The following is a 57,671-nucleotide window of genomic DNA, read 5'->3' on the forward strand; positions in this document are numbered from 1 at the left end:
AAGGGGAAGATATTGAAAACCCATCAGGAAGAGCATCCATTCTCTTATAAGAGTTTTTTTTCATCCCCTTGCAGATATTTCTTCATCTTTTCCATCATTTCGCGATCAAGGAGCCCGACTTCTCCCCTCTGATCCATATATTCTTTAATCTCTCCCAGCCGGGTTGCGGCTTCAGGATTGCCTTGCAATCTCCTCGTTTTGGCCAGAGCATCTTCAAACGCATCAAACGTAAGGGTTTGGTATCCAAATTGACGGATCCGTATGACGGCTTTCATCATGGCTTCATTTCGAAATCGGGTCAACATTTCAGAAGTAATTTCATCGGCTTTTGCTCTCCGGGCGCGCCTTTCCGCTGCCTTTTTAATCCCGGAGCGGACAAAATCGGGAGAGGTCTGAAGGCGCTTCCAGGCCTCAGGCGACCATTTCATCTCTTTTTCCGTTTCGCTCCAGATCAGATGAAGCGATTCCTCGGTAATCTCTTTGAATCCTTTGGATAGCGCAATCTCTTCCGCGTCCTCTTTCAGCATCTGGGTGACAAAATCCATCGCCATGGGAGGCGTTTCCTGCAATTTCTTTCGAAGAAGTTGCGTGGCCCCCACTGTCCAGTTCAGCTTTGAAGGAGCAGCGTCATTTTTTAACCCAAGACCTTCTATCTTTGAAAAGAGTTCGGAGTTGACTTCGAGATGTCCCCCTTCTCTTGCGATCTCTTCAGCGATTCGCTGGGTCATCGGACGCATAAATTCGGGGACAGTATCGAGCATTTCTTTTGCCTTCTTGGTCCAGAATATTCCACCGGGCTGGGCCGGAATTTCGACGCCCGCCATCCCTTCATTCTTCCAACGGGATAGGTGCTCCGGCGTAATCTCGGCTATACCCTCCGTTTCCGCTTTCTTTTCGGCCAGCTTCTTCACCATCCCTCTCAGAAAGAATGGCGCCTGCTCGATTTTTTTTAGTGCGTCCGGTGTCCAGTTCATTTTTTCTCTAAATCAATACGGGCGAAAAGATTGCTTTTTCCAGACCATCCCAGAAAAGCTTGCGGGCTTCAAGCGATTTCATCGCGCCGGAACGGATCAACTGCTGGTCTTCCGCGGTATCAAAATGCGAGATCAGCTCATTGAATATTTCGGCATGATGGACATCCTGAACCATATGACAGGTAAAATATTCATAATCTTCTGCCTTGAGGCTGGTGTTCTTTTCTATCCCTTTCACCAGATAGGAAAACATGGTCGGGATGGAAAATTCATGTCCAGGACCAATCGCTCCGAGGGCAATTCGAAAATCATCGTCCCGCGTCAATTCCATATGCGTTTCCACAAAGCTTTCCACCTCCGAAAGTCGGATCACCCTTCCCCAGGCGTTATCCTCAAGCCCAAGAGATTTGAGAAAATTCCGATAGAGAGCCGGGTGACTCCTGAAAATGGTGTGTTGCCCAAATTCATCGTCGTATACATGTCGAAAAAGGGCCGCCGCTGAAGAATCGGGAATTCTCGGCTGAAGATTCGTCATATAATTGACAAAGATTTTAACAAGCTGATAATGCTGAAGACCAAATATTCTGATCTGATCAAGCGTGAGGGGGAGAGTCGAAAATTTCTTGAGAAACGGATGATGCACCGCATCGTGTTCTTCAATTTCCCTCTGCAGATGCTGAATAAACGGAATCATCTTATTCGTATTCCCCAATGTCCGATTACATCGACATGAATTGACCAAACTTACTTTTGACTTCGTCAATCAATTCTTCCGATATTTGAACAACTCCTTTTTCCATCGCCATACGCTCGATCTCTTTTTTCGCCAACGGTCTGATAAATCCGGGAATATTTTCAAGTTTCTGACTCGCTCCGGCCGTCCATTCAAAACCGGCCTGGTCATTCTTGGATTCATCAATGACTTTGGGCGTAACCACCTGGTAACCCTGCTTTTGCGCAAAGGCCTCGATTCCACTCTTGACCATCGGTCTGACAAAATCCGGGATCTTTTCCATTCTTTCCAATGCTTCCGGAGACCAGGTGACTTTGGGGACTTCCCCCTCTTTCATTCCAGCGAGCATCGAGGAGAAGGGACATTTTCCCGCTTCCGCGGCAACCTGTTCCTGCACGGGAGACTTCGCCACCGCAGGTGGCGATGACGCGATGGGTGTCTGCGAAGATTCTTTTAATGTACCCCGCGTCAATTCGAATGGTTCCGGCTCAGTTGTCCTTCCGCCCAATTTGACACCGAGGGCACTGACCATCTGCGTTTCTCCCGGATTGGTGACCATGGCTACCCGGCTCCCACAGGTCGGGCATTCAAACATCACCCCGAGTGAGTCTTCTCCCGGTTTTTCCACTTTTTGAAATAACATAAAGGCTTCGCACTTCATACAAACAAACTTCATAGTTCCCTTTCTGGCTGCCGATAAGCGCTCATCTGTTTTATTCTCGAATTTTCAGTCTTGCGACTCTCCCATAAATATCCGATCAGGGAAGTCCGAAGAGGGAGCACGTGGGCTCTTCCCAGCACCCTGTATTAAATCTATTTATTACCCCTAAGTTATTGAACTGCCATCTTAAATTTTAGCTGAGCGGCAAGTTTCAGAGCAATTTCATTAAACTTTTGCACTGTCGGTTCAGATTCGTCATTCAAAGGTTTGCCCTGATCGCAAGCACGACTCATTTTACGACTAAAAGGTATCTTCCCCAGAAGCTGAACCTTCAAGTCCTGACAGAGCTGATCGGAATTCCCTTCGAATAGTTCGCTTTCGGTATGGCAATCCGGACACAAAAAGCCGCTCATGTTTTCGATGATACCGAGCACTTTGATTCCGACGTCCCTGGAATAAATAATGGACCTCTTCACCACATCCCCGGTGACCTCTGAGGGAGTGGTTACGACAATCGCACCGTCAAGTTCCGGAATATACCCGACAATTGCCGGCGGCTTGTCCGCCGCTGCGCCGGGAGGAAGATCGACCAGTAGAATATCGAGATCTCCCCAGATAATATCACCTAAAAATTCCCGGATGACATTCATTTCAACCATTCCGAGCCAGATCGGAGAAAGATCCATCGCGCCCTTCCACTGCAAAGGAGTATCCTTTTTCAAAAAAAACTCCATCGAAGCCACTTTCATCCCATAGGGTCCAATCGGAGGTAGCGCTCCTTCCGGTGTCAATGTAAATTTTTCATCGCTCATTCCGAGCATTTTCGGAACACAGGGACCATTTAAATCGACGTCAAGTATTCCAACCTTCAATCCAATCCGGGCAAATGCCAGGGCCATATTCACGGTGGTCATGCTCTTGCCGACGCCCCCTTTTCCGCTGAGGACAAGGATTTTCCTCCGGATTCTTCCCATCCGGGTTTTAACAGTCAGGGATTGGTCTATCAACTGTTTCATCACCTGAGCATCATCAGGATATTGGAGCTTATTGAGGATGCTTTTCAGGCTTTTCGTCTCTTCCATGTCTCTATCTCTACTCGTTTTATTAAAATCGGATTCGTCCAGAACTCCAAAGCTCGCCTATTTTAATGGTTAAATATGCATGAATTGCCACGCAATTTCAAGGTCTAATTTGGAATGACAGCCTATCCGGATAGAGGGTGCTCCGTTTCAGAAACTTGAATTGGACCGTCAGATGATATTATGATCTAAATGATTTACTTTCTCCCGTTTTTTTTATATTCTCTTAAAAATTAAAAATTTGAGATCTTTATGCCGAATCCAGAAGAGCTCGATAAGAAATTTCGTGAAAGTGAAACCCGCTTTCTTGCCATTACCTCCCTGATTCCCGACGCCATTATAACCATCAATTCGCAGCATCAAATTACGTTTTTCAGTCCTGGCGCAGAAATAATCTTTGGATATAAAGAGCGTGAGGCCGTTGGTCAACCACTCGACATTCTTCTCCCTGCCCGATTTATCGAATCCCACGCAAATCACATTCAAGATTTTGAAAATCAACATCACAATTCTCTCACAATGGATTCACGCAAATTAACCCTCATCGGACGCCATAAGAATGGCCGCGAGTTTCCGGCCGAAATTTCTATTGTCAAATGGAAGCGTCAGGGTGAAATTTTTTTTGCAGCGCTTGTAAGAAATATTACCGATCGGATCCGGAACGAAGAAACCATCCATCGCCTGGCATACTATGACACCCTTTCCGGTCTCCCAAGCCGTATTCAATTTATGGAAAGACTTCAGGAGATAATCAGAAATGTCGCAGGGGACAAGCAGCAATCGCTTGCCATACTTCTCCTCGACCTTTCAAGATTTCAAGAAATCAATCAGTCTCTCGGTTCAGGTTACGGAGATTCTTTAATAAAAAGCGTTGCGCAACGGATCAGAGAGAATATTCATGAAAATGATTTCCCAGCAAGGCTGGGGGGGGATGAATTCGGAATTATTCTGAAATCGGATGCCGAGCATGCTTTTTCAGTTGCGACAACACTTTGCGAAGCCATGAGAAAACCATTTAAAATCGAAAACTTTCCGCTGGTTGCGGAAGCTTCCATTGGCATTTCTCTTTTTCCTGAGCACGCCATGACCCCGGAAGGACTTATTCAAAAGGGAGAAATTGCACTCTCCGAATCAAGGCGAAGCGGAACCGATTTCTCGATCTATGAATCGAAAAAAGATCCTTTCATCAATTCCAATCGCCTGGGTCTCCTGGGTGAACTCTCGCACGCGATTGACTCGGGTCAGCTCTTCCTCCTCTATCAACCCAAGATCGATCTGCGTTCCGGGAAGATTATCGGAGTGGAATCCCTGATCCGATGGAAGCACCCGAAGCGCGGGGTCATCCTTCCGTCGGAATTTATCTCTCCCGCTGAAAATACTGATTTAATCAAGAGTCTCACCCTCTTCGTCATCAAGGAAGCACTAAACCAGTTTCAGACCCTTTTCAATCTCGGAAAGAACCTCAATATCGGGGTCAATATTTCCACACGAAATCTTCACGATCCGGTCCTGCCAGGCCAAATTGTAAAAATGCTCATTGCGAACAAGATCACTCCCGAATCACTTGAACTTGAGATTACCGAAAATGCGATCATGGAATATTCGGAAAGTGCCCAAAATGTCGTCCAGCTTCTGCAACGAGCGGGTATCCACTTAACGATTGACGAGTTTGGAATCGGATATTCTTCACTCAACATCCTTAAGAAACTCCCTATTCGGTCGCTGAAAATCCCGCGCTCGTTTATCAAAGAGATCTCAACCGGAAAAGAAGACCTAAAAATCGTTCGATCGATTATCGACCTGGCCCATTCTCTTGAACTCAAAGTCACCGCAGTGGGCGTGGAGGACAAAGTAACACTCTTGAAACTGATTGAATTGGGGTGTGATTCGGCCCAGGGACATTATATGAGCCCTCCGATCCCGATTAAGGAGGTTTTTGGCATGATATTTAAACCTCTGGAACATTGGATCTAGTGAATGGGAGGCCAAAATACGTAAAGCATAAAATAAGTGGCACTGCTCGTAAATAGAGCGGTCAGGTAAAGGATCATGGTAAATGTTCCCAACGCCCGATGCCTTTTGGCTCCATCGGGGAAAAGATAGCTGATGCCCCCCTCCAATGCGATCAGCAACAATCCACCTCCGACGCAAAGCGAGAACCAGGCAATAAATAACCCGAGACTCGGGGGCCTGAATAGGATCCGAAGCGAAAACAGGATCAGCGCCAGCAGAATCGAGACTCCAAACGTCAGGAACGAAAATCTTTTGAAAGTTAGCGAAGGCACTCCTTCCCGAAGCACTCTTTTCCCCTCCTTCATGCCGGATGACCTGAATCCTAAAAGGATCATATAGACTGCCAGGATGATTCCGATCGTCACCACCCAAATGTGGATCGTCAGGATGGGTGAAAATAGCCATGAATAAAGGAAATCTCCGCCTCCGAATCCTTCCTTATTTTCGAACGCAACAGCTCCCAACTCCCGGGCGAGATAATAAATCACGAAATAACCGAGCATGGCAACCATTCCGACGAGCGTCAGGGTATGGTGGGACTGTCCCAGGCCCTTCTTGGCTTTAACCCATCCCAGCATGAACAAGAAGGTGAAGGCTATTGCCAGGAGATAACTGAGATCTGCTCCGAAAGTGCCGTAGGGTGAGATGAACCCGCTCTTTTCAAATAAACTTTTCATTTGATCGTCCTTTCATGGCGACATTTATCCAAATGTAAAAGAATAACTTTCTACTCCTGGTTCAAAAAGGATTAACGATAGAAGATGCTTGCCATACCCGCCCTGGTGGCGAATAATCCGATAGAGTTTTTTTTGCGAAACAAAGACTTTGCTCCTCCCCTCCGAGTCGATCACGATATCCTCCCCGGCCTCTTCAGAATTTAAGTAGTGGCGGTCTAGCATGACTTCCACCCAGATCCCGTTTTGATTTGTCCCTGCTACCCAATTGACGCTCTTGGCATCATAAATTAGGCGGACTTCCCCTCGCTCTCGCCCTGTGTAAAGCGCAAATTGGTCCTGGATATTCCAGGAGCCGGACAAATAGAACGCATTTTCTTCAAATTGCGGGGGAAATTGATAGGGTCGTCCCGAACCTGAAAGAATCCCGAGCGGATTTCCAATGAAACCGCCATGAAATGTGCCAAAAAAGATTTCGGGGGTTTTGATTTTCTGAAACTGGACCTCTTCTCCGGCCATCCGGTTTAAGTGATCTTTTTTGAATTCGACCCCGGTTTCAGTAAGAAGCTCCTGTATCTTATCCTCCGATTCGTCATACCGTCCTTCGCCGACCACTTCATATCGAAGCGTGCCATCCGGGCCAAAAAAATATTTGTGCGGCCAATAATGATTTCCAAAAGCATCCCAGGTCTTTTTCTGGTTGTCGAGACCCACCGCATATTTTATTTTGAGGAAAGAGACCGCTTCTTTCACTCTTTCAACCTCTTTTTCAAATGTAAATTCGGGAGTATGAATGCCGATAATGACAAGACCCCGATCATGATATTTGTCATACCAGTCATTCAGATATGGAATGGTCCGGATACAATTAATGCAACTGTAGGTCCAAAAATCAACAATAACGACTTTTCCTTTTTCCCGGGAGACGGCCATCGGAGAGGAGGTGTTCAACCACTCGTCAATGCCCTGAACTTCCGGCCCGATCTTCTGTTTTACCGATTCCCCACCTATTTGAACCAGGAGGAGAGGTGCAAGTCCCACGACAATCATGACAATCAGAAGATAAAAGAGGGCTCTGGCATTTGGGATTCTTTCAAACACATCCCTATTTTACTTCAGTTGATTTCAGGAATCTGCAAAAAAAAAGGGAGGGTATATCAATACCCTCCCGATCAACTCATGATGATTAACAGTTAAACTATTTTTTACCGAATTTTCGTCTCAACCAGAATTCAATTCCAATGACGACGATGACAACCACCACGGGAACCGAATAGACTTTTGAAGGTACCGGTGGTTTCAGAATCGTATAATACCAGGTGGAAATGGCTGTTTTGGCTCCTTTATCGCCATTGTTGCCATCCCAGGCATAAAACGAAGTCGGGATAAACTTGCCCGTGCTAAATTGAACGTCATTGTCTTTGTCCCCGGTTTCGCGGCTTCTTTTCAAAATAACGCGCCATCGTCCATTTGAGTAGTCCGAGGCGATCGCTTTGACATCCTGGGCCTCTCGACGGGTTAATGGACTCGCTATCCCTTTTCCTGTATACTCGGCGACACCGCCACTGGCATCCCATTTCCAGATATCCGCTGGATTTTTTTCATCTCCAAAAATGAACCTCGGTTTTTCCGGACTATTTAACGCTTCCCATTTTTGAGGAAACTGTATACCGACAGAATCATTAAATACCGTCCAGCCGTCGCCACCCTTAACGGCAACAGGTTCTCCCGCAGGTGGCACTTCCTTGACATCTGCCGGTTGCAACTCATAATTCCCGGCTTCCGCAGGTCCGACACTCTTGTTTCGATCATCCCATTCCAGAAGATAAGCGACTTCTTTATCGTTATAAAGAGATCTGACCCAGACTTCGTCCACTAACCGGACAAAATTCCTCGGCTTCTCGGTAATCTGACCTGCAAGTCCCACCCAGGTGGCTTCTGTATCAGCCCACGCGTTGCTGTTCAAATCACCCGAAATTTCCCCTTGCGTAAAGCTGGATTTCACGACAAAGTCAATGGCCGGTTTATTGGTATTCCTGTCAATATTTTTCTTCGGACAGAGCGAGATCACAAAATTGGCGACATTCCACCGCTCCTCAATACTCAAGGCGTCAGCGAAACTCGGCATCGGTGTCCCGTTCAAACCGGTTGAAACTTCTCTGAAAATATTCTTGGGATTATAAGGGTCTTCACGATTACCTCTGAAATTCCAGCATTTGTGGAGATCAGCGGGGAAGATCGGAAATCCCCATTCATCTTTCTGGGTTTTATTGCCATCTCCGCGCCCTTCGTTACCATGGCACTCGACGCATTTCCCCTTGGTCATGAAAACTTCTTTTCCTTTTGCGAGACTATCCGCAGAAGTCGAGATCTGCTTTCCAAAATCAATCACATGGAACTCTTCGGTATCTTTATCGAGAAAATTCCGATCTTTCACCAATTCCGTTCTGACAAACCGGACCACCTGCAATCTCTGGGTATCAGACAGAATACCTCCCCAGGGTGGCATCGCTGATCCGGGAAGACCGTGGGTTACCGTTAGAAAAAGATCCTGTTCGGTGGGTAACTCCCCTGACCCCGTATGTCGAATTTTGAAGGTTCCAGCGTTGAAATTTCTCGGACGAGGCCAAAGCCGATCCGCAGCCGGACCGTCGCCAGCGCCCTGGGGACCGTGACACCAGACACATTTCTTGAAATAGATCGCTTTTCCGGCTTCCAAATCTTCGGGACTGGCCTTATCAGGACGTCCGGATTGGGCAGCGGCAGCAGTCGGTTTACCGGCATCCTTCCCTTTGTCATCGGCTGAACTGACCGCGATCAGCAAAAAAGACGCTGCAAAGAAGACCCCTGCAAGGATCAAAAAGAAGAACTTGTTTTTATTTCGAGAGCCATTCACTTTATTCATTGAAAGTATTCTCCTTAAAATACTACTAAATTACTTCAAATCATTAATGGATTAATCCCAGGTTCTTGGATAATAACCGGTATGCCAATATTCAAATTCAATCACTTTCCAGATTTCATCGGTGGTCAAATGTTTTTCCCAGGGCGGCATGGCAGATGCCCAGGGGAATCCCTCTCGGGGAAGGCCAATTCCTCCTTTTGCAACACGCCAGAAAACGAAAGTCTGCTGGAGCTGGGCAAGCGTCCCCGGATCCGTAAAGTTTGCCGGAATGGGATTAAAGGCGAATGCGAACATCCCCGCGCCATTTAAATTGTCCCCATGACAAAAGTGGCAATTTTGAAAAAAGATCTCGCCCCCTTCGCGCACATATTTCAGATAGGCGACCCCTTTATCATCGAAAGGATTTGCCTTCAGATAGCGATCTTCGACTTTTTCATCATAATCCCCTTTTTCATTGACCCGGAAAGGACTCCTTGCCTTTTGCAAAATCAGCTCAGAACCATGTACCTGAATCGAAGCGGGTGGCGCCGGATGAACCGTTCTCAATTCAATCGGTTCCTGATATTTTGGATACATATAATTGTAAGAGCCATAACCTGCCAGAACCGGAACCAAGACAAAGGTGACCATCCGAATGGTCTTAAATCTGGGAGAGCCCCCTTCAAGAGTCTTTACAATGGGATCTTTAAATTCATTCCATGACTGATCGGTCGTCGATAGCAGCAGGAAAACCACCAGCGTAATCAATCCCATGTAGGTATAAAGAAGGGCCGCCGGGATCGGGGGGAAAATAATATACTTGAAAATAATATAGGCGGCGATAAGAAGTAAAACACCCTGGAAGAATTTGGAAACCCCTCTTCCATATACTTTTTTCAGAAAATAATTACCTGCCAAAAACAAAAATAACGCGAAAACTTCGACCAAGATCAGTTCTATGGGCATTGCGCCGGGTATCCACAATCCTTTCACCGCATTTCCCCCTCTTTAATTAATCCTATATTAATTTGTCTATTTGAAAATCACGACCTCTCACATTTAAGGAAAGATCGTGCGATTTATGTCCAGCCCGATTACGGGAGCAACCCATCTTTTTTAGCGACCGATTCGTCAATAGATAACAGGAAATCAGCCAGGTTTGAAATTGCCTCATAGGTCATTTTTTTTGAAAATTCTTTTGGCATCGGGGATTCATCCTTTTTAGGTCCCTGTCCAAACGTGGGAACAATGAAAGCGTTCGGATTAACGATCGACTCCATGACATATTCCTTGGGGCTCATAGCATGCGCTTGTCCTGCCGCAACTCTTGCCTTATATTCCGGCGAAGCAATTCGTTTCTTTGCATTGGTTCCCTCCATCAGGAGAGGGCCAACCGTACCAAAACGGGCTGCGGTGGTTGGAATCTTGTGGCACGCAATACAGCCCATCTTCATAATAATATCTTGCGGTTTATCAGCGCCGGTCAAAATAACAGGGCCAGACGGTTTAGGAGCTCCACCCGCTGTATCTGTACCGGGTTTAGGTCTTTCCGCTTCCGGAATAAACTTTTCATAGGCGGATCTTATCTCTTTCGCTGTGGGGGGTGTGGCGCCTTCCCGGACAAATAACCAGGTATCGACGGCGATCTGCTCCTCAATAGAAAGCTCAATCGGGGCCTTATGGATTGTCGGCATCGGACTTTCTTTATCATTCGATCCTTTTACGCCATAGCCTGGAACCACAAAACAGGAGGGACAGGAGTGGGATTCGGCAATATACTCCTCCGCGGTTGTAGCTCTTCCGCAGCCCGAACAAGACTCTTTGACGCTAGTGACTTGAGTCTTATAGATTGGATCTTTAATTCTTTCAGCGGCTCGGGCCGGAATTCCCGCCAGATTAGGCGCTCTTTCACTCACTACGCCGGCAAAGAATCCATGACAGAGGGGACATTGCCCCTTACCCGCTCCTTTTAAGGCTTTGGCGTCATCAAAAATGATTGACGCCCCCATTTCCGCAAGTTTATCGGAAGGCATCGCGTCGACATCCAGTTTTGATGTATCAACCGGGGCTGGTACTTCTCCTCTGGTTTGGGGCAACCAATTGGCATAGCTCGCAAAGGCTCCCGTGACCAGCATATAGAATCCGATTGTAAAAACCAAGGATCTGCCGGACTTTAACTTGGATGCAATGGCCAGAACGGTAAACGCGATTGCAAGAAGTAACAACGCAAAAGTCATCTTATCCACTGAATATCTCTCCTTATGACGGGTTTACTGATGATTGCTTATATGAGTTCAATTAATATCTATTATCAAGCCGATTTTTAAAAAGAAAGGCCTTTTATTTTTCAAATAAAAGGCCTTGACATCCCCTACTCAGACGCTCCCGCAATGGCATGCCCGTGTCGACCCGCTGTTTTCGCGACAGGACTGTCTTCCATTGAAGGAACTTCACGGTGACCGGACGAGAGTTCTGCCAGAGAGAAAACGAAAAGCGTGAAAATCCAGAATATAATCACATTGACGGACATCATATTCGACGCGAAACCGATCGGATGCGTAAACGCCCAGGGAGAATTATCTCTCATGATTTCCATGACATGCCAAAAAAGGCGGACGGAAGAGCGCACATAACCCATCAGAGCCATCAGCCAGGTAAATGAAACCGCCAAAGCAAAAATCGCAAACTGAGAGCGATTCGATATGGTTCCCCAAAGAACAGGACCGGTTGATTTAGCCCCCTTCATCATCGCCACATTAATAGCCGTACCCACAAAAAGGCAGGTTAAAGTGCCGGCGACCTGAGGAACCGATAGGCCAACCCTGACGTTTGCTGGAATATAGTACCCATAAATCGCTAACCACCAGTTATTTGCCAAAGCAACCCCAAACATCGTAAAGAGCATCGCGTTTCCAAAGTTTTTCCATTTTACGGTAATCTCTTTATTGGCACGCTGATAGATAACAAATGTCAAAACCGTCAGGATAAGCATGGTATTTACAGCTCCGTTTTTGGCGGACATCACGCCAAAATTACCCACAACAGGATGCTGCTGACCGCCAATCGCTTTAAGTTCCGAACCGGTCATCACGAGCGTGTGAGGGGTTAGCCAGACCAGGAAAGCCGCCGTCACGCCAAAAAAGATATATTTGGTTATTTTTTCATACCGCTCGGCCCCTTTCATTCTCTGCATGCCATTAAACAGGTAATAAATTACCGAAAAGAAGAGGGACCCGATCAACACCGCCTGAAGAATGAAGAGCCAGGCTAACAGCCCTCCCATTAATGTAATTCCCATCTGTTGACGGTAAGCGTAAACTTCTCTCATCAGCCAGTATCCGGCAAAGGGAAGGGGAATCAGCGAACCGACTGCAAAGAACATCGAAATGTAACCCATCCAGTCGTAATAAGCTTTCTCTTCTTTCGTCTTGGATGAAAGAAATTTATAAGCCGAGTAAGCCGCCACGATACCACCGCCAAACACCATATTTCCAATAATCCGGTGGACGTTAATCGGATTCCACAACGCACTGTGGAGAAGATGGGCATAATTACCTAAAAACTGTCCTTTTTCATCCACCCCCGCGGGAGACATCATATAAGAGAGCCATGAATTAGCCAACATCATGAGAATCGTTCCGAAAACATTCAAAAGAATACCGAGGGTGGCGTGAACCCATTTCAGGAATCCTTCTTCCATACGATGCCATCCATAATAGTAGAGGTAAAGCGTGCCACTTTCGGCGAGGAAGAGTAATGCGTAGATATGCATAAAGGGTCTAAAGAGCGAAGCAAGGTAGGCAAAAAATCCCGGGTACATGGTAATAAACGTAAAGATCAGAAGCCCCCCTAAAATCGCAGTAACCGAATATGCCGTCAAACTGATCTTGATAAAATCATAGGCGAGCTGGTCATATCTTTTCGAAGCAACCGGATCTTTGGTCAATAGGCCAATCAGCTCGATGACCATGCAAAAGATTGGAACAGCGAGGACAAAGCTCCCGAAATAGAGATGTTGCTGTCCGATAACCCATACAATCAGGCGGCTCTCTTTTGCAACCCCCGGAAGATTCGGCATTGGATAATCGCCTACTTTCAATTTTGGTGCCGGAGGGCCGGACACCGGACCTTCGTTCTTGTAATAAACATCCTTTCCCATGACTGGCGCCGCCGGAGCAGCCGCTTCATCGGCATACGCTTTGGACTGGAAGAAAAGAGGAATCGCAAAGGAAAAGAGTGAAAGAAACAAGATTCCCAGAAGAGCAAGGGAGAGAAAATTTTTTGATTTTTTAAGGGCCTTCATATTGGACTCCGTTTAATGATTAAAGTTCTTAATCGTGTTTTGGTCCTCTTCTTATAAGCTTAAACCGCGATCTTACGATCGCTTTGGGTCATCGTTAAAAAACTGATCGGATAAATTCAAAATATTTCAAACCCTGAACACCCATGAGAAGCCAGTCGACAACTTGAAAATAAACAAACCATACCGCGACAGCTACGACGACTCCTGCGATCATGTTATTCATAAAAAACCCCCGTTTTTAATAAAACCAAAATAAGGAAATCGCCTTGAAAGATCATGAAGCTTTATAAGGTTCCAAACCAGAAAATAAATAAAACTGAGATGACAAAAGTGACGATATAAAGAATGGGTCCGGCGTTTTTTGGCATTTTTTCCTCGTCTTGAATTGACTTATTTTTAATCTACTTCTATTCGATTTGCCCGCCCTCTTTGTCGTGCAAAAAGTGTCTCCGGCTCCAGTGTAAAAGCGGATGAAATAGACTTTATGCGAGGGGAATGTACTACACTGTTTTTTTTTTGTCAAGCACTTTTCGCACATCGAAAACCAATGGTCACGTCCCGATATTCCGGCGTCATTTTGAACCTGTTAACAACCTCTCCGAGCCGGATTGTATCATTCCAGGATCCGCCCCGGATGACCTTGAGTTGGCCCCTGTCGGGACCTTTTGGATCGATGGTTTCGATATTTTGGTATCCGTTTTCCTGATACCAATCGTTGACCCATTCCATCGCGTTACCCGCCATGTCATATACGCCAAGCGGACTCTTATCCAGTTTGAAACTGCCGACAGGCGCCGTATAGAAATACCCGTCCCGTTCCCCGGAAAAATTTGCATTTTGCGGGAGCTCCTCATCGCCCCATGGCCATTTTCGTTGCACCTCCCCTTTCGCGGCTTTTTCCCACTCCGCTTCGGTTGGAAGACGTTTCTTTTTCCAGTGACAATAATCCTTTGCATCCTCCCACGAAACCCCGACGACCGGATTAAAAGGATTCATGAGAAGCGGAAGGCCTTCAGAACCCACAGCGAGATACCCGGCCAGACGGGGCTTCCGATGCCCGGTCAGGTCCACAAACTGATAAAATTGTGCAAAGGTGACTTCATATTTATCGATGGTGTAAGCACTTAGGAAAATTTTACGAGCGGGATGGACCGAAAAATCAAGCGAAGCGTCGTCTCCGAGCGTAAAATAACCCAATGGTATGTGAACCATCGTTTCAAGCTCGGGATTCGGTTTCACCCGACGGATATTCTCTTCCGATTTGGCAAAATTCTCTTTCGTTTTCTTAATTTTTTCCGAAAGCGGGGTGAATCCTTTTTCCGGCTGGAGTGAGCTAACCGAGGGGTGATTGCCTTTATAAATTGAATATTGGATAATTCCGACAAATACGAACATCAATCCGATATAGATCATGACGAGGTATTTGCTCAACTCAGGTCATACCTCCGTCAGCGCCCGGTCGATTGATCTTTGTCGAATTCTTTCTGGGTGTTCTTTCTCTCGAGCCATTGCCCTGCAAAAAGACCTGCCAGGAATACCGCCGCGGCGTAAAGACTCACATACAGAACATATAGAAGATGTTTCATCGGAAAACGTTTCCTAAGATAGGGGTTTCTGATTCCTGTTTCGATGTTCTTTCATTTGGCTTAACCAACGTTTCTCGGACCTTTGACCATACTGCATTCCAAGCAGGAAGAAGGTGGAGGTAAAGAGGATCATATATCGTATATAAAGTTTGCCGAAGATCTGGTCAATCACAATCACCGCAAGGGTCATGACTAAAAAGAAGTGAAGGTAGAATTTACCTTTAAAGCTCATCCGAACGCTCAGGCTTCCCGATTATTAAAACGCTCTATCTTGTTCCGTTCCCATTTTTTGCCAACCTGAAAACCCAGATAGAAAAAAAAGGAGGTCATCGCAATAACAGCCAGGGGATAAAGGAGGTAATGACCGATTTTTGAATAATAATCCATGCCGTGTTAGACCTGTAATTTTGAAAAGAGGTATTATATTGAAATTGTGCGATGAACGTCAAGAAATGAAATTTGAACTTGACTCGATTTCAAAAGAATGTCATTTTATAAAAATTCTTCGACGTTGAGACAGGGCGCTTCTTTGTAACTGGGTGAGGAATGAGGAATCATGGAAACTGAAATTAAAGACAAAAAATCAAGGAATAAGATTATATTTGATTATATCGTTTTGCTAGGCATGGTCGTCAATATTGTCATTGCCGTTTTTATGGTCCTCTATTATTTTAATTTGTTATAACAAATATTCCATGAGCGTCCCGGATCGACGCGAGCCCCTATTTATGATCCTGCCACATCTTTCGCACAACGGAATCCAATGACCGCGCTAGTCTGGTGCGGTGCCGCCTGAAATCTCTTGGCGGTTCTGACATTGGTCAGGACATCCTCCCAACTCCCGCCGCGATACACTCTGAATTTTCCGCTTTCAGGCCCTTTTGGATTTTTGAACGGACCGGACAAATAATAAGAACCGTCGTACCAGTCTGCCACCCATTCTCCAACATTTCCGGCCATATCATACAATCCGTAGGGGCTTCTTCCCGCTTCGAACTTTCCCGGGGGAGCCGTATATTTGAAATGGTCCTCTTCACCCTGAAGATTGGCTCTACCCTCCAAACCCTCGTTTCCCCAGGGCCACTTTAGACCCCGTTCACCTCTTGCCGCTTTTTCCCATTCTGCTTCGGTTGGAAGTCTTTTCCCCGCCCACTTGCAGTAGTCATTGGCTCCGTCCCAGGAAACGCCATTTGCCGGAAGCTCTTTTGAAGTCAATAATGCAGGGTTATCCATAAATACGGGAATGACCAACTTGGATTTCGATCCAATTCCTTTTAAATAATTCTGAAACTGCCCATGAGTCACTTCTTTAAGATCGATATAATACCCCGATAAATAAATTGTCCTCTGCGGAGATTCATCCGGATCACCTTCTACGGGAGGAGATCCCATTGCGAAAGTCCCCTCCGGAATCCACACCATCAGGGCATCGTCTACCCCTTTGATGGTTTTGAATTCCTTAAATCGGTCGGGATTCAACGCCTCGGCCTGCATCTCCTTGACGGCAGACTGACGCTTCCCTCTCCCGACGAAATCTGAAACTGCAAAATAAATAAAGGTGCCGATCATCAGAACAAAAGCCGCACCGGCAGAGATAATTCCGTAATAGAGGGCATCTTTTTTCATAAATTATTCGACTTAAAAAAAACAGGCTGAGACAAGAAGACCTTGTCCCAGCCTGAAGAATCCCATGACTGATCTTTTATTTCGTTGACGCAAAAGCAAAGTTTTGGGTGAGTTTTCCACCCGCTGCCACCGTGACCTTCGCTTCCTGCAGGCCTAAAATCGGATGCCACGCGTGCACTTCATATTCACCCGGAGGAATCCCGTCAATGCTGAACGTTCCGTCCGCACCCACGATTGCATAATAGGGATTTTCTACCGGATAATAGTAGGTGTTCATATAATTGTGCTGATCGCACTGCATATGAAGGATGCTGTCTTTCTTCCGGATAATCGTCGGTTTGTTTATGACCTGGTCCTTGTTCGGAAGAGGAAGATTAAAGATCGTCGAGCTCGAAGAACCGACTTCCTCATAAAGGTGAGGATTATGCAACACGCCCGTTGCCGCCTTGGGATCAGTCGGATCGGCATCAAGGTTCTTGACCCGGAATTCCGCTTTCTTCATTGCTACGCCGACGAATTTCGAGGGTCCGCCCTGAACCAGGAACCGGCAAATATCGGCATTCGTATCCGTACCGGCGAATTTAAACGGCTTTCCTTTTTCTACATGTTCGATCGCAACCACCACATCCTCTAGCGAGCCATCTTTACCGACATTCACATCATGTAAAAGGCGATGTCCCTTTCCATCGTTATCTTCTTTTCCGCAATATTTGGGCTGGGGGAATTTCTCAAGTTCAAACGATTTCGGTGCAGGCGCTGCTCCCTTGAAGGTGACCTTTCCGCTCAGTGTTCCTCCGTTCGCGACGGGCGCTTCGTCATAAGCCCATGCCGGCATTCCAACCATCGCCGACAACAATGTGGCCAAAGCCACTTTTTTACCAAAACCTTGCATACCTGCTCCTTTCAAAAATAGGGAGAGAAAAATCTCTTTTCTTCTCCCGGTTATATTATTTTTTATTCAGCACTCCGAAGTCCCAAAAAGAAAAACAGCGTCGCAATATAGCGGAAAAATATTCGGAAGTCAAGAATAATTTACCCCTCTTTTAATTGGCGCGAAATCATTTTACCCATTTCCAGTCCTTGCGAAAGACAGTCCCAAACTGAAACTCCTTTGGAATAATTTCCGGCCAGATAGAGACCCGGAATTCGTTTGAGTTCCCGGTTAATCGTCTCAATTTTTCCGGAATGATTCAAATCATATTGAGGAATGGCTTTGGGATGAATGGTCGTATGAAAAAATTCCGGTTTTCCCTTCAGTCCCAGAAGGGACGTCAACTCGTCAAGTGCAGTCTGGATCAGTTCTTCCCTGGATTCACGGATAATGTCCTGATTTCGGACACCGCCCGCAAAGGAGGTCACCACCATCATACCTGAAGGAGCTCTCCCTTGATAAAGATTCGAATTGATCCTAAAACCCAGAAGCGACCGATTCTCTTTCTTGGGAATAAGACAGCCTGAACCGGCAAAGGGTCTGGAAAGCGCGGAAAGGGGAAACCCAAGGTTCACGATAACCACAGGCGCGTAATGGATTGAATTTAGCTGATCAGAAATTGCCTCGGAAATCGGTTCGATAAGACTGGAACTGACATAGGCCGGAGTCGCCAGAACGACTCGATCAAACAAAAAGCGACGCTTTTCTCCTTTTTGAATTGCAGTCAGCGTAAATCCCGGGGTCGAAGAACTCCCTCGGGAAATTCCGCAGATCACTGCCCCATTTTCGAAGTTTTTTTCCAGTTTCTCGGAAAGCTTCACCGGAAGGGCTCCCATTCCGTTTTTAAAGGAAAAGAGATCGATCCGTTTCTCCCGTTTCTCTTCCCTCTTCTTCACCATAAATCCTTTAAGAAGACTTCCATATTTTTCCTCCAGGAGCGTGAGTCGGGGGAAGGTCGCCGACATTGAAAGAATTTCCGGATCCCCTGCGTAGATTCCTTCAATCAAAGGATCTACGACATAACTCAAGATTTCCGGTCCGAAACGACGACTGACGAACTGGGCAACGGATTCGGGTCTCTTCTCTCCCAAGGGAGCCACGAATGGTTCCAATCCGGCTCTAATTTTACCTCTGATACTTAAGAGGGGGGTGAAAAGAAATTCTTTCGGGGTACGTGGTATCGGAATCAGTTTTCCGTTTTTCAATATGAAACGGGATTTGGAGTCGGGATTCTGAAAAATCTTCTCCGAATCAAGTTGAATCTTGTGGCAGAACTCATCAAGCTCGGCATTGATATTTAAGAGCGAGTTCGGTCCCGTTTCCAGGAGGTAACCTTCTTTCAACTCGCTTTTTATCAGGCCTCCGGCCGTTTCTTCCTTTTCAAAGAGGGTGACCTGAACCCCCTCTTTCTGGAGGGAATAGGCAACCGAAAGACCGGAAATGCCTCCTCCAATGACCGCAACGCTCCCCTTCATAGATCGCTCTTGGGGGATACGGCCTGATCGACGAGTTCCATTCCTGATAATTTCATGGTGTAAAGTCGATAATAAAGTCCTTCCCTCTTCAGGAGTTCAAGATGAGTGCCAGACTCCATGATTCGCCCCTTATCGATCACCAGAATAAGATGTGCCGACTGAATCGTTGAAAGACGGTGGGCGATCACAAAAGTCGTCCGATTCGCCATGAAGTGGTCCAAAGCATCCTGGATCAACATTTCCGATTCCGTATCCAGTGCCGAAGTCGCTTCATCCAAAATAAGAATTCTCGGATTCTTCAGAATGGCCCTTGCGATCGCTATTCTCTGCCGTTGTCCTCCGGACAGGTTGACTCCCCTTTCTCCGACCACGGTTTCATACTTCATCGGAAGCGTCTGGACAAACTCGTCGACATGGGCTCCCCTGGAAGCAGAGAGAAACTCCTCGTCGGTCGCCTGAAGCTTGCCATAAAGAATATTCTCCCGGATCGTTCCACCGAACAGGAGAGTCTCCTGCGGAACAAGTCCGATCTGCGAATAAAGTTCTTTTAAATTGACCTTACTGATTTCTCTCCCGTCGATTTCTATCCTCCCCGAACGAGGATCATAAAATCGATGAAGGAGATTAACCAAAGTGGTTTTACCACCTCCGCTCGGTCCGACCAGCGCGACAATCTGACCGCATTCCACCTCAAAAGAGATTTCTTTGAGAACTTCATGTCCGGAATCATAGGAGAAATTAACATTTTTAAACGAGACCCTTCCCGCAATCGTCCCCAGAGGTTGAGCCTCCCTGTTTTCAGTCACCTGTGGCTTTAAGTCGAGAAGTTCAAACACACGCGACGTTGCACCCTGTATCTCCTTCAACTGAGAGAATATTCTCGCGAACGCGGAAAATGGAAGCATTAAGATCCCCCCATATAGAACAAAAGCAATCAGGTCTCCCGGAGTCATCTTTCCATCCAGAATCTGTAAACTTCCGTACCAAAGAACCATGGCCGCGGCTGAAAGGGTCAGAAAGGTAATCACGGGAACAAAAAGGGCCAGGACTCTTGACTTTTGCATGGAGAGATTGAAGATCGAATTCACCTGGCCGGTAAATCGCCTGAGTTCGTCTTCCTCCCGGACAAATGATTTAACGATTCGAATTCCGGAGAAGACCTCTTCGAGGAGCGTGCTGTTCTCCGCGTAGCGATCCTGCAGCTGGCTAGAAAAGTTTTTCAGTTTCTTTCCAAAAAAACGCGCGACAAGTATAAGAAAAGGAATCATTCCGAGCGTGACCATGCAAAGGCGCCAGTTCATATAGAATAAAACAGCCAATCCGCCCACCAGCGTGACCAGGTGTTTGGCCAGATCGGTCGGTATTGAAGTGGAAATTTTCTGGATCACTCCAACATCATTCGTTAATCTCGAGATAATTTCTCCGGTTCTTGTTTTGGAAAAAAAGCCGAGTGAGAGATTTTCAAGAGCCGAAAACAAGCTAATTTTGAAATCGGTTACGAGTTTCTGTCCGACCCAGGAAATCGTATAACTTTGAACCATGCTCAGCAGGGTTTGCACAAAAAAGAGGGATAAGAGAATCCAGATAATCGAAGAGATGGCAGAAAGATCCCGATGAACCATGACTTTATCAACTAATATACGAACGTTCCAGAGAATCGCGAGATTAATTGCCGCGACACCGGCAAATAAAAGGGCTGAAAAGCCAATCATTCGGGAATAAGGAGAGAGGTGTTTGAGGAGGCGATTAAACTCTCCCCGGTTTCGAAGGGGGCTTGTTTTCATTTAAAAAGTCTTGTTTTTCATCCGGTTGAACCGTTAATTATTACTCAAAGTGAGCATTCAATGTCAATAAAATAACCTGCTGGACTCCCGGATTGACTCCCTTTCCCCGATTTTTTATGATAGAGTTTTGGCTCACATGTCATGAACAGGAGTTTCAGAATGATCCCCACACTTGAATGGAAAAAAGGGGTGGTACGTATGCTCGACCAATCTCTTCTTCCGAACCAGATTAAATATATTGAATGTGAAAAATACCAGTCGATCGCGGAAGGAATAAGATCGCTTAAAGTCAGAGGAGCTCCTGCAATTGGCATCGCCGCGGCGATGGGCATCGCACTGGCTGCTCAGTCGATTCGAGCGGCAAATTTTTTCTCATTCAAAAAAAAGATGGAACCCATTTATGAAACATTCCGCAAGACCAGGCCGACCGCCGTCAATCTGTTCTGGTCAATCGAGCGAATGAAAACATTTGTGGAAGAGAGTGAAGACCTTCCCGTATCCAAGATCCAGAGTCTTTTAATCCGTGCTTCTCAGAAAATTCTGGAAGAAGATATTGAAATCAATCGATCTATCGGACGATACGGCAATAAAGTCATTCGACAACAGGATACCATCTTGACCCATTGCAACGCAGGATCCCTCGCAACGGGCGGCTATGGAACCGCGCTTGGAGTCATTCGCGCAGCGCATGAATCCAACAAGAAGGTGCGCGTCCTGGCTGACGAAACGCGTCCGGTCCTGCAGGGGGGGAGATTGACTGCCTGGGAATTGATGCAGGACAATATTGACGTTGTTTTAATTACCGATAACATGGCCGGATCATTCATGCAAAAAGGAGAAGTCAACGTCTGTATTGTGGGAGCCGACCGAATCGCCCGTAACGGGGACACCGCCAACAAAATTGGCACCTATTCCGTCGCTGTACTCGCCAAGTATCATGGCATTCCATTTTACGTCGCCGCCCCGCTTTCAACGATCGATTTTTCGATTCAAACCGGAAAGGAAATTCCGATCGAACAGAGAGATCCGTCTGAGGTGACTTCGATCTTGGGAAAAATTCAAATCGCGCCGCACCGGGTAAAGGTCTTGAACCCGGCGTTTGATGTGACTCCGGCGGAATTAATTACCGGAATTATCACTGAAAAAGGGATTTACAAACCGAAAGATTTGAAACAGCTGATGCGGTAAAAAGAGTCACAAAATTATTTTAGCCGGTTTGCTGTTTTTTTCTGTTCTTTCGCCGATCGAAGAGCCGCAATGGACACAGCGATATTCAAATAGCTGTCCGTCGGGAAGAACCAGCAAAAGTCGTTCTCTGACCTGCACCGCCCTTTTGCATTTTGGACAATGAAGAAGTGAAGCCTGAAGCTGATCAAAATTCCGGTTCTGTTTCGGCTGAGAAGGGGGCATTCGATTCAATCCGGACGGTATCGCATTCGGATTGATCTTTTTATCACGCATTCTTGATTCCTTTATCCATGTCTCTATTTTCCTTTCTCAATTAATTCAATTTCATATCGATCCGGAGCATCGATAAATGCGAACATGCCCCCGCCGCCCGAGTTTGTCGGACCATCCGTCAAGGGAATTCCTTTTGACATCAGGTATCCGGTGAACGACTTTAAGTCGTCCACTTCAAATGCGAGATGGACGAGATCCTCCTGAACTTCAACCTTTCCGCTCGCCGGAAAATGGCAAAGCTCGATCTCCTCCTCGCTTCCAGGCACCTGCAGAAAAACGAGTTCCGAGCCTCTCGGAGACTTTCGCCGGCTTAAAAGTTTGAGACCAAGGATTTCGCAAAAGAATCGGACATGCTGGTTCATATCGTTGACTCTAAGACGCGTATGAAGGAATTTCTTAATCATTCTGTGCACCTATTCTAGTAAGACCTGCATGTGGGTTGCAACTGATTCTCCCAAAGCGGTCAGATGGTAACCCCCTTCCAAAACCGAAACAAGCTTTCCGTCGCAATAAGCTCCGGCCATCTGTTTGACAATGCGGGTCAACTTTCCAAATCCCTCTGTCGAAATTTCCATTTGGGCCAGCGGATCCATTTGGTGGGCGTCGAAGCCGGCCGAAAGGATGATCAAATCTGGTTTAAATAGAGCCATTTTATGAACCAGGATATTTTCAAAAACATTGAGGTATTCCCGGTCTCCCGAGCCCCGCGAAAGCGGAACGTTTAAAGTCGCTCCCTCCCCTTCTCCCTCGCCGATATCTTCGGAAGCGCCTGTTCCGGGATAAAAGGGATATTGATGTACAGAAAAATAAAAAACCGAAGGATCTTCGTAAAAAATCTCCTGTGTTCCATTACCATGATGGACATCCCAATCGAGAATAGCAATCCTTTTTAAACGAAATTTTTCCTGCGCATACCGGGCGGCAACGGCCACATGATTAATCAGGCAGAAACCGGTCGCGGAGGAAATTCCGGCATGATGACCGGGAGGACGAATCGCACAAAAAGCATTTTGAATGGCGCCAGAAAAAATGTCGTCGACCGCCTGGCAGATTCCTCCTGCCGCCCAACGGGCGGTGGCCAGAGATTCGGATGAAATCGGGGTGTCAGGATCCAGATAGATGAAATCCGAGGAGGGTCTTAGCGATATGAGATCGTTAAGAAATCGTAGGTCGTGAACTTTGGAAAGGACATCCAAATCAATTAATCTGGGAGACACAGGAGTGACCCGTTCGATCAGTCCATTTTTCAACATCATCCGGTCGATCGCATCGAGCCGGTCAGGTCTTTCAGGATGCCCATATCCGGTCAAATGATCCCGATAACGGGGACTCGAGAGGTAGCCGCTCTTCATCTTGCACGGAATGGCCTCACACAGTGAAACCGAGGCGGATGGAAATTACAACTTCGCAATAAGTTCATAAAATTCTTTGTGAGGCGAACTGTTCAGCTTTTCTGCCAGTCTTCGCGCTTCTTCAAAGAGTCCCCCTTTTTCGTAACAAATCATCGCGTCACGAAATTTTTCAAGGAGTTCAAAAAGTCGTCCGGCTTGTCCGAACTGTCCCCCGTTTTGATAGATCTCGATTGAACGATTAATCATTCCGAGTTTTTCAGCCATCTTACAGGCTTCGTCAATCATTCCTTCCTTTTCCAGCTCATCAATCTGACGTCGAAACAGTTCAGAGGCTTTTTCCTTTTGGTTTGATACTTCGGCCAGGCGGGCCGCATCGTCAAACCAGCCCGCTTTTTCATAAAGAGCAATCGCACGATTAACCTCTTTCAACCCTTCGGCGATTTCGGCTGCCTTCTGAAACTTGCCACTCTTCTCAAAATGGCCAATCGCCTCGCTGGCTAATCCAAGGTATTGAGCGATTCTTCCAGCTTCTTCCATTCTATTTTCCCGAAGCAGAAGTTCGTAGAATTGGCGGTAAAGGGACAGGGAGCGATCCGTGTCATTAAGTTGTTTTGCCAATCTTCCGGCTTCTTCAAGCTCTCCGTTTTCTTCATAAAGGGTAAGGAGAAGGGGCGATGCCTTTGAGATGGCGGCTTTCATCGCTTTTTTCAGAAATTCGATCTTTCCTTCCCGGCTCGAGATGGCATCCAATATTTCTTCGAACTGTTGCTCCACCTGATTCTTAACGCTCATGTGAGTCCTTTGGCAAATTTCGTATTATTCAGGTCATCATAATAGAAAGAAAAGATTCGAGTCAACCTTTGGGGGACTCCTTGTCTGCCATCTCAATCTCCCTGGAAAGATCTTCCCACCTTGTCATCAGCTGGATCTGATCTTTTTCGGCAATTTTATGTTCCTCCATGACCTGAAAAAATTTTTCCTTCCGGGAGTAGAGGTCAGGGTCGGCAAGGAGTGCGGTGAGCTCTTGAATCCGGCGATTCTTTATTTCAAGCAACTTTTCCAATTCTTCGATCTCCTTTCGCTTTGCATAGGTTTGCTGAAATCGCCGATTCCGTAACTCAGCTTCTTTCCGCTTCTCTTCCTTTGATTTTCTGACAGTACTCTTGTTTATCATGCCCGCATGTTTCTCCTCACCCGACCGAGAGCCTGTTTTCAAAACGGGTGGAGACATCGATTCCAATTCACGAGCTGCCTGAAGCTCCTTTTTATGGAGGTAATAGTCGTAATCGCCGGGAAACACTTCCGCTTTTCCATCCCGGACTTCAATGACCTTGTTAGCCACCGCGCGGATGAGATGCCGATCGTGGGTAATCAGGCAATAAGTGCCTGTATACTCCTTTAGAGCCTCCTCCAAAACATTTCGCGACTGAATATCGAGATGGTTGGTCGGTTCATCCAGCAGCAGAAAATTAGCCGGCTTGACCAGCATTTTAGCGAGGGCCAACCGGCTTTTTTCACCGCCGCTCAAAACCGAAACTTTTTTGAAAACATCGTCGCCGCTAAAAAGAAACGATCCGAGAATTCCTCTCAGAAAGGAGATCGGTTCAGTCGGCGCCACAGTCAGAATTTCCTCGATCACTTGATTCTTGGGATTCAACAGATCGAGCTGATGCTGAGCATAATAGGCGGTCTGAACATGATGACCCAGAATCCTTTTTCCTTTTTGAAACAGCGTAGCATTGGCCAAAAGCTTTAAAAGGGTTGATTTACCTGCGCCGTTCGGACCGACAAACGCTACTTTATCTCCTCTCTGAAGGGTCAAATTCAGATCGGCATAAACTACATTATTGCCATATCTTTTTTCAATTTCCTTCAATTCGATCACGACTTCCCCGGAACGAACCGGTTGTGGAAACTTGAACCGGACTTTTTTGCGTTCGCCCGCCAATTCAATCTTATCCATTTTTTCCAGCATCTTGACCCGGCTCTGTACCTGGCTTGCCTTACTTGCCTTGGCGCGAAACCTCTCGATAAATTTTTCAGTATCCTCTATTTTTTTCTGCTGATTCTGGTATGCGGAGATAAGAATTTCCTGGGCCAGCGCTTTTGCTTTTTCGTACTGGTCATAGTTCCCTGAATATTCGATCAGGTTTTTCTGGTCTATTTCTACAATCTTGTGGACCAGATTATTCATAAAGTGCCGATCATGGGAAATCAGAACGATTGCACCCTCATATTTTTTCAGAAATGCTTCAAGCCATAATACCGACTCGAGATCAAGATGGTTGGTCGGTTCATCGAGCAGAAGGAGGTCCGGTCCTGCCAAGAGGAGTTTTGCCAGCGCAAGACGCATTAGCCAGCCTCCACTGAACTCATCCGTTTGGCGGTTCAAATCACGCTCTTTAAAACTGAGCCCAAAGAGAATTTTTTTTGCTTCCGTCTCAAGATGATAGCCTCCCATATTTTCAAATCGGGTCTGCAGTTCTCCGTAATAGTGAACCAGTTTTTCAAGCTCGTCCGGATCTTTCGTGTCGGAAATCTCGGTTTCCAGCATTTTTAAATGATGTTCCAGGTTTTGAGCCTCTGTGGAAACCATCAGAATTTCTTCCAGAATGCTCTTGCCCTTGAAATAGGTGATGTCCTGGGGAAGGTACCCGATGACCGCTTTCTTGTTTTTGACAATCGTCCCTGAATCGGCGGAGGTCATCCCGGCAATAATCGTCATTAAAGTTGACTTTCCGGCTCCGTTTGGACCGATAAAGGCAATTCTGTCGTTTGGCCCGATCCGCAGCGAGACATCGGAAAAAAGGGTTCTGCTTCCAAAGCTCTTCGAGATATTATTCAAAGAAATCAAATTCTTGCTCCATTTTTTATCATTTTATCGACCGATTTTTTTGACAAATCAGAAATATCGACTATACTTTTATTATGAACAAACATGAACTGTTGATTATATCATACTCACCTTTTATTTTGAGAAAGAATTGTCAGGTTTTCTATGGATAACACGCCGTTTAACATGGAACTCGATACCCGTTTTGGAACGCGCATCCCCTACAATCAGGAAGTTCTGATCAATAAACAGACTTTCGGAACGATCAGAGATATCTCTGCTTCGGGCTGTTTTATAGAGACAAAGAAGATCTACGGTCTCGGACAAGATCTTATGCTCAAATTTTACCTCATCTCTCCGATTCAGGCCTCGGTTGAAACAAAAGCCCGGGTCGTCAATATCAAGCCGGGAGAAGGAGTCGGTGTCAAATTCACCTTTGAAACAGAAAAGCCCGCTCTGATTGTCAAACAGTTTATCGACGCACTCCTCCATAAATCAAAATAGAAAGTTCGATCTTCACTCTTCCTGATACCTCTATCCAAGAAATTCTCTTTTCCTCACTCTTTAATTATGCTATCTATTGCACATGGCTGGAAACAGTTTTGGAGATCAGTTTAGAATCACAACATTTGGGGAGAGCCATGGGGTTGCACTCGGCGTCATTCTGGACGGATGTCCTGCCGGAATTCCGATAGAAGAGGCGGAAATTCAGCGAGAACTCGACCGAAGAAAACCGGGACAAAGTCTGATGACCTCCCAGAGAAAAGAGCCGGACCAGGTTAAACTTCTCTCCGGGACTTTCGAGGGGAAAACAACCGGGACCCCCATCTCAATGGTCATTTATAATGAAGATCAAAAATCCAAGGACTACCAGGCGATCCAAAACCTTTTTCGACCAGGCCACGCTGATTTCACCTACCAGAAGAAGTATGGACTGAGGGATTACCGCGGAGGGGGACGTGCTTCGGCCCGGGAGACGGTCAGCCGGGTTGCTTCAGGTGCCGTTGCAAAAAAAATGCTTGGAATGAGCGGAATTAAAGTGACCGGCTATTTAAGGCAACTGGGACCAGTTAGAATCACTCAGATTGATTTATCCCAGATAAACCAAAACCCTTTCTTCTCTCCTGATTCCGGTGCGGCCAAAGAGATGGCGCGTTTCCTCGAAAAGATTAAAGGGGAAAGAGATTCAATCGGAGCGCTGGTTGAAATTATCGCTACGGGCGTGCCGGCCGGACTGGGAGAACCGGTATTTGACAAACTGGATGCAGACCTGGCCCGTGCCATGATGTCGATTAATGCCGTGAAGGGAGTTGAGATTGGAGATGGATTCAAAGTGGTGGAAATGAAAGGGTCTGAAAACTCCGATCCCATTACGCCTAAAGGGTTCAAATCAAATCATGCAGGCGGAATTCTCGGTGGCATCTCTAACGGCGACACGCTCATTGTCCGGATTGCGCTGAAACCAACCTCATCTATTGCAATTGAACAGGATACGATTGACATTCATGGAAAACCGGCTAAGATTTCGACCAAAGGGAGGCATGATCCCTGTGTCGGAATCCGCGCCGTCCCGATCGCCGAGGCTATGATGGCGCTCACTCTCGCCGACCATTGGCTTCGCTCAAAGCTCTCCAGAATCGATCCGCTCCTCTAAATAAATTAAAACAATTCCAGGCACCGGCTTATTCTGGATGACGCTATTGCCTCACATTTCTTCGTCTCCGACGGCGCCGAATATCAACCTCATTTGCGACTTTTTCATTTTGGAAGGTCAACCGATATTCGCCGAGTCTCCGCTCAGAAACATGAGGCAATGGCGTCATGAATCGTGCACTAAAAAAGTAAATTCCTTATCTTTTAACATTCCTATGCTAAGGTGAGAAATAGCATGGTAAAAACTCCGAAAACGAATGATGTTCCCGAGCGGAGACTCGGCGAAATTCGTCGATGCCACCTCATCATTGTTTAATAGCGATAATCATGAATTTCGGCGCTGTCGGAGAACCAGGAATGTCATCCGCTTTCGGATAGGTAAAACGATCTGGCATGGAGACCAGAACTATTTACTCTTCGGAAAAAACGAACAAATCTTGGCAGCGTAGCGTTTAAATTGCCAATGCCGCAGGAGGCCTAACTCTAGGAGCTGGTCGGGATATTCAATGGTTTTACTGGAAATCGCTCTTAACATGTCGGTCGACAAAATCATCGCCGGTTCGACCCCTTCTTCGACAGCCTGGCTATCACGCCATTTTTTCATCTCGCTAAACCGTTTCTCCTCTTCCGGGGTTGGCGGAGTACCGTTCTTTTTGGCTTTGACCGGCAGCGGAATCTGGCTCTGTTCACCTTCATGAATCGCTTTGATCCAGAATGCAGGATTTCGATAGACGGGCGCCGATTCTCTCGGAAAAAGCAGTTTAAGCTCGGCAAGAGAATGAGGTCTTCCTGTTGCCATCTGAAGCAAATCTTCGTTGGAGATCACTTTAAACGGAGGACGATCAACTTCTCGAGAAAGATTTTCACGAGTCACGACCAACTCTCTCAGGACTTTCTGCGAATCAGGTAAAAGCTCTTTCGCCCCTTTTAGTTTAAGGTATTGTTCTGATGAAAAGCGTTTTTCGTCCCACTCTCTTTTCTCCAATAAATGGCACTCTTCTTCAATCTGATCCCATCTGCCCTTATTTTTTACCTCAGTAGATAATTTTTCATATAGCTCCGGCAGGAAAAAAGTATCTTTATAGGCGTATTCCAGTTGGTCTTTCGGTACAGGCCGTCTGGACCAGTTTGCTTTCTGATGCGTTTTCTCGAGAGGTATATTAAAATAAAGCCATACCAGATGCTGCAAGGAAAAGGCTTTAAGACCGAGCGCCCGCGCCGCAAGCACCGTATCAAAAATTGAAATGATCGAAAACTTAAAATCCCGTTTCAGAGAAATCAGGTCATACTCAGCCCCGTGAAAGATTTTAACAATCCTCTCGTTTTGAAAGAGAACCGAAAGACTTTCTACGGAGTCAAGCAGCAGCGGATCGAATATAAAATTTTTTCCATTTCCGGTGATTTGAATCAGGCAGACCCGGTCCTGATAATGAAACAGCGAGTCTCCTTCGATGTCGACTCCAATCTCGGAGCAGGCACTTAGATCCCTGACCGCTCCTAACAACTGATCTTTTTCCGTTACATATTGAAAGGGTAATAGGTTCATACTTGCAGTTTAACATTTATTTTCGAACTCTTGTAGCTGATCTTGCTGATTTTCTCATGAATTCGACTCTCTTCTTCCCGTTCAATATATTTTGACTTCAATAGAATCTTTACTTAAGATGATCGGAGAAAACAGGCGGAATTGCAGATTATTGTCAGAGGGAGTCCCTGCAGGGACCCGGCTCATTTTACTCACGACCCCTGTCAAATAAAGCGGGACGATCATCTTTTACGCGACAGGTTTGGTAAAAGGGGGGATGGATGGCATTTCCAAAGGAACAGAATCAGGCCGGTGAATTCAAACGCCAGGACGACCTCTTTCGAAAATGGATCAGCCGGGACGGTTCGTCAGGATACCCTGCGGAAAAGGGAAGGTATCATCTCTATGTCTCGTTTGCTTGTCCCTGGGCTCATCGAACCATTATCGTCCGAAAATTGAAGGAGCTGGAAGGGATTGTGGGTATGACAGTCGTCGATCCCGTTCGTGATGAACTCGGTTGGGCATTTCGGGATGGCGATGGATTTTCCAGGGATCCCGTTAACGGATTCAAATATTTAAGCGAGGCATACTGGCTGACCGATCCGGAATTTCACCAGCGTGTTACTGTTCCGGTCCTTTGGGACAAAAAAGAGCGCAAAATTCTCAATAATTCAGAAGAAGACATTGTGCGAATGTTCAACAGCGCCTTTATTGACCTGACTTCCAATCGCCTCGATCTGTATCCTGAACCCTTACGACAGGAGATAGACCTCCTCAATGAATTCATTTATTCGAATATTAATGACGGGGTTTACCGCGCAGGTTTCGCGACGTCCCAGGCCGCATACGAAAACGCGGCGTATAAGCTCTTTGAAGCGCTTGAGGTTATCGAAGAAAGGCTGGCCCGCAATCGGTATCTACTCGGAAATGACTTGACCGAAACAGACTGGCGCCTTTTTCCAACCTTGATCCGGTTTGACGCTGTTTACCATGGCCATTTCAAATGTAACATCCGCCGCATCGCGGACTACAAGAATCTGATCGGTTATTTAAAGGAACTCTACCAGCAGAAAGGTATTGCCGAAACCGTTCGTCTGGATCATATCAAACGACATTATTATATGACACATCCGGATATTAACCCAACCCGGATCGTTCCGGTCGGTCCCCTGCTCGATCTCACTTCTGCGCATGGTCGCGGGTCACATTAGAACAGAATTTATTTTATTTTCATCCCTATTTAAGCTATAACTGATGGGTCAAACTCAAGAAGGGTTCGGACTCGTTCCATGATGACTAAACAAAGTGAAGAGGAAAATTATTTAATCGGCAGGCAGCCGATTTTAAACCGGGATGAAGATCTGATCGCTTACGAGCTCCTCTTCAGGTCTGCCGCATCACGCACGCATGCGGAATTTTCCGACGTCACTCACGCCTCTGCATCCGTCATTTTAAATACCCTGTCCGGTTTTGGACTGGAACAGATGATCGGGAAAAATAAAGCCTTTATTAATCTCGATCAGAAGATGTTGATGGGTGACGCAATTGAACTTCTGCCCCGGGAGAGGGTTGTTCTCGAACTTCTGGAATCGGCTGTCATTTCCCCGGAACTGATCACACGCTGCAGGGAATTGAAAGAGGCCGGTTTTACTCTTGCTCTCGATGATCACTCGTTCAACCCGATTTACAAGGAACTATACGAAATTGTCCATATCATCAAAATTGATTTGATGCAGACCCCTCCGGAACGATTGGACGAAATGGTCAAATCATTCCGGGAGTATCCTGTGAAGCTGCTTGCTGAAAAAGTTGAAACGCGGGATATTTATATGCAATGCCATGCTCTGGGATTCGAGTATTTTCAAGGATATTATTTTGCCAAACCAACGCTCATGGAAAAGAAACGGATCGATGAAGCAGGAACGATACTGCTGAAACTGATTCGTCTTTTGCTGAACGATTCCGAGATCGAGGAGATAGAAAGGGCCTTTCGCTCCAGTCCCGGGCTGACCTACAAATTGCTTCTCCTGGTCAATTCCGTCTCGCTCGGATTTAAGGAACAGATTGAAACCGTGCGGCATGCCATCGCTCTCTTGGGAAGACAACGGTTAAAGAGGTGGGTCCAGCTGGCGCTTTTTGTTTCTGAGAAACAACCTGGTTTGGAAAATCCTCTGGTGGAACTTGCCGGATCCAGGGCGACTTTTATGGAACAACTTGCCATCCGCCACCCACAGCTTAAAACCAATCGAAACTCCCCTGATCAGGCATTCATGATCGGAATTCTCTCTTTGTTGGAGGCCATATATCACATTTCTCTCGATGAAGTCGTCGCGAGCCTGAATTTGACCTATGAATTCAAGGAAGCCCTGCTGACGAAAAGCGGAACGCTGGGAGCCATTCTGGAACTGGCTGAACTTTTTGAGCGGAGTTTTAGCAAAATGACACTGGAACATTTTAAAAAGGCCGGATTTTCTCAGGATCAAGTTCTCGATGCGATAAAAAAATCGCAAAACTGGAAAACGGAGCTGGCTTGATGTGCCTTCAGGCTGAAGGCCCTCATTTAAAGGACGTTTTTATATTTGCTGTATTGCTTCTCAAGCAGGGAGAGATAGATAGTTAGTTCGGGCTGATCTTTTTCGTTAATGATTTGATCGAATTGAATCCCCAATAAACCGGAATCCCCCATCTTTTCGAAATTCTGAACAACTCCTGTTAAAGGATAGATGGACGTATCCGGTCCGGTAAACATAATCACTTCCATAGAGATGCGCGTTCCTCGTGCGATCTTCTGATTGCAGTAAACACCAATTCCCCCCTGGGATATTTTCTCAATCATCCCTGAAAGGCTGATCTTTTTTTCTGAAGTCGTCAATTCGACCACTCCTGAAACGGAAAAACGGGGAAATTTTCTTCTCACATACATCTTGGCACCTCACGGCATCAAGTTTCCTGAGATTTCTTTTGCCAGGTCAGCATGATATTTCGAATCTGAATCATCGCTTCGTTTGAAATTTGATCAAATTGCACGCCATTCCGGAATTCCGTGGAATCGTTTTCCACGACAGGCTCGGACCAGACCACCTTTGAATTCAATTTAACCACATTGGCCCAGTGAAATAATCTGATTTGCAGAGGTGTCCCTAATGAAAGCGGCATCGGCGAAATAAACATCATCCCGCCCCCTCCCAGGGTCTTGATTTGGGTAGGAACGCGTTCCTTCTCCATATCCTGAAGAAGCAGAGAAAAATCGCCCCTCATTTCCAGGTTGACTCTCGGATATTTTCTTTTCCAGATCGTAGTTCCCAAGGAGACTCCCATACCTACTATTATACCAGACTTTTTGTATTTTAATTTTTAATCAGGCGGGTCCTTCTGGCGCATTCTGGCATTTCATGTTACTCTTTTATGCATGTCCATCAACCCATCTGCCCATTCCGAAATCAGAAGGCATCCCAGATTGGAAAAAAAGATCAAAGGAGAGTATCGGATGTTACTTCCCGTTGCGGACGAAGAACGGATTCCTCTCATGACAGAAACCATTAGCGGGGGTGGGCTTATGTTTGTTTCAGGCAGGCAGATACAAGAAGGGACCCATCTCGAATTCAGGCTGATGGTTAAAGATCAACCGATCGAGTTTACGGCCAGAGCAGTTTGGTCTCAGGAACAAAATTCTTCGAAAAAGTTTAAACCGAACTATGCCACGGGATTTCAGTTCACGGTGATCACACAGGAAGATATTTCAAAGCTCTTGTCCGATTAAACGCTCCGGCACTATCTTCAGCTGGAAGATTCTTTTTTTGTTTTCAGCGATGCCCGTTCCAGTATGAGATTGCGCAGTTCCTGAATCTCAAGTTCCAGCTCGTCGATCCTCTCGGATATGGGATCGGGAAGGTCGCCATGGTTCATATTAACCAAATTGGGACGCGGATCCCTTGATTTCAAGATTCTTCCCGGAACACCTACGACTGTTGACTGGGGGGGGACGGATTTCAGAACAACCGAATTTGCTCCGACCTTTACCCCTTCCCCTATCGTAATCCCTCCCAGAATTTTAGCCCCTACTCCGACCATGACATTGTCTCCAAGCGTGGGATGGCGCTTTCCACGCTCTTTTCCTGTACCTCCCAGAGTCACCCCCTGAAAAAGAGTGACGTTTTCACCAATTTCGGCGGTTTCGCCGATGACAACTCCCATTCCATGATCAATAAAGAACCCCCCTCCTATCTCCGCTCCCGGATGGATTTCGATTCCGGTGATAAATCGGGCAAATTGAGAGAGGACTCTCGGAAGAAAAGGAATATTCATTTTCCACAGAAGATGGGACAATCGGTAAATCAGGATGGCATGAAATCCTGAATAGGTGAGGAGGACCTCGAACTGGCTCACCGCGGCAGGATCTCTTTCGAAAATCACCCGGTAATCTCTTCTAATTCTTTGCATCATAGGGGTATTAAGAGGGCCACCGCGTGGACAGCAATCGCCTCTCCTCTTCCAATCGCATCCAGCTTTTCCCCTGTTTTTGCCTTGATGTTGACCCTGGCTTCTTCCGTCGCAAGGTGTTGTGCCAGACTGGATCTCATTGCTGCCGTAAAAGGCGCAAGTTTGGGCGCTTCGGCAATGATAACCGTATCGAGATTTCCAATTTTCATCATTCTTTTTTCAAGTTCCTGTTTTAAGTCGTCAAGCATTCTCAGACTTGACATCCCCTTCAATCGGGGATCCGTATCCGGATAATAGTGTCCGATATCCCCCATTCCAAGCGCTCCCAAAATCGCATCAGCTACGGCATGAATCAAGACATCCCCGTCGGAATGCCCCTGAAGTCCTTTCGCAAACGGGATTTCTATTCCCCCGAGAATCAGGGCTCTTCCTGCGAGGAGCAAATGAATGTCATAACCGTTCCCGATTCTCACGAATCCCGCTGAGAAAGATAGGTCAAGTCCGGCTCACTTTTCGATGATTCGATATCATTTCCGCAAGGATCAAGTCTTCAGGAAGGGTAATTTTGATATTCAATGGCGAACCCGGAATCAATTTAACCGGAAAACCCATTTGCTCAACAAGCATTGAATCATCCGTCACCGAAAGGTCTTTTTCCAATGCCCTTTGATAGGCCTGGAGCAGGAGGGGAAAACGAAAGGTCTGCGGCGTTTGAGCCTGCCAGAGGCCTTCTCTAGGGATAGTACTATCAATAAAACAATCTTTCTTTTCCTGCTTCAACGTGTCCCGCAGTGGAAGTGCGATAATCGCCCCACCAAACTTCTGGGCCGCGATGACCGATTCCTCAATCATCTTATCAGTTGCAAATGGCCTGCATCCATCATGTACGACGACATAGTCGCACTTCTGATCGACCGCCTGTAATCCATTGAAGACGGAATCACGCCGTTCTTTTCCCCCGTCCACACGAGAGGAGATTTTCTTGAACGAATAAGGTGAAAAAATAAGTTCTTCGGCTAAATCCCGATCTGCCCTGGATAACACAACAACGATTTCATCGATAACTGAAGATTGTTCAAAGAGTGCCAACGTATAGAAAAGTACCGGTTTGCCATCCAGCAGGAGATACTGTTTGGACTTTCCGGCCTTCATCCGACTGCCAAATCCTGCCGCTGGAATGACGGCCGAAACTTTCAAATGAGGTTCACCTTGCTACCCTCAGCTCTTCCCGCTCATGTTCATCCTTTAATCTTGTAAAGATCATCCGTCCGGCAGTCGTCTGAAGAACGCTGGTGACAATCACCTCGACATTCTTGCCGATCCACCTTCTGGCATCATCCACGACAATCATTGTACCATCGTCAAGGTAGGCGATTCCCTGTCCAGATTCCTTGCCCTCTTTCAGAATAAAAACTTTCATCGTCTCACCTGGAAGTACGACCGGTTTGAGGGCGTTGCTCAGTTCATTAATATTAAGCACTTTGACACCCTGGAATTCAGCGACTTTATTCAAATTGAGGTCATTGGTTATTACTTTATAATTCATCTGCTTCGCCAGCGCAACAATTTTATCATCCACCTCTTTGATTGCTGGAAAATCATCTTCGACAATGCGAATATCGAGTTCAGACATTTTTTGGATGCGATTCAACACATCCAGACCCCTTCTTCCCCTCGCCCGTTTCATCGAGTCGGATGAATCGGCAATATGTTGAAGCTCGTTCAGGATAAAATGAGGAATGATAAAAGTCCCCTCCAGAAAACCGGTCTCGCATAAATCGGCGATCCGTCCGTCAATGATCACGCTGGTATCAAGGATCTTGCAGCTAAGTCCTGCATTTTCGTTTTTAGAGAAAAAGCTTAAGGGGAATCCCTCGGTGCCTGTTTTCAGACCGACAATCAGTCCAAAATATCCTCCAATCATGACCATAGCCCAATGCCAGAGAAGAAGCAACGACGTTTCATTTGGAAAAAAGGGCTCTGTAATATTAAAGATCGTTTGAGCCGCACCAAAACCTACCAACAGCCCGATCAGCGAAAAGAGAAGAATTTTTGGAGAAATTTTTTGAAAGGTCAGTTCCAGGCCATATAAGAGAGCGGCAAGGAATATTCCCGCTCCCAATCCCCATGCGCTCTCTTCGGCTGAAAGGCCCTGCCCGTTCCCTTTTAAGAAATGACTAAAAAGATAAAATGCTCCCAGAACCGCTACTGATAAATAGATAAGACGTAGAATTTTCATAACTCACCCCCCTCTCCAGGATGACACACCGCACACCCATGCTCTTATTTACCTCTTCATGAACCGATGATTAATATAGAGTAATGCCTGTTTTAAATATAACAATAAACCGCAGACTCGTCAAAAACGATGTCTCCCTCGTTTTAGGGTGTAAAGGTTAAAAAAAGTGTTCTTCCTTGCCGGTTGATCAGTAAAAGAAGTTCATGACCTTTTTTGATCTGGCTCATCGCATTATCATAGTCATCGCTATTCTTGATTGCCACCCGATTAATTTCCAATACGATATCTCCCCGCAGAACCCCGGCCTCTTCAGCGGAACTCCCGGATTCGACATTGGTAACCACGACCATATTTTCCTTAAAAGGTATTCCAAGTCTTCGTGCCAGCTCTTTTGTCAGGTTGGAGACATCGACGCCGCTCACTGCGCGGCTTTCTTCATTACTTTTCTCTTCCCCTTCTCCTCCGCCTTTGGTCAGATTCTTGGGTAACTCTCCTATCGTCAGCTGAACTGACAATTCCTTCTTGTCCCGAATGAGCGTCAATTTTACTTTTGCCCCGACCGGTGTCTCGGCAACGGCATTTCTCAGATGACCCGGGTTGTCAACCGGTTTATCTTGAAACTGAATAATCACATCTCCGCGTTTAATCCCCGCTTTTTCAGCAGGGCTCTTTTCCATGACATCGCTCACCAGGGCACCCGCATTTTCTTTGATGCCAAACTGCTTGGCCAGATTCGGACTGACATCCTGTATGGAAACCCCAAGCCAGCCGCGAACGACTTTTCCTTCTTTCTTAATACTTTCAAGAACCGTTTTGGCCATATTGCTTGGAATTGCAAATCCGATTCCCATATAGCCTCCGCTTCTTGAGAATATCGCCGTATTAATTCCAATCAGTTCCCCTTTCGTATTCACAAGGGCCCCGCCGGAATTACCGGGATTAATTGCGGCATCCGTCTGAATAAAATCCTCGTAGTCCGAAATGCCGACATTGGCTCTTCCGAGTGCGCTGACGATTCCCATCGTTACGGTCTGATTGAGGCCGAATGGATTCCCGATCGCCAGGACATACTCTCCGACCTCCATTTTGCCCGAATCACCCCAGGGAATAGTCGGGAGGTTACTTGCCGAGATCCGGATTACCGCAATATCCGTTTTAGGGTCCGTCCCCACAACTTTGCCTTTAAACTCCCTTTTGTCGGACAGGAGAACCTTAATTTCGTCCGCGTTTGCCACCACATGATTATTCGTCACAATAATTCCACTCGCTTCAACTATGACTCCCGAACCGAGGCTCTGCTCTTTTCTCTCCTTCGGTTGTTCAAATTGACGCCCAAATTCTTCCCCGAAAAAACGACGAAAGAACGGATCTTCAAAAAAAGGATTCGGACCCGTCTCGTTCTTGATCAATCGGGTTGTTGAAATATTCACCACGGCAGGTGTGGCCGATTTGGAAATCTCGACAAAACTGACATCCGGTCTCCCACTGGGTAACGAAGGCGTCATAACGGGTTTGACATCCGTGCTGACTGCCTTGCCAGGAGAAGTCAAATTGAAATTGGAAGTAATCGTAATTCCCGCAACAATTCCCATTCCGATAAATAAAAAAGAAATCACGACCCATTTGCCGATCTGTTTCATTTTGTACATGAATCACTCCTTGTTTAATAAGATAAAGACAAAATTATTCCGAAAATCAGTTTCAGTCTCTTTTAAAGAAACTTCCATATAAAATGATTATAATGGATCACTATTCCTTAGTAAAGTGATCGATGATCCCTTGCTTCTTTACGAAACATTCCTTAAACTAAAAACCGATATGACGACCCCTTCTTTCCATCGCGAATTGATTGAGATTGACCGTTACACTCTGTGGCATCCGTTTACCCAGATGCAGGATTGGATGTCCGAAGACCCGCTTGTGATTGAGAAAGGAGAAGGCGTTTATCTTTGGGATACATTAGGGCGCAGGTATTATGACGGCTATTCCTCTCTCTGGGTTAATATCCACGGACATCAAAAGAAAGAGATAAACCAGGCCATCGAAAACCAGCTAAATAGGATTTCCCATTCGACGTTTCTGGGCTTAAGTAATATTCCCGCTATTCAACTCGCTCAAAGGCTGACACAAATTGCACCGAAAGACTTATCGCGTGTATTTTATTCTGACAATGGTTCGACTGCGCTTGAGATCGGCGTCAAAATGGCGTTCCAATATTGGCAGCATCAGGGCGGAGCGTTAACGAAAAAGGTAAAATATGTCAGCTTCGTCAACGCCTACCATGGTGATACGATCGGAACGATGAGCCTTGGAGGAATTCCCCTTTTTCAAGATCTTTTCAAATCGCTTTATTATCCCACTTATAAAATCGAATCTCCTACCTGTTATCGATGTCCACTTTCGCTAGAATTTCCAGATTGCCACCTTGCCTGTGCTGAGAGCCTCGAAAAGATATTGAAAGAACACCATGCGGAGATTGCCGCAATTGTCATGGAACCTGGCGTGCAGGCGGCTGGAGGAATGGTCGTCCTCCCATCCGGATATCTCCAGAAAGTCAGAGCCCTTGCAACCGAATTTCAGGTTCTATTGATCCTCGACGAGGTGGCAACCGGTTTTGGAAGGACCGGAAGGATGTTCGCCTGTGAGATTGAAGGGGTTAACCCGGATATTCTGGCCGTGGCCAAGGGAATGACGGGCGGATACCTCCCTCTGGCCGCTACTTTAACGACGGAAAAGATCTACGAAGCCTTTTTGGGCAAATATGAAGCATTTAAGACCTTTTTTCATGGACATAGTTACACCGGAAATCAGTTGGGATGTGCCGCGGCACTTGCCAATCTCGAAATATTCGAGAAAGAAGAGACCCTGAATACACTCCAGGAAAAAATCAGTCTGATGAAAGACCGGCTTTCCACGTTTGATGAAATCCTTCCCGTTGGAAATGTTCGTCAAATAGGACTCATTGGAATCATTGAGCTGGTCAAAGACAGGAAGAATAAACATCCCTTTCCTCTGGAAGAAAAAAGGGGAATACAGGTTTGTCAGGAGGCCAGAAAGAGAGGTTTGTTGATTCGTCCGCTCGGGAATGTTCTTGCACTGATGCCCCCGCTCTGCTCGACGGCCGAAGAGTTAACTGAGATGATCCTGATACTCAGAGAAAGCATTCTAGCCTGCGACTGGTCTTCTTGCAATCCAGGGTAATTTGCATTTGAAATATTTACTTTTTTTTAATCTGGTGAGCATGATAATGCCTCATATAGGCCGGCGTTAATTTGCTGGCGTCGACCTTGAGATATTTTGCATATTCATTGAGATAGCTCTTGAGGTAAACCTCGGGAGGAAAATTTTTAAACTGGTCTCCTTCTATGGCAATCAAATAGTTAATCGCAATTCTCGTTTGGGAAACCATATTTTGAAGCGTCGTCCCCTTCGTTTCCCTCAGGTTTTTGAGAAATTGACCGTTAACTTCCTCCGGAATGAACGGCATTTCGCAGTCTTCTTTTTTTCTGCCGGGAACCCAGGGATTGGGTGAATCGGATCCTTTCTCCAGAAAGATATCATAGCTCTTCCTTCGGTCGAGATCAGAGAGGACCTGATAGGCCTCGTCCATTTTCTGCCAAAGCCATTGGCGCTCTTCTTCGCTAAAAAGAGAACGTGTACTTAAGTTCTTGTCCTTGTAAGTTTTTCTTGCCAGAGAATATGCGGCTTCTATCTCCTGAGGTGTTGCATTTTGGGAAATTTCCAGAAGTTCGTAATAATTGGAATCCTGAGGGCGTTTCATCCATTAACCAGGAAATCAAAACTGAGTTGTTCTTTTTTCAAAAGATTAAAAACAACCTTGTTAATTCCCTGGGCCGACTTGGAAAAGGGAAATTCCAGCATCAACGGCCGACTCAATTTTGTCGCTTTCCATACATTATCGTCATATTCAATATAACCAATGTACTCGACTTGGATTCCAAAATATTTCGCGCATGAACTCCTCATCGAAAACCCGAGTGTAATGTCATCTTTGGACCGGACCTGATTTACAATAATCTTGGGTCTCAGTTCATAAAGTTGTTCTTTTAGTTTTTTACCTACTTCAGGATCGATCTTTTCGACCTGCTCAATCAGATCGAAAGGCGTTCGTATTCCAAGGTCATTTTTTTGATCCATGGCCTGAGTGATGACGTTTTTTATTTCGGGTGCTTTAACCACTTTTTTGAAGCGGCGATAAAATGCACTTTTGATAAAACGATAGACATTTTCAATGGAAGTCGGTTCCGGCAATACGGTCAAAATACCTACATCCGACATGAGAAAAAAATCTAAAATATTAAATGAAGTTCCTGCCCCTAAGTCTAGAATTAGATAGTCAAATTCAAGTTCTCGTATCTGCCGAATCAGTTTCATTTTTTCACGGTATTTCGGATTGGCAATTTCCAAAAAATCCTGCGCACCGTTGATCAGGGAGACGTTTGGTATTCCCGTTTCAAACAACACCTCTTGAATCGATTTCACTTTTCCACGGACAAAATCCGAAAGGGTGGCACCTGATACCTGGATGCCGAGGCAAGTGTGTAGGTTGGCACACCCAAGGTCCGCATCAACCAGAATCACTTTTTTTCCGGTTTTGGCAAGAGAGATGGCAAGGTTTCCCGACAAAAAGGTCTTCCCGGTGCCTCCTTTTCCTCCCCCGATAGCCCATATTTCTTTGTTCTGGGTACTGAACTTTCCTTTAAAGAATTCGGTGGATGGCATGGCTCTCATTTTTATATTATCCCGCTGATTTTTTCAAGCCTTTTAAGTTATAATCGGCCGGATGGAAATGAGAGAACTGAAGACATTACTGATCATCAACCCGAATTCCGGGCCCTTCCACAGACGGAGAAATATTCCAAAGTTAATGAAACGGCTTCAGGCCCATTTCCCTTCTTTGGAAATTGCGTTCACCAAAAAAGGAGGAGATGCGTTAATCTTTGCCAAAAACGGACTTGAAAAGAATGTCAAACTGATCCTCTGCGCGGGGGGAGACGGAACCATCAACGAAGTGGTGAATGCGATATATGGAACAGACGCCATTCTCGGAATTCTTCCCACCGGCACGGGAAACGGGCTGGCCAGAGACGCCGGCTTCTCGATGGATCCTTTTATCGCCATGGAACAGCTCATAACAGGCACCCTGACTTCTGTTTATCCCGGACTGGTCAATGAAAAGCTTTTTCTGTTGGTTTCCGGCGCGGGATTTAATGCCTATGTCGCTCAACAAACCGACCAGAATTATCCTCGATTAAAGAAACTGACCGGGTTTCTTTCCTATTTAATCGTCGCACAGATTACGGGCCTGAGATACCCTTTTCCGCTCATTCTGGTCACACTGGACGGGAGAAACCATTTTTGCTATGGTCTGGTCGTCCTGAAATCGAGTATTAAAATCGGTTCCCTGAAGTTGGCCCCTTCGCTTTCGCTTCAATCCAACCAACTCGGAGTCTTTCTGTTTAAAAAAAAAGGACTCTACAGCCTCTTTCGGTTTATGATCTCTTTCTTTTTTCAATCTCATTTAAGGCATCCGCACTTCTCTTTTTACTTATGCAATGAAGTGACCGCCACTTCGAACGAATCTGTCCCCGTTCAATCTGATGGAGAGGTCACTCATTCGCTTCCTGCGCAATGGAATCTGTCAAAAAAAGGAATCCAGATGATTTTTCCTAAAGGCAAGCTGTGAAACAGCCCCAGATTATCTCGTTTTTTCTTCCGATCATTTTAATGACTTTCTTTTTGTCCTCTTCACCTGCTCTCGAAAGGAAAGGGGTCCTGCTTCCGGATGGAAGATCCCTCGAAACCTTCGTGGCTGATACGGTCGAAACAAGGGAACGAGGTCTGATGGATTTTTCTAGGCTAAACCGGAACGAAGGAATGCTATTTATCTTCGGAAGCAATGATACCCATAGAATGTGGATGAAAAATATGGCTTTTTCGATCGATATTGTTTGGCTGGACGATAAGAAACGAATCGTAGAAATTCTCTCATCCCTCTCCCCTTGCCGGAGAGAACCTTGTCCGACATACGGTCCCGTCTTTCCTTCCAAATACGTTCTGGAACTTTCGGATGGCGCGTCCCGATATTTCAATCTCAGAATAGGTGCCCAGCTTAAATTCCCTTGATTGTCGTTTTTTTATTATGCTAGGATAAGAAAATTCTTAACTGAAACCATGGAATTCATTATGATTTTACTGAACAAACGCTTAAAAATAAAGACAACTGTTTCAACGCCCTCGTGGTGGAAAATGGTCTTGAATAAGATCAGAAGAACTTACCTTTGTTATTTCGATCCGGAATACGTTAAAGTGAACGAGGCCGCTCGAGTCGGAGAATGCTTTGGATGCGGCAAGTGCTGCACGCTTGTATTCAAGTGCGTGTTTCTTCAAGGTTCAGAAGAACAGGCCCGGTGCCAAATATATGATATTGGGAGGCCGAAGCCCTGTGGTGCATTTCCAATCGATCCCAGGGATCTGGCCGATGTCAATTTTCTATGCGGATATTCTTTTGTCACTCCCCAGCCGGGCGGAACCACAGCGGCACCTTCTCCTTCTCCCGTTTTAGTTCCTGTCCTGGAACCGGCCTACACTTTGATCCGCAAGATCGAACCCGCCGGAAGTTCTCAAACGCCTCTGATTCAGGCCAATTTGATAAGCGAGTAATCTCATGAATTCTATTCAAACCATGGATCACATTCTCAAAGATTATTCTGACACCATTAAGGTCGAAGAAAATCACCTGACGCTAATCAATCAAACAAAATTTTTAGAAGAAGTCCTGGACCTAATACTTTACCAGGCCGTTTTTAACACGGATCAAAAAGTGAAGGGAACCTGCCGTTGGATCATTAAGAAGGCCGCTCTTGAATTAAAAGTGATATCGGCTTCGATTCAATCCTTATATGAAGCGATGGGTCAGGGTATAGAGAGCGGATATACGGTACCCGCGGTGAATATCAGGGGGATGACTTTCGATGTGGCCAGGGCAATTGTCCGGGCCGCGAAAAGAAATAACTCGGGCAGCTTTATTTTTGAAATAGCAAAATCTGAAATCGGATACACCCGGCAGACTCCAAGCGAATACTCGGTCGTCGTACTGGCCGCGGCCATGAAGGAAAAGTATACCGGCCCTGTCTTTATTCAAGGAGACCATTTTCAGGCCAATGCCAAAAAGTATTCTGAAGATCCTAAGAAGGAAATCGAGGGACTGAAAACCTTGATTCAAGAGGCCATTGAAGCCGGGTTTTATAATATTGATATCGACACATCGACTCTGGTCGATTTGAACCAGCCTACCGTTAAAGAACAGCAAAGAGTTAATTTTGAGCTTGCGGCCGAATTAAGTGCACATGTCCGATCTTTGGAACCGCGGGGCATTACGATTTCCATTGGTGGAGAGATCGGAGAGGTGGGAGGAAAAAACAGTACAATTGATGAACTCGAAGCCTACATGGACAACTATCTCGAAGTGCTTCACTCCCGCTACCAGGTCACCACCGGCATTAGTAAAATCAGTATACAAACCGGCACTTCTCATGGCGGGGTACCGCTTGCAGATGGAACAGTCGCAAAAGTAAAACTTGATTTTGAAACCTTGAAATCACTTTCACGTGTATCCCGGGAAAAGTATCACCTTTCCGGTGCGGTTCAGCATGGCGCTTCGACATTGCCGGACGAAGCTTTTGACCGATTCCCCGCAACTGGAACATCGGAAATTCATCTCGCGACCGGATTCCAGAATCTGATGTATGAACACCCGCAGTTCCCTTCAGATCTGAAAGAGGAGATTTATCAGTATCTGAGGGATCATCTTTCGGAGGAACAAAAAAAAGGCGAAACGGATGAACAGTTTATTTATAAGACCCGAAAGAAAGGATTCGGATTTTTCAAAGAGAGAATCTGGAATCTCCCGCAGGCCACCAGGAAGGAAATTGGAAGTTCACTAGAAACTAAATTTGATTTTCTTTTTAAAAAACTAAAATCGGTCAATACCTACGATCGGGTTAAAAAAGTAATATCGATCGTTCCGGTCATTCCTTCGCTCTCTTCTGAAATAAAAAGAAGCTAGCACAACCTTCACAACAAGAAATTGCTTTTTAAAATATCGTCAATTATCCTACCGTTGATAATCAAGTGGATTCATGATGGCCTTTTCTGAAAAGACAAGAATGAATTCGTAATCTTCCCCATAAGCATTTTCCGAATACCACACATTCGAGGATTAATTATATCATTAAGTAGGAGAACAATCCGTCATGAAAATCTCTAAGGAGGCCTTTCAAAAAGCTTCAATCGGGCTGATCTCAAATGAACAAGTCGAAACAATTTGGAAGGCGCTTGAGGAAAACGACCAAGTTCGGCCTCAATTCGATTTGGCGAATATTGCATACTACTTCGGAGCGATGACAGTTATTTCCGCGATGGGTTGGTTCATGACCCGGGCCTGGGAGCAGTTTGGTGGGGGTGGAATATTTGTCATATCGGCGATTTATGCGATTTGTTTCAACCTGGCGGGCCGGACTTTATGGAAGAAAGAACATTTGAAAATACCGGGAGGGCTTCTATTTACAATGGCTGTCAGCATGACACCGCTTGCCATATATGGAATTGAACGGCTGGCCGGGATCTGGCCGCAAGGGGATCCTGGCGCCTATCCGGGTTACCATATATGGGTAAAAGGAAGCTGGTTTCTTCTGGAGGTCGGCACAATGATCGTCGGCATCATCACATTGTGGTTCATTCGTTTCCCTTTCCTGATGGCTCCGGTTGCCTTCTCCCTCTGGTATATGTCAATGGATATGACCCCCCTATTGTTTGGACAGTCCGATTTCTCCTGGAACCAAAGGCTGTGGGTATCTCTATATTTTGGATTGGCCATGCTTCTTGTATCCTATTTCATCGACAATCGGACAAAAAAGGATTTTGCGTTCTGGCTCTACCTCTTCGGCATGACGGCTTTTTGGGGTGGGCTCTCATTGATGGAGAACCAGGGAGAACTCCAGAAATTTCTCTATTGTCTCATAAACATCGGATTAGTGGTTGTATCAGTTCTTTTGGACCGCCGCGTTTTTATCATTTTCGGTTCCGTCGGCGTGTTTGGTTATCTGGGACATCTGGCTCAACGGGTATTCAATGATTCTCTGATGTTCCCGTTCGTCCTAACTCTTATGGGAATATTAATCATTTATTTGGGGACGTTGTATCAGCGTAATCGCCAGTCAATCGAAAATGCCGTATTGGGATTCATTCCAGATCGCCTGCGAAAACTATTGCCGAAGGAACGCACGTAGGTAATGAAAGTCTCTGTCTTACGGATCGGGAACTGTCAAACTCGTTCAAGTTGAGGATTGCTATTGGCAGTCGAAGGCGTTTTCACTATTTGAAGCTTCTCTAAATTACAGGAAGAAACTTTCCGAATTATGTGGCATCACACCTCATTATTTTAAGAATTTTTGCCATAGGCGGATTTGAGCAAGCTCCAGACCCTTATCTTTCCTGTTAGCTCAAGGTTTAACTCGTCATTCCACCCGTATAAATTTCCGGTTTCTCATCGAACCGATTGACACATCCGGCAGTGCAAAAATAATAGATTTTCCCTTTATATTGCCGAGTCGCTGGAGCGTTACCTTTTTCTACCTCCGTTTGGCAGACCGGATCAAACGTCATATCCATTTTTGGAATTTTAATCTCATGTTGACATAATGGATATTCAGCTCTTCCCTCATATTCATTTTGCGAAGAAACCCGCCCAAATTCCTTTACATTTGAGTTAATGATTCGGTCCAATAATTTTCTCAACCAAGATCGTTGATCCGATTCATCGGACATATCGTAAGACTCCTTGCAGAGTCTTGAACAGAAAAAGACAGTCCCGCCTGTGTAATGAGTATAAAACGAGGTTGTCTCTTCATTCACTTCCATGCCGCAGACTGGATCTTTAAACATTTCGTTCACCCACTCATAGAATGTGACGAAAGTTGTTGTTGGATTCTTATATCTTCAATTAATTATAGTCTTCCAAACATGATAAAAAGCAAGGAATAACCTCCTGCCGGGAATTTCAAAGATCACTCTCGTAGGAAGCAAGGAACGTTGGTGCTTGAGAAGGGGGAAAATAATTGCTATTTAATAAGCACCGGATGCATCTATTTTTTTTTAATACCCGTGATAATTTCATAAGCATTGATCGTGATTCGTTTGTCCATATCTATTTGTATCATTTGAGTTTAGAATTGGTATTTATCGCAGGAGGTTTTATGAAGACTTGGAAAGTTAAAACAATTGTTGAACAAGACCACAGAGTTTCATTTATAGTTCCGGATGATATACCCGTGGGATTGAAGTTTATAATACATTATAAACGAGAACGGGAGATATTTGAAGAAGCCCTTAGTAAATGAAAGGTATAAACTGTTTCGTTTTTTTTCGATAGACTTCATATTCGGGAAATTTCTTTATCAACCAGACCTCTTCCCGATTGGCCTTAGCCTTAAGAAGAATAACGAGGACGACGGAAAGTCCTACAGCCAATACATTCCTTCGCCACATTGAAACCCCGAATCCTCCCAGCATAACTCCAAAATACAACGGATGGCGAATGAAGTGATAGAGCCCCTCCTGAATGAGTGGAGCATTTCCAATTGGATGTGGAAAGGGCGTCAACCCTTTCCCCAGACTCTTAACTCCGATTAGGATAATGAGAGTGGCGGTTACTATAAATGTGCCGCCAACCAGGTGAAATGAGAAAGGCGAAAGAAAGATTTCTAAAAAGTCAGGTGTCGGGATGGTAAGAATGAGGATGAGCAGGGTAAACTGTCCGACAACCCACCAGCCTCCCCTTTGAAAAAACGCATCTTCCCTTGAAAAGAACGGCATTTCTTTATTTCTATTTACCCACATCGCACTAACAGTGTCCCACGATCTTTTGGATCGAGTTTATACTGAAGGAAATATCTTTTCCGCAGGAATATTGATCAGACCGCTCCTTTCATAATGAAATGTTCCTGGGCGGGAGGCAATTAAAGCAACCATGGCTCCAAGCGCTATAACTATTACGAAGAGAATGACCTTAATCATCTTGACCTTCCATATTCAATTCTCGAATAGAATCTCCTTGTTCCCAATGTCCCCTATCGTATTTCCAATGCTTTCTCCAAGAATTTCAAATAAAGAGCTGAGGAGAAGGTGGTCGTCCCACATAAATGCCGTAGAATAAGTTCGACCTTCGAATTCGACTTCGATATCGAGATGGGTATAATATTCTATCGTTTTCCTCAAGGAAGCTTTTTTTAACACACTTTGTTCTATTTCTCCCGTAGCCGCAAGGACTTTGCCCCCAGGCCCCATAAAATTAAGGTGGGGCCAGGTTAGATCTCCTTTGAGTTTCATTTCAAGATAATCGCGGAGTTTCATCTGTAGTCCAATTCCTATCTTCATCTTTCTGAGCAATTCCGGATGAGAATTTAAACTCTGTTTTTGGAAAACCTGTTAACAAATTCTTCATATCGCTTCACTTCCTTCTGGTTCCCAACTATAAATGGAACTCTTTGATGAAGCGAAGTCGGTTGAATATCGAGTATCGATTCTTTTCCGGTCGAAGCATATCCACCTGCCTGCTGGGCAATAAATGCAAGCGGCGCCGCTTCGAAAAGAAGTCTCAGCTTTCCTTCCCTTCGGTCTGGATCTTTGGAATCTGCGGGATAAAGAAAAATCCCGCCTTTGAGCAGGTTTCTGTGGAAATCTGCGACCAAAGAGCCGACATACCTCGCGTTCAAGGGACGGGACGTGGCCGGATCGATCATTTTAATATATTGAACATATTCCGCCGTCGGATGGTCCCAGTATTGGCTATTTGATTCGTTAATGCTATAAAGTGTTGTCCGCTCAGGAAAAGTCATTTTATCATGTGAAAGAAAAAATTCTCCTACCCCTTGATCGAGCGTAAATCCGTATACGCCCAACCCGGTGGAATAAACCAGCATGGTCGAAGAACCATATATCAGGTATCCCGCTGCCACCTGAAGCGACCCCTTTTGCACACAATCTTCTTCACTCCCTTTCGACCCGGGGGATATCTTTTTATGAACGGAAAAAATCGTTCCAATCGCCAGATTCACGTCGATATTGGTAGAACCGTCTAACGGATCGAGATTCACCGCATATTTCCCGGACATCTGGTCGTGCTCCAGGCTGACCACCTGTTCATCTTCCTCGGACCCGAAAGTACATACCCTTGAGCTTTGTTCAAATATTTTAAGGAAAACCGTATTGGCGAAAATATCGAGTTTCTGGACCTCTTCATTCTGAACATTCATTCTACCGGCGGATCCCAGGATATCCACCAGGCCCGCCCGGTTGACCTCTCTGGAAACAAGCTTTCCTGCCAGAGCAATATCATAGAGTAAATCTGAAAGATCTCCCGTCGACTTGGGAAATTTTCTCTGTTGTTGAATAATATGCTGGTCCAGGGTTAATAACATTTTCAATCTCCAGGATTAAAATGACATTCTTTTGCAACTCTTTCGCGGTATAACAACCATAGATCGAGGGATTTTTTCAAACAGCTCCTGACCTTTCCCTGCTTTTCCAAAGTGTCGGTATAATCCAGAACCATTTTCCAGGCCGACCTCCGGTGACCTCTTTCTACCAGGGTATGTGCGCGAATCAAATCCATGTCTTTTGGCGAAACACCATGAAACTGGACCAAGGGGTGAGATAATATCTTTTTTTCTGTATCTTGCGGAGAGGAATCAAGATCTCTCTCCATCAACTCTTTTCTATCTTTGACGCTCCCCTCGACAAAAATAGTGATGACCGCTGCTGCTTCATACCATACTCCATTTAAGGTAATTTCATCAAGCCAATCCCGATAGGCGCAGGATTCCTGAAAAAGCTCGATATTTTTGAAATCAGTTCTCTTAAAACCAAGACCCGACATCATTTTAAGAAATAGGAGCGGGTGCGGACCGAACTTTGAAATACCCCCGGTTTCTTCTTCGTAGAGATTTTCCGCGAGGTCATATCGCACTTCGCCGGGAGGATTTTTGGAATAGATCCGGCCTAAGAAAACCGGGAAATCCCGGACATAAACGGCATATTCCTGCCTGAAATGAATTTTGAGCTGGGCTTTGGTAATATCCGCCCGGGTAAAACGTTTCCAGGCCCAATGGTCTTTTTGATCCATCAGTAAGAGAAGTTCTTCCTGGAACCGGGATCCAGTCATTTAATTTTTGACGGTCAGACGGGTGAGCTTCCAGCTGGTTTTGGGGCTGCTGGAGGAGGGGTGGCCGGCTTTATTGTATCTGTCGGTTGAGCTGCTGCGGAAGGATCGGCAATCTCTTCTTTATAGACCTCTATAATTGAATCGAGTTTTATATTTTTTGCCTCAAGCGCTTTTTTGATATCGAGCAATTTAGCATCCGTTACTTTCAATACAAAGTTTATTTTTTTCGACATCCTTAAAATCCTTTCAAAATTGACAAATCGTTATAAAAATTAACAAAAACCTCTATTTAAGTCAAGATTAAACTCTTTCAAATCTATGTCTTCTCCACCGTCATCTCGCTTCCTTTTCCTTCGATTTGACTTGCTGTAAAATTATTGTAAAATATACAGTATGAACAACCAATCTGGAAAAATCACGCTCGGCTTTCTCCTTTTCTTAGGACTGGTTGCCGTGGGACTGGACGCTTCGTTTCAAATCGTTCCGATCTATATGAATTATCTGAATTTCAAGAGTGAAATTGAGAGCAGGGCCATGGAACCACAGGCCACGAGTGATAGTGGCGATCGCATCAGAAGTGTTCTGATTAAGAAGGCTGTGGAGTTTCAAATTCCACTCGACCCCGATGAGTTAAAGATTGAATATGGTGATCATTCGACCCATATCATCGCCTCATGGAAGTCCGAAGCGAAATTTCTGGGAGGCCATTTCTCCAAGATATGGCCTTTCACAGTCGATGTGAATAAAGGCAATTACAGATCATAAAAGGACTAATTCATCCGGATTCAAGGACAAAAAATACTTTTCTACCGTCTCCCTGAAAACTGACTGATCTGACACCTGGTTGATTTCGGCTCTAAACTCCCCCCCTTCCTTAAGGCCTCTGGTGTACCAACAGGCATGTTTTCTCATTAACACGGTTCCCTGTTCCTCCCCGTAACAAGTTTTCATAAATTCAAAATGCCTGAGGAGTACCTTCTTTCTCTCCTGATTCGCAGGTCCCTGATAACGAATTCCTGTTGCCAAATAACCCCTGATTTCTTGAAAAATCCATGGGTTTCCGAATGCGGCCCGGCCAATCATGATGCCGTCGCATCCGGTACTCGTCAAGATTATTTCAGCGTCTTCTGGCGAGTTGATATCGCCATTTCCGATGACAGGGATCTTAACCGTCTCTTTGACTTTTCTGATCCAATTCCAATCTGCCTTTCCGGAAAAACCCTGTGCCACCGTTCTGGCATGAATGGTCAACGCGGAAATCCCGCAATCCTCAGCCATCTTTGCCAGTTCCAACGCATAAATATTCTGATCATCCATTCCGATCCTCATCTTCATCGTCACCGGAATCCGAACCGCTTTGACAACCCTTTCCATGATCGATTGAGCTCGAGTAGGATCATTCATAACACCGGCGCCTGCGCCTGAACGCGTCACCTTTCGGACTGGACAACCAAAATTAATATCTACGATATCACCTCCAGCATCTTCGGCAAATTGAGCAGCTTTCGCCATAGGCTCCGGATGGTGGCCGAAAATCTGGATTGATAAGGGCTTTTCGTCCGGAACGGAATCCAGATATCTCTTTGTCTTCTTGTTTTCCCTGACCAACCCTTCGCTGCTGATTAACTCCGTCACGACCAGTCCGCATCCGAATTCTTTAACTATCCTTCGAAAGGGAAGGTCACTCACCCCAGCGACCGGCGCAAGTATCAGGTTATTTTCGATTCGTCTGTTACCAATCGTCAGAGGGCGTAGCAATTCTTGAGTCATGTCAATTCCCATTCAAGCGGCAGGGACCCAACCGGATTAAGATCTAGAGTAGCGTATTGCTTCTTGTTATACCGTCCTATCGCTGCCATTGCAATCATGGCCGCATTGTCAGTGCAAAACCGGGGCGATGGAATGAGAATCTGAATCCCCTCCTTTTTCCCTTCTTCGTTCATTCGCTCTCTGAGGCGGGAGTTTGCGGCGACACCGCCCACGATGACCAGGCGCTCTACTTTGGATTGTACCGCCGCGGCAATGCTTTTTCTCACCAGGATATCCACGATCGCTTCCTGATAACTGGCCGCAATATCGGGCAAATAAAGTTGAATATTTTCTTCCTTTCTTTTTTCGAGAAAGGTTCGAAGCGAGGTCTTCAGTCCGCTAAAACTGAAATCAAGCGAGCCCTTCAGTTCAGCCCGGGGGAAATGAAATTTGTCCGGATCTCGCCCCAACGCAAGCCGGTCAATGACGGGTCCTCCCGGATAACCGAGATTTAACATTTTTCCTGCTTTATCCAGTGCCTCTCCTGCCGCATCGTCTAATGCATGACCCAGTGCCTGATAGGAGCCTTCATTTCTAACGCAATAAAGATTGGTATGTCCACCCGAGACCACGAGGGTGATAAACGGATATTTTAATTCCGGATTCTCAAGAAAGATAGAATGGATATGCCCGGCCAGATGATGGACGCCGATCATGGGAATATCCAGTGCAAACGAAAGGGCCTTTCCAAACGATACTCCGACGATCAGCGCGCCGACCAAGCCCGGAGCAAAGGTGGCCGCTACCGCTGATAGCTCGGAGGCCGTGATATCCGCTTCCCTTAACGCCTCGTTCACCATGGGTTGAATCATCTCCATATGTTTACGGCTCGCCAACTCCGGTACGATGCCGCCGAAAGGGGCATGGGTCGCCACCTGGGTGGATAATAAATTGGAAAGGACGATTCTGCCGTCTTTCAATATGGCAACGCCTGTTTCATCACAGGACGTTTCAATTGCAAGTAAATTCATATTACCTTTTATATTCCTTTACCTGAGCAAGGTTGAGAGAGGCACCAGCTCCACATTTTCTACATCGACTCGGGTCAAAAAACGCTTCAATGCCCGAATCGTATTCTGCCTTGGATGTCCGATTGCAATTGCGCTTCCATTTTGATGAGCGAGGTGAACGAGATGTTCCAGCGCCTGACCAATTTCCTTTTCTCGATCGATATCGTCCAGGAAGACTTGCCTTTCGGCGGCCCTGATCCCCATTTTTTCCGCCAGGGAATAGGCTATGGACGAAGAGGTCGTACGACTATCTACAAAATAAAGATTTCGTGTCTTAATCTCATTTAAAATGATCCTCATTTTTGATTCGTCCGAGGTGATTTTGGATCCCATATGATTGTTCACCCCCTGGGCATCAGGAATCGCTTGGAGATCCAGCCTCACCTGACGAATGATCTCATCTGGATTCATGGATTGATAAATGGCTCCTTTTCCAGGATTCTCCACTGAACTTTCCGCTTCCATGGGAAGGTGGAGGAGAAGATCGTGATGTCCGTTCGATTGAATTTCTCTCGCTATTTTATTCGAATAGGTTTGAAAAGGCAAAATCGCAAAAGAGAGATTGGGATGGATGTTTCTAAGCCGATGAAATTCTCTCAGGTCGGGACCGAGATCATCGATTAAGATGGCGATCTGATCTCTCCTCTTTTTTTCGGGACGCAAAGCCGTCTTTCCCTTTTCCATTCCGTATTGAGGCTTTATGAGATGGGAGGGTTTATTGAGTCTTCCGGCCTTCTCGATCGATTTCATAACGAGGAGGAAGCAAATGAAGAGGATAACCAGAGTTAAAAATATCGTTCTGAAAGACTTCTTTTTCCTCTTGCCCACGCAACCTCAACGCTATTTTCAAGACAATAAAAAAACACACGTTCAAAATATCTGAACGTGTGTTTTAAATTCTGTTTCCAGAGGGGATTTTAAAAATCCGGCCAACTACACTTCGGCCATCACCTCATTTTCAACAAACACCGGCAAATTCTCTTTCAACAACACCTTAATCTTTTTGATATCCTTAAAGCGCCCTTTTAAAATTTCCTCCGAAAGCGGATCTTCAAGTTTTCGCTGAATCGCTCTTCTCATCGGTCGAGCGCCGTAATTCGGCTCATATCCCTCTTTCACAAGCCATTTCTTTACTTCAGGCGTGACCTCCATTTGAAGTCCCTTAATCGCGATTCTCTTATTTACGTCATCCAGAAGCATATCCACAATTTTGAGGAGATGTTTTTTGTCCAGCTGATGGAAAACAACCATTTCGTCCAAACGATTCAAAAACTCGGGATTAAAAGTCTTTTTCAATTCAGCCATTATGCCGTCTTTCACTTTTTGATCCGCCTCTCCCTCTTCGCCCATTTTCTGGAAACCAAGGCTTGGCGCCTTTTCGACCAATCGAGCTCCCAGATTGGAGGTCATAATTAAAACGGTATTTTTAAAATCGACTTTTCTTCCCAGGCTATCTGTCAGAACGCCGTCATCGAGAACCTGCAACAACACATTGAACAGATCAGGATGCGCTTTCTCAATCTCGTCGAAAAGGATTACAGAATACGGTCTGCGGCGGACTTTCTCGGTCAGCTGTCCCCCTTCTTCATATCCCACATATCCCGGAGGCGCGCCCATCAAACGGGAACTGCTGAACTTTTCCGAGTATTCAGACATGTCAATCCGGATCAAGGCATCCTCATCATCGAACATAAATTTGGCCAGAGTTCTCGCCAACTCCGTTTTACCGACTCCGGTAGGACCGAGAAATATAAATGACCCGATCGGCCTTCTTTCACCTTTCAATCCTGCGCGGGAACGACGGATGGCACGACAGACCGCATCAATCGCCTCGTCCTGTCCTACAATTCTCTTGTGTAGTTCTTCCTCCATGTGGATGAGTTTTTTTGTCTCTTCCTCTTCCAAACGGAAGAGAGGAATCCCCGTCATCTTTGAGACCACATAGGCCACCTCTTCTTTATTGATATTCGGCTTGTTCTTCTCCTGCGTCTTTTTCCATTCTTTTTTCGAGTCTTCCATTAATCTCTTTAACCGCTCTTCCTCTTCTCTCAGACGTACCGCTTCTTCAAAATTTTGAAGCTTGATTGCGAGGTCCTTTTCCTTGGCAACTCTTTTAATTTCATTTTCAATATTCCGAATCTCCTGCGGCTGGGAATAGTTGATCAGTTTCGCTCTTGAACCGGCCTCGTCGATGACATCGATTGCCTTGTCAGGCAAAAATCGGTCCGTGATATACCGGTCCGACAGGCGGACTGCCTCGATGACCGCATCCTCGCTGATCTTTACGCCGTGATGCTCTTCATAACGGTCCTTCAATCCTTGTATGATCTGAATGGTCTGATCCATACTGGGAGGCTGGACAAAGATAGGCTGAAAACGTCTCTTGAGTGCAGAATCCTTTTCGATATGTTTTCGGTATTCATCCAGAGTCGTGGCACCGATGCACTGGACTTCCCCTCTTGCGAGGGCGGGCTTAAGCATATTAGAGGCATCGATCGAGCCCTCTGCCGCCCCGGCCCCGACCAGGGTATGTAATTCGTCAATAAAGATAATGACATTACCTGCGGTCATGATTTCTTTCATGACCACTTTGAGTCGCTCTTCAAACTGACCGCGATATTTGGTTCCAGCGACCAGGGATCCGAGATCAAGCGCAATGACCCGTTGATTGAGCAGATTGTCGGGCACTTCGCTCGCAATAATTCTCTGTGCAAGTCCTTCCACAATCGCCGTTTTTCCGACACCAGATTCTCCAATTAAAACCGGGTTGTTTTTGGTTCTCCGGCTAAGGATCTGAAGAACGCGTTCAATTTCATCGGATCTACCTATGACCGGATCGAGAGTCCCTTCCGAAGCCAGTTGAGTCAAATCCCGGCCGAATTCATCCAGCGCCGGGGTATTGCTCTTTTTATCTTTCTCTCTCGGGGATGTTTTTCTTAATAAGTTAATCGTCAACTGCCGGGCCGTTAAGAGATTTGAACCAAGGCTTCGAAGAATCTTTCCTCCGATTCCCTCTTCTTCTCTTAAAAGTCCGAGGAGCAGATGCTCGCTGCCAATATAGTTGTGGCCCAGGAGTTTAGCCTCTTCCATCGCATACTCAAGGACTTTCTTGACACGCGGGGTAAATGGAATTTCCCCAAAGGTCATCGTGCTTCCGCCGCCCGGTAAATTTCTTTCAATTTCGAGACGAATTTGTTCGCTGGAAAGCCCCATCTTTTTCAAGACGGCAAGTGCCATCCCGTCACCCTCCCTTAAGATAGCCAGGACAAGATGTTCCGTACCGAGATAGTCATTCTGATGTTTCTCGGCTTCCTCTCTGGCCAGGATGATGATTTTTCTTCCACGATCGGTGAATCTTTCGAACATTACGCCTCCTCCAACGGAAAAACTTTATGATCATTGCTTGATAAAGGCTTTCAGACTCGTCTACGCTTTATTTTAATTTTAACCCCACCTTCAATATTCTGTCAAGTTTTTTCCCCTTCCGGCAACTTGTCGCGGCCGCATTACAGGCAATTTTGGGTTCACTTTTTGAATAATCAATGCTTTAATAGAACATCTTTTGGAATCACGATTTGAAAGACGTGTTTGACCATGTTTGACGATACAATCGAAAAATTGAAAAAAGAGGGACTCTATCGCGCGCTTGCTTCCAGAATGCCTGGAAACGGACCAGAAATCGTGATAGACGGCAAAACGTATCTCTCATTCTCTTCCAACGATTATCTTGGACTCTCCCGTCATCCGAGGCTCATCGAAGCAGGCCAGGATGCTCTGAAACAATATGGAGCGGGAAGCGGCGCCTCAAGGCTCTTGTCGGGATCATTTCTTCCACATCTCACGTTTGAAAACGAAATTTCAAAATTTAAAAACACCGAATCGGCACTTCTCTTCGGATCCGGGTATCTCGCCAACCTTGCTCTACTCTCTGCCCTGCCAAAAGAAGGAGATCTTGTTCTGGCAGATCGCCTGAATCATGCCAGCCTGATGGACGGGTGCCGGCTTAGCCGGGCCACATTCAAACTCTTTAGACATCGTGATATCGATCATTTGAGATACCTTCTTGACAAAAAGTCGAAAAACCAGAAGGCCTGGATCATTTCAGAAGGGGTATTCAGCATGGAGGGGGATCTTGCAGATCTTCCGGAACTTGTTTCCACTGCCCGGCAATTTCAAAGTGAACTCATCATCGACGATGCCCACGGATTCGGGGTCCTCGGAAAAAACGGACGTGGCACATTTGAGCATTTCAATCTGGAACGGGAGAACAGGATTGAAATGGGAACCCTGGGCAAAGCAGCCGGTCTTTACGGAGCATTTGTTGCAGGTTCAAAATCGCTGATTGACTATTTGATCAATCGGGCCAAGCCATTTATCTATACCACCTCTCTTCCTCCTGCCATTCCAGCTATGGGAATTGTCGCTTTGCAACTCCTTTCCGAAGGCGAGGCGCTGAGATCCCGACTGAAAAAAAATCAAGCCATTTTCTACGCCCGCCTTCTTAAATCAGGTTTCTCGGTTACTGAAGGCATTACGCCGATTATTCCGATTTTGACAGGAGATAATTTTAAAACAATGGAATTTTCCAAAGCCCTGTTTGAAGAAGGCCTTTATATACCTGCGATACGCCCTCCCACGGTTCCTGGAGGAAAGGGACGCCTGAGAATTTCACTTTCTGCCGCCCACAGTGAGGCTGATATTGAAATCTGTGTAAAACTGTTGACAAAATGGGGTAAACATTTTGGGATTATCTAGACAAAATGTCCTGATCGTCGGAGGCTCCGGCGGGCTTGGAATGGAACTCGCGAAAACTTTTTATGAAAAGCGGGACCGTTTGGCGCTTCATTACTTTCGTTCCGGAAAAAAGGCCAAACTTCTGATGAATGAACTGGGGCACTCCTCAGAATCAGATGATGCATTTACGTGCCAGGCCGATCTCCGGCAGGCGCATTCTGTCGATACGCTATTTGACTTGATCAAAAAAAGATGGTCTCATCTCGATGTTCTCATCCACAGCGGAGGATTAAATGAAGACGCCCTTTTTTCAAAGATCAGTGAAACAGACTGGAATGAAACCGTAAAGATCAATCTGACAGGGGTCTTTTTATGCATGAAACTTGCCGCTGGATGGATGATGGCCCAAAAGAAAGGTCACATTATTAATATTGCGTCGCGAAGCGGAATGACAGGACGAATCGGACAAGCGAGTTACGCCGCTTCCAAAGCAGGAGTCATCGGACTCACGAAAGCGGCTTCATTGGAATGGGGCATGGATCAGATACAGGTTAATGCAGTTTTACCAGGTTACCTCCCGACACCGATGGGATTAAAACTTTCACTCCGGCATCAGCAGAAGATGGTTTTGGAAAACTCCCTTCACAAA

General features: G+C 45.8%; 59 protein-coding genes (1 of these 59 running past the window's edge). 16 read left to right on the forward strand and 43 right to left on the reverse strand.

From position 1 onward, the window contains the following. Window positions 1-44 precede the first annotated feature (44 nt). From HY200_08270 to HY200_08285, 4 genes are all read right to left on the reverse strand, one after another. A complete protein-coding gene (locus tag HY200_08270) occupies window positions 45-974 on the reverse strand; it encodes a PCP reductase family protein (protein MBI3594938.1) in 930 nt (309 codons plus the stop codon). Between the two features lie 7 nt (window positions 975-981). Then, a complete protein-coding gene (locus HY200_08275) occupies window positions 982-1,668 on the reverse strand; it encodes an iron-containing redox enzyme family protein (GenBank protein ID MBI3594939.1) in 687 nt (228 codons plus the stop codon). Window positions 1,669-1,693: 25 nt separating this feature from the next. After that, entirely contained in the window at window positions 1,694-1,960 is a 267-nt protein-coding gene (locus HY200_08280) for a PCP reductase family protein (GenBank protein MBI3594940.1), read from the reverse strand. 578 nt (window positions 1,961-2,538) lie between these two features. After that, window positions 2,539-3,450, reverse strand: coding sequence for a P-loop NTPase (locus HY200_08285; protein MBI3594941.1), 912 nt, complete (start codon window positions 3,448-3,450; stop codon window positions 2,539-2,541). 249 nt (window positions 3,451-3,699) lie between these two features. Here HY200_08285 and HY200_08290 point away from each other — a divergent pair, with 249 nt between their 5' ends. Continuing rightward, on the forward strand, window positions 3,700-5,421 hold the full coding sequence (locus HY200_08290) for an EAL domain-containing protein (protein ID MBI3594942.1): 1,722 nt from the start codon (window positions 3,700-3,702) through the stop codon (window positions 5,419-5,421). Here HY200_08290 and HY200_08295 read toward each other — a convergent pair. The 14 genes from HY200_08295 to HY200_08360 all read right to left on the reverse strand — a co-directional run bounded on the left by HY200_08295 (window position 5,418) and on the right by HY200_08360 (window position 20,723). Then, the gene (locus HY200_08295; GenBank protein ID MBI3594943.1) at window positions 5,418-6,137 is read right to left on the reverse strand and encodes a DUF420 domain-containing protein; all 720 of its coding nucleotides are present in this window, start codon (window positions 6,135-6,137) and stop codon (window positions 5,418-5,420) included. The genes HY200_08290 and HY200_08295 overlap by 4 nt on opposite strands. A 24-nt stretch (window positions 6,138-6,161) precedes the next feature. Then, on the reverse strand, window positions 6,162-7,235 hold the full coding sequence (locus tag HY200_08300) for a redoxin domain-containing protein (protein ID MBI3594944.1): 1,074 nt from the start codon (window positions 7,233-7,235) through the stop codon (window positions 6,162-6,164). A gap of 97 nt (window positions 7,236-7,332) precedes the next feature. Continuing rightward, a complete protein-coding gene (locus HY200_08305) occupies window positions 7,333-9,039 on the reverse strand; it encodes a c-type cytochrome (GenBank protein ID MBI3594945.1) in 1,707 nt (568 codons plus the stop codon). A gap of 51 nt (window positions 9,040-9,090) precedes the next feature. Next, window positions 9,091-9,984 (reverse strand): cytochrome c, encoded by an 894-nt coding sequence (locus tag HY200_08310; GenBank protein ID MBI3594946.1) that lies wholly within the window; start codon window positions 9,982-9,984, stop codon window positions 9,091-9,093. 128 nt (window positions 9,985-10,112) lie between these two features. After that, window positions 10,113-11,264, reverse strand: coding sequence for a nitric oxide reductase (locus HY200_08315; protein ID MBI3594947.1), 1,152 nt, complete (start codon window positions 11,262-11,264; stop codon window positions 10,113-10,115). Between the two features lie 125 nt (window positions 11,265-11,389). After that, a complete protein-coding gene (locus HY200_08320) occupies window positions 11,390-13,321 on the reverse strand; it encodes a cytochrome ubiquinol oxidase subunit I (protein MBI3594948.1) in 1,932 nt (643 codons plus the stop codon). A 519-nt stretch (window positions 13,322-13,840) separates the two neighbouring features. Continuing rightward, a complete protein-coding gene (locus HY200_08325) occupies window positions 13,841-14,752 on the reverse strand; it encodes a formylglycine-generating enzyme family protein (GenBank protein MBI3594949.1) in 912 nt (303 codons plus the stop codon). A gap of 17 nt (window positions 14,753-14,769) precedes the next feature. After that, window positions 14,770-14,907 (reverse strand): hypothetical protein, encoded by a 138-nt coding sequence (locus HY200_08330; protein ID MBI3594950.1) that lies wholly within the window; start codon window positions 14,905-14,907, stop codon window positions 14,770-14,772. Between the two features lie 13 nt (window positions 14,908-14,920). Then, entirely contained in the window at window positions 14,921-15,139 is a 219-nt protein-coding gene (locus HY200_08335; protein ID MBI3594951.1) for a hypothetical protein, read from the reverse strand. Window positions 15,140-15,147: 8 nt separating this feature from the next. Then, complete coding sequence (locus HY200_08340) at window positions 15,148-15,294, reverse strand: hypothetical protein (protein ID MBI3594952.1); 147 nt, start codon at window positions 15,292-15,294, stop codon at window positions 15,148-15,150. Between the two features lie 339 nt (window positions 15,295-15,633). Continuing rightward, on the reverse strand, window positions 15,634-16,533 hold the full coding sequence (locus HY200_08345; GenBank protein MBI3594953.1) for an SUMF1/EgtB/PvdO family nonheme iron enzyme: 900 nt from the start codon (window positions 16,531-16,533) through the stop codon (window positions 15,634-15,636). A gap of 76 nt (window positions 16,534-16,609) precedes the next feature. After that, window positions 16,610-17,425 (reverse strand): carboxypeptidase regulatory-like domain-containing protein, encoded by an 816-nt coding sequence (locus tag HY200_08350; protein MBI3594954.1) that lies wholly within the window; start codon window positions 17,423-17,425, stop codon window positions 16,610-16,612. A 140-nt stretch (window positions 17,426-17,565) separates the two neighbouring features. After that, window positions 17,566-18,939 (reverse strand): protoporphyrinogen oxidase, encoded by a 1,374-nt coding sequence (gene hemG / locus HY200_08355; protein MBI3594955.1) that lies wholly within the window; start codon window positions 18,937-18,939, stop codon window positions 17,566-17,568. Then, window positions 18,936-20,723: an ABC transporter ATP-binding protein gene (locus tag HY200_08360; protein ID MBI3594956.1), complete on the reverse strand. Its 1,788-nt coding sequence runs from the start codon at window positions 20,721-20,723 to the stop codon at window positions 18,936-18,938. Before HY200_08360 ends, hemG begins: the two co-directional genes overlap by 4 nt. Before the next feature lie 159 nt (window positions 20,724-20,882). Here HY200_08360 and mtnA point away from each other — a divergent pair, with 159 nt between their 5' ends. Next, window positions 20,883-21,911 carry an S-methyl-5-thioribose-1-phosphate isomerase gene (mtnA, locus tag HY200_08365; protein MBI3594957.1) on the forward strand — a complete coding sequence of 343 codons (1,029 nt, stop codon included), beginning with the start codon at window positions 20,883-20,885 and terminating at the stop codon, window positions 21,909-21,911. Window positions 21,912-21,917: 6 nt separating this feature from the next. Here mtnA and HY200_08370 read toward each other — a convergent pair whose 3' ends face one another. The 5 genes from HY200_08370 to HY200_08390 all read right to left on the reverse strand — a co-directional run bounded on the left by HY200_08370 (window position 21,918) and on the right by HY200_08390 (window position 26,390). After that, on the reverse strand, window positions 21,918-22,133 hold the full coding sequence (locus tag HY200_08370) for a cytoplasmic protein (GenBank protein MBI3594958.1): 216 nt from the start codon (window positions 22,131-22,133) through the stop codon (window positions 21,918-21,920). Window positions 22,134-22,207: 74 nt separating this feature from the next. Then, on the reverse strand, window positions 22,208-22,588 hold the full coding sequence (locus tag HY200_08375) for a VOC family protein (protein ID MBI3594959.1): 381 nt from the start codon (window positions 22,586-22,588) through the stop codon (window positions 22,208-22,210). A 9-nt stretch (window positions 22,589-22,597) separates the two neighbouring features. Next, window positions 22,598-23,536: a histone deacetylase gene (locus HY200_08380; GenBank protein MBI3594960.1), complete on the reverse strand. Its 939-nt coding sequence runs from the start codon at window positions 23,534-23,536 to the stop codon at window positions 22,598-22,600. Window positions 23,537-23,581: 45 nt separating this feature from the next. Further along, window positions 23,582-24,328, reverse strand: coding sequence for a hypothetical protein (locus tag HY200_08385; protein ID MBI3594961.1), 747 nt, complete (start codon window positions 24,326-24,328; stop codon window positions 23,582-23,584). A 61-nt stretch (window positions 24,329-24,389) separates the two neighbouring features. Beyond that, complete coding sequence (locus HY200_08390; GenBank protein MBI3594962.1) at window positions 24,390-26,390, reverse strand: ABC-F family ATP-binding cassette domain-containing protein; 2,001 nt, start codon at window positions 26,388-26,390, stop codon at window positions 24,390-24,392. Window positions 26,391-26,534: 144 nt separating this feature from the next. On the opposite strand from HY200_08390, the gene HY200_08395 reads away from it, so the two are divergent. After that, window positions 26,535-26,873, forward strand: coding sequence for a PilZ domain-containing protein (locus HY200_08395; protein ID MBI3594963.1), 339 nt, complete (start codon window positions 26,535-26,537; stop codon window positions 26,871-26,873). A gap of 82 nt (window positions 26,874-26,955) precedes the next feature. Then, window positions 26,956-28,023 (forward strand): chorismate synthase, encoded by a 1,068-nt coding sequence (gene aroC, locus HY200_08400; protein ID MBI3594964.1) that lies wholly within the window; start codon window positions 26,956-26,958, stop codon window positions 28,021-28,023. 405 nt (window positions 28,024-28,428) lie between these two features. On the opposite strand, the gene HY200_08405 is transcribed toward aroC, so the two are convergent. Next, entirely contained in the window at window positions 28,429-29,568 is a 1,140-nt protein-coding gene (locus HY200_08405; protein ID MBI3594965.1) for an HRDC domain-containing protein, read from the reverse strand. Window positions 29,569-29,828: 260 nt separating this feature from the next. Here HY200_08405 and HY200_08410 point away from each other — a divergent pair, with 260 nt between their 5' ends. Both HY200_08410 and HY200_08415 read left to right on the forward strand, forming a co-directional pair. Then, complete coding sequence (locus HY200_08410) at window positions 29,829-30,758, forward strand: glutathione S-transferase family protein (protein MBI3594966.1); 930 nt, start codon at window positions 29,829-29,831, stop codon at window positions 30,756-30,758. 81 nt (window positions 30,759-30,839) lie between these two features. Next, window positions 30,840-32,081: an EAL domain-containing protein gene (locus HY200_08415; protein MBI3594967.1), complete on the forward strand. Its 1,242-nt coding sequence runs from the start codon at window positions 30,840-30,842 to the stop codon at window positions 32,079-32,081. A gap of 26 nt (window positions 32,082-32,107) precedes the next feature. Here the strand turns inward: HY200_08415 and HY200_08420 are convergent, their stop codons facing one another. Together HY200_08420 and HY200_08425 are read right to left on the reverse strand one after the other, a co-directional pair. Next, window positions 32,108-32,470, reverse strand: coding sequence for a PilZ domain-containing protein (locus tag HY200_08420; protein ID MBI3594968.1), 363 nt, complete (start codon window positions 32,468-32,470; stop codon window positions 32,108-32,110). Between the two features lie 17 nt (window positions 32,471-32,487). Further along, window positions 32,488-32,853, reverse strand: coding sequence for a PilZ domain-containing protein (locus HY200_08425; GenBank protein MBI3594969.1), 366 nt, complete (start codon window positions 32,851-32,853; stop codon window positions 32,488-32,490). A gap of 151 nt (window positions 32,854-33,004) precedes the next feature. Here HY200_08425 and HY200_08430 point away from each other — a divergent pair, with 151 nt between their 5' ends. After that, entirely contained in the window at window positions 33,005-33,307 is a 303-nt protein-coding gene (locus HY200_08430; protein MBI3594970.1) for a PilZ domain-containing protein, read from the forward strand. A gap of 17 nt (window positions 33,308-33,324) precedes the next feature. On the opposite strand, the gene cysE is transcribed toward HY200_08430, so the two are convergent. From cysE to HY200_08455, 5 genes are all read right to left on the reverse strand, one after another. Beyond that, window positions 33,325-33,990, reverse strand: coding sequence for a serine O-acetyltransferase (cysE, locus tag HY200_08435; protein ID MBI3594971.1), 666 nt, complete (start codon window positions 33,988-33,990; stop codon window positions 33,325-33,327). Next, window positions 33,987-34,460 (reverse strand): 2-C-methyl-D-erythritol 2,4-cyclodiphosphate synthase, encoded by a 474-nt coding sequence (locus HY200_08440; protein ID MBI3594972.1) that lies wholly within the window; start codon window positions 34,458-34,460, stop codon window positions 33,987-33,989. The genes cysE and HY200_08440 overlap by 4 nt, the downstream gene beginning before the upstream one ends. A 22-nt stretch (window positions 34,461-34,482) precedes the next feature. After that, window positions 34,483-35,184, reverse strand: a complete 702-nt coding sequence (gene ispD / locus HY200_08445) for a 2-C-methyl-D-erythritol 4-phosphate cytidylyltransferase (protein MBI3594973.1) — start codon at window positions 35,182-35,184, stop codon at window positions 34,483-34,485. Between the two features lie 7 nt (window positions 35,185-35,191). Then, on the reverse strand, window positions 35,192-36,226 hold the full coding sequence (locus HY200_08450) for a TRAM domain-containing protein (protein ID MBI3594974.1): 1,035 nt from the start codon (window positions 36,224-36,226) through the stop codon (window positions 35,192-35,194). A 143-nt stretch (window positions 36,227-36,369) separates the two neighbouring features. Continuing rightward, on the reverse strand, window positions 36,370-37,818 hold the full coding sequence (locus HY200_08455) for a DegQ family serine endoprotease (GenBank protein MBI3594975.1): 1,449 nt from the start codon (window positions 37,816-37,818) through the stop codon (window positions 36,370-36,372). 226 nt (window positions 37,819-38,044) lie between these two features. On the opposite strand from HY200_08455, the gene bioA reads away from it, so the two are divergent. Next, window positions 38,045-39,427, forward strand: coding sequence for an adenosylmethionine--8-amino-7-oxononanoate transaminase (gene bioA, locus HY200_08460; protein MBI3594976.1), 1,383 nt, complete (start codon window positions 38,045-38,047; stop codon window positions 39,425-39,427). 16 nt (window positions 39,428-39,443) lie between these two features. On the opposite strand, the gene HY200_08465 is transcribed toward bioA, so the two are convergent. Together HY200_08465 and HY200_08470 are read right to left on the reverse strand one after the other, a co-directional pair. Continuing rightward, window positions 39,444-40,007, reverse strand: coding sequence for a helix-turn-helix domain-containing protein (locus HY200_08465; protein ID MBI3594977.1), 564 nt, complete (start codon window positions 40,005-40,007; stop codon window positions 39,444-39,446). After that, window positions 40,004-40,978, reverse strand: a complete 975-nt coding sequence (locus tag HY200_08470) for an AAA family ATPase (GenBank protein MBI3594978.1) — start codon at window positions 40,976-40,978, stop codon at window positions 40,004-40,006. Before HY200_08470 ends, HY200_08465 begins: the two co-directional genes overlap by 4 nt. A 58-nt stretch (window positions 40,979-41,036) precedes the next feature. Here HY200_08470 and HY200_08475 point away from each other — a divergent pair, with 58 nt between their 5' ends. The 5 genes from HY200_08475 to HY200_08495 all read left to right on the forward strand — a co-directional run bounded on the left by HY200_08475 (window position 41,037) and on the right by HY200_08495 (window position 45,537). Next, window positions 41,037-41,933: a diacylglycerol kinase family lipid kinase gene (locus tag HY200_08475; protein MBI3594979.1), complete on the forward strand. Its 897-nt coding sequence runs from the start codon at window positions 41,037-41,039 to the stop codon at window positions 41,931-41,933. After that, entirely contained in the window at window positions 41,930-42,373 is a 444-nt protein-coding gene (locus HY200_08480) for a DUF192 domain-containing protein (GenBank protein ID MBI3594980.1), read from the forward strand. Before HY200_08475 ends, HY200_08480 begins: the two co-directional genes overlap by 4 nt. A gap of 60 nt (window positions 42,374-42,433) precedes the next feature. Then, window positions 42,434-42,910 (forward strand): hypothetical protein, encoded by a 477-nt coding sequence (locus HY200_08485; protein ID MBI3594981.1) that lies wholly within the window; start codon window positions 42,434-42,436, stop codon window positions 42,908-42,910. 22 nt (window positions 42,911-42,932) lie between these two features. Next, complete coding sequence (locus tag HY200_08490; protein ID MBI3594982.1) at window positions 42,933-44,315, forward strand: class II fructose-bisphosphate aldolase; 1,383 nt, start codon at window positions 42,933-42,935, stop codon at window positions 44,313-44,315. Between the two features lie 187 nt (window positions 44,316-44,502). Further along, complete coding sequence (locus tag HY200_08495; GenBank protein ID MBI3594983.1) at window positions 44,503-45,537, forward strand: DUF2157 domain-containing protein; 1,035 nt, start codon at window positions 44,503-44,505, stop codon at window positions 45,535-45,537. 220 nt (window positions 45,538-45,757) lie between these two features. On the opposite strand, the gene HY200_08500 is transcribed toward HY200_08495, so the two are convergent. The 6 genes from HY200_08500 to HY200_08525 all read right to left on the reverse strand — a co-directional run bounded on the left by HY200_08500 (window position 45,758) and on the right by HY200_08525 (window position 49,702). After that, the gene (locus HY200_08500; protein ID MBI3594984.1) at window positions 45,758-46,192 is read right to left on the reverse strand and encodes a YHS domain-containing protein; all 435 of its coding nucleotides are present in this window, start codon (window positions 46,190-46,192) and stop codon (window positions 45,758-45,760) included. 444 nt (window positions 46,193-46,636) lie between these two features. Next, entirely contained in the window at window positions 46,637-47,146 is a 510-nt protein-coding gene (locus tag HY200_08505; GenBank protein ID MBI3594985.1) for an isoprenylcysteine carboxylmethyltransferase family protein, read from the reverse strand. Between the two features lie 192 nt (window positions 47,147-47,338). Then, window positions 47,339-47,683, reverse strand: a complete 345-nt coding sequence (locus HY200_08510; protein ID MBI3594986.1) for a hypothetical protein — start codon at window positions 47,681-47,683, stop codon at window positions 47,339-47,341. Between the two features lie 26 nt (window positions 47,684-47,709). Then, window positions 47,710-48,726: a class 1 fructose-bisphosphatase gene (fbp, locus tag HY200_08515; protein MBI3594987.1), complete on the reverse strand. Its 1,017-nt coding sequence runs from the start codon at window positions 48,724-48,726 to the stop codon at window positions 47,710-47,712. A 2-nt stretch (window positions 48,727-48,728) separates the two neighbouring features. Further along, on the reverse strand, window positions 48,729-49,430 hold the full coding sequence (locus tag HY200_08520; GenBank protein MBI3594988.1) for an iron-containing redox enzyme family protein: 702 nt from the start codon (window positions 49,428-49,430) through the stop codon (window positions 48,729-48,731). Between the two features lie 53 nt (window positions 49,431-49,483). Then, window positions 49,484-49,702 carry a hypothetical protein gene (locus HY200_08525; GenBank protein MBI3594989.1) on the reverse strand — a complete coding sequence of 73 codons (219 nt, stop codon included), beginning with the start codon at window positions 49,700-49,702 and terminating at the stop codon, window positions 49,484-49,486. 160 nt (window positions 49,703-49,862) lie between these two features. Between HY200_08525 and HY200_08530 the strand changes: the two genes are divergently transcribed. Beyond that, on the forward strand, window positions 49,863-50,234 hold the full coding sequence (locus tag HY200_08530) for a hypothetical protein (GenBank protein ID MBI3594990.1): 372 nt from the start codon (window positions 49,863-49,865) through the stop codon (window positions 50,232-50,234). Here the strand turns inward: HY200_08530 and dusB are convergent. The 4 genes from dusB to HY200_08550 all read right to left on the reverse strand — a co-directional run bounded on the left by dusB (window position 50,229) and on the right by HY200_08550 (window position 55,654). Further along, complete coding sequence (gene dusB / locus HY200_08535) at window positions 50,229-51,239, reverse strand: tRNA dihydrouridine synthase DusB (GenBank protein ID MBI3594991.1); 1,011 nt, start codon at window positions 51,237-51,239, stop codon at window positions 50,229-50,231. The genes HY200_08530 and dusB overlap by 6 nt on opposite strands. Then, window positions 51,236-52,249, reverse strand: a complete 1,014-nt coding sequence (gene tsaD / locus HY200_08540) for a tRNA (adenosine(37)-N6)-threonylcarbamoyltransferase complex transferase subunit TsaD (protein ID MBI3594992.1) — start codon at window positions 52,247-52,249, stop codon at window positions 51,236-51,238. The genes dusB and tsaD overlap by 4 nt, the downstream gene beginning before the upstream one ends. A gap of 18 nt (window positions 52,250-52,267) precedes the next feature. Then, window positions 52,268-53,038 (reverse strand): divergent polysaccharide deacetylase family protein, encoded by a 771-nt coding sequence (locus tag HY200_08545; GenBank protein MBI3594993.1) that lies wholly within the window; start codon window positions 53,036-53,038, stop codon window positions 52,268-52,270. Between the two features lie 183 nt (window positions 53,039-53,221). After that, complete coding sequence (locus HY200_08550; protein ID MBI3594994.1) at window positions 53,222-55,654, reverse strand: ATP-dependent Clp protease ATP-binding subunit; 2,433 nt, start codon at window positions 55,652-55,654, stop codon at window positions 53,222-53,224. A gap of 228 nt (window positions 55,655-55,882) precedes the next feature. On the opposite strand from HY200_08550, the gene bioF reads away from it, so the two are divergent. Both bioF and HY200_08560 read left to right on the forward strand, forming a co-directional pair. After that, a complete protein-coding gene (bioF, locus tag HY200_08555; protein MBI3594995.1) occupies window positions 55,883-57,043 on the forward strand; it encodes an 8-amino-7-oxononanoate synthase in 1,161 nt (386 codons plus the stop codon). Beyond that, window positions 57,030-57,671, forward strand: the 5' portion of a protein-coding gene (locus HY200_08560) for an SDR family oxidoreductase (GenBank protein MBI3594996.1). Its footprint extends 99 nt past the window's final position; only the first 642 of its 741 coding nucleotides appear in the window; its start codon is at window positions 57,030-57,032; its stop codon lies beyond the right edge, outside the window. Before bioF ends, HY200_08560 begins: the two co-directional genes overlap by 14 nt.

Source organism: Nitrospirota bacterium (assembly GCA_016194305.1).
Taxonomy (GTDB): Bacteria; Nitrospirota; Nitrospiria; order JACQBW01; family JACQBW01; genus JACQBW01.

Bases quoted from the DNA above. Each gene is read 5' to 3' on its own strand.
- HY200_08270 (MBI3594938.1), bottom strand. From the start codon at position 974: ATGAACTGGACACCGGACGCACTAAAAAAAATCGAGCAGGCGCCATTC.
- HY200_08275 (MBI3594939.1), bottom strand. From the start codon at position 1,668: ATGATTCCGTTTATTCAGCATCTGCAGAGGGAAATTGAAGAACACGAT.
- HY200_08280 (MBI3594940.1), bottom strand. From the start codon at position 1,960: ATGGTCAAGAGTGGAATCGAGGCCTTTGCGCAAAAGCAGGGTTACCAG.
- HY200_08285 (MBI3594941.1), bottom strand. From the start codon at position 3,450: ATGGAAGAGACGAAAAGCCTGAAAAGCATCCTCAATAAGCTCCAATAT.
- HY200_08290 (MBI3594942.1), top strand. From the start codon at position 3,700: ATGCCGAATCCAGAAGAGCTCGATAAGAAATTTCGTGAAAGTGAAACC.
- HY200_08295 (MBI3594943.1), bottom strand. From the start codon at position 6,137: ATGAAAAGTTTATTTGAAAAGAGCGGGTTCATCTCACCCTACGGCACT.
- HY200_08305 (MBI3594945.1), bottom strand. From the start codon at position 9,039: ATGAATAAAGTGAATGGCTCTCGAAATAAAAACAAGTTCTTCTTTTTG.
- HY200_08310 (MBI3594946.1), bottom strand. From the start codon at position 9,984: ATGCCCATAGAACTGATCTTGGTCGAAGTTTTCGCGTTATTTTTGTTT.
- HY200_08320 (MBI3594948.1), bottom strand. From the start codon at position 13,321: ATGAAGGCCCTTAAAAAATCAAAAAATTTTCTCTCCCTTGCTCTTCTG.
- HY200_08330 (MBI3594950.1), bottom strand. From the start codon at position 14,907: ATGAAACATCTTCTATATGTTCTGTATGTGAGTCTTTACGCCGCGGCG.
- HY200_08335 (MBI3594951.1), bottom strand. From the start codon at position 15,139: ATGAGCTTTAAAGGTAAATTCTACCTTCACTTCTTTTTAGTCATGACC.
- HY200_08340 (MBI3594952.1), bottom strand. From the start codon at position 15,294: ATGGATTATTATTCAAAAATCGGTCATTACCTCCTTTATCCCCTGGCT.
- HY200_08345 (MBI3594953.1), bottom strand. From the start codon at position 16,533: ATGAAAAAAGATGCCCTCTATTACGGAATTATCTCTGCCGGTGCGGCT.
- HY200_08350 (MBI3594954.1), bottom strand. From the start codon at position 17,425: ATGCAAGGTTTTGGTAAAAAAGTGGCTTTGGCCACATTGTTGTCGGCG.
- hemG (MBI3594955.1), bottom strand. From the start codon at position 18,939: ATGAAGGGGAGCGTTGCGGTCATTGGAGGAGGCATTTCCGGTCTTTCG.
- HY200_08360 (MBI3594956.1), bottom strand. From the start codon at position 20,723: ATGAAAACAAGCCCCCTTCGAAACCGGGGAGAGTTTAATCGCCTCCTC.
- mtnA (MBI3594957.1), top strand. From the start codon at position 20,883: ATGATCCCCACACTTGAATGGAAAAAAGGGGTGGTACGTATGCTCGAC.
- HY200_08370 (MBI3594958.1), bottom strand. From the start codon at position 22,133: ATGCCCCCTTCTCAGCCGAAACAGAACCGGAATTTTGATCAGCTTCAG.
- HY200_08375 (MBI3594959.1), bottom strand. From the start codon at position 22,588: ATGATTAAGAAATTCCTTCATACGCGTCTTAGAGTCAACGATATGAAC.
- HY200_08380 (MBI3594960.1), bottom strand. From the start codon at position 23,536: ATGAAGAGCGGCTACCTCTCGAGTCCCCGTTATCGGGATCATTTGACC.
- HY200_08385 (MBI3594961.1), bottom strand. From the start codon at position 24,328: ATGAGCGTTAAGAATCAGGTGGAGCAACAGTTCGAAGAAATATTGGAT.
- HY200_08395 (MBI3594963.1), top strand. From the start codon at position 26,535: ATGGATAACACGCCGTTTAACATGGAACTCGATACCCGTTTTGGAACG.
- aroC (MBI3594964.1), top strand. From the start codon at position 26,956: ATGGCTGGAAACAGTTTTGGAGATCAGTTTAGAATCACAACATTTGGG.
- HY200_08405 (MBI3594965.1), bottom strand. From the start codon at position 29,568: ATGAACCTATTACCCTTTCAATATGTAACGGAAAAAGATCAGTTGTTA.
- HY200_08410 (MBI3594966.1), top strand. From the start codon at position 29,829: ATGGCATTTCCAAAGGAACAGAATCAGGCCGGTGAATTCAAACGCCAG.
- HY200_08415 (MBI3594967.1), top strand. From the start codon at position 30,840: ATGACTAAACAAAGTGAAGAGGAAAATTATTTAATCGGCAGGCAGCCG.
- HY200_08420 (MBI3594968.1), bottom strand. From the start codon at position 32,470: ATGTATGTGAGAAGAAAATTTCCCCGTTTTTCCGTTTCAGGAGTGGTC.
- cysE (MBI3594971.1), bottom strand. From the start codon at position 33,990: ATGATGCAAAGAATTAGAAGAGATTACCGGGTGATTTTCGAAAGAGAT.
- HY200_08450 (MBI3594974.1), bottom strand. From the start codon at position 36,226: ATGAAAATTCTACGTCTTATCTATTTATCAGTAGCGGTTCTGGGAGCA.
- HY200_08455 (MBI3594975.1), bottom strand. From the start codon at position 37,818: ATGGGAATTGTTGCGGGAATTACGATTACTTCCAATTTCAATTTGACT.
- bioA (MBI3594976.1), top strand. From the start codon at position 38,045: ATGACGACCCCTTCTTTCCATCGCGAATTGATTGAGATTGACCGTTAC.
- HY200_08465 (MBI3594977.1), bottom strand. From the start codon at position 40,007: ATGAAACGCCCTCAGGATTCCAATTATTACGAACTTCTGGAAATTTCC.
- HY200_08470 (MBI3594978.1), bottom strand. From the start codon at position 40,978: ATGAGAGCCATGCCATCCACCGAATTCTTTAAAGGAAAGTTCAGTACC.
- HY200_08475 (MBI3594979.1), top strand. From the start codon at position 41,037: ATGAGAGAACTGAAGACATTACTGATCATCAACCCGAATTCCGGGCCC.
- HY200_08485 (MBI3594981.1), top strand. From the start codon at position 42,434: ATGATTTTACTGAACAAACGCTTAAAAATAAAGACAACTGTTTCAACG.
- HY200_08490 (MBI3594982.1), top strand. From the start codon at position 42,933: ATGGATCACATTCTCAAAGATTATTCTGACACCATTAAGGTCGAAGAA.
- HY200_08495 (MBI3594983.1), top strand. From the start codon at position 44,503: ATGAAAATCTCTAAGGAGGCCTTTCAAAAAGCTTCAATCGGGCTGATC.
- HY200_08500 (MBI3594984.1), bottom strand. From the start codon at position 46,192: ATGTTTAAAGATCCAGTCTGCGGCATGGAAGTGAATGAAGAGACAACC.
- HY200_08505 (MBI3594985.1), bottom strand. From the start codon at position 47,146: ATGTGGGTAAATAGAAATAAAGAAATGCCGTTCTTTTCAAGGGAAGAT.
- HY200_08510 (MBI3594986.1), bottom strand. From the start codon at position 47,683: ATGAAGATAGGAATTGGACTACAGATGAAACTCCGCGATTATCTTGAA.
- fbp (MBI3594987.1), bottom strand. From the start codon at position 48,726: ATGTTATTAACCCTGGACCAGCATATTATTCAACAACAGAGAAAATTT.
- HY200_08520 (MBI3594988.1), bottom strand. From the start codon at position 49,430: ATGGATCAAAAAGACCATTGGGCCTGGAAACGTTTTACCCGGGCGGAT.
- HY200_08525 (MBI3594989.1), bottom strand. From the start codon at position 49,702: ATGTCGAAAAAAATAAACTTTGTATTGAAAGTAACGGATGCTAAATTG.
- HY200_08530 (MBI3594990.1), top strand. From the start codon at position 49,863: ATGAACAACCAATCTGGAAAAATCACGCTCGGCTTTCTCCTTTTCTTA.
- dusB (MBI3594991.1), bottom strand. From the start codon at position 51,239: ATGACTCAAGAATTGCTACGCCCTCTGACGATTGGTAACAGACGAATC.
- tsaD (MBI3594992.1), bottom strand. From the start codon at position 52,249: ATGAATTTACTTGCAATTGAAACGTCCTGTGATGAAACAGGCGTTGCC.
- HY200_08545 (MBI3594993.1), bottom strand. From the start codon at position 53,038: ATGAAATCGATCGAGAAGGCCGGAAGACTCAATAAACCCTCCCATCTC.
- HY200_08550 (MBI3594994.1), bottom strand. From the start codon at position 55,654: ATGTTCGAAAGATTCACCGATCGTGGAAGAAAAATCATCATCCTGGCC.
- bioF (MBI3594995.1), top strand. From the start codon at position 55,883: ATGTTTGACGATACAATCGAAAAATTGAAAAAAGAGGGACTCTATCGC.